This is a genomic window from Streptomyces sp. NPDC006529 (assembly GCF_040611795.1).
GTDB lineage: Bacteria > Actinomycetota > Actinomycetes > Streptomycetales > Streptomycetaceae > Streptomyces.
On sequence record NZ_JBEXPB010000041.1, the window covers coordinates 1 to 56,897 of the forward strand.

49 protein-coding genes (1 of these 49 running past the window's edge) are annotated in these 56,897 nt (G+C 74.5%); 23 read left to right on the forward strand and 26 right to left on the reverse strand.

Features of this window, described 5'->3' with window-relative positions:
- Both ABZY31_RS24370 and ABZY31_RS24375 read left to right on the forward strand, forming a co-directional pair.
- Window positions 1-988, forward strand: a 988-nt coding sequence (locus ABZY31_RS24370; protein WP_356413669.1) for a type ISP restriction/modification enzyme, incomplete at its 5' end; no start/stop codon positions are given.
- A gap of 78 nt (window positions 989-1,066) precedes the next feature.
- Complete coding sequence (locus tag ABZY31_RS24375) at window positions 1,067-2,293, forward strand: CaiB/BaiF CoA-transferase family protein (RefSeq protein WP_356413672.1); 1,227 nt, start codon at window positions 1,067-1,069, stop codon at window positions 2,291-2,293.
- A 60-nt stretch (window positions 2,294-2,353) separates the two neighbouring features.
- Here ABZY31_RS24375 and ABZY31_RS24380 read toward each other — a convergent pair whose 3' ends face one another.
- A complete protein-coding gene (locus ABZY31_RS24380; RefSeq protein ID WP_356413675.1) occupies window positions 2,354-2,623 on the reverse strand; it encodes a hypothetical protein in 270 nt (89 codons plus the stop codon).
- A gap of 284 nt (window positions 2,624-2,907) precedes the next feature.
- Here ABZY31_RS24380 and ABZY31_RS24385 point away from each other — a divergent pair, with 284 nt between their 5' ends.
- Window positions 2,908-4,569, forward strand: coding sequence for a serine/threonine-protein kinase (locus tag ABZY31_RS24385; protein WP_356413677.1), 1,662 nt, complete (start codon window positions 2,908-2,910; stop codon window positions 4,567-4,569).
- Between the two features lie 18 nt (window positions 4,570-4,587).
- Here ABZY31_RS24385 and ABZY31_RS24390 read toward each other — a convergent pair whose 3' ends face one another.
- Window positions 4,588-5,391, reverse strand: a complete 804-nt coding sequence (locus tag ABZY31_RS24390) for an SGNH/GDSL hydrolase family protein (RefSeq protein WP_356413679.1) — start codon at window positions 5,389-5,391, stop codon at window positions 4,588-4,590.
- A 163-nt stretch (window positions 5,392-5,554) separates the two neighbouring features.
- Here ABZY31_RS24390 and ABZY31_RS24395 point away from each other — a divergent pair, with 163 nt between their 5' ends.
- Window positions 5,555-6,688, forward strand: a complete 1,134-nt coding sequence (locus ABZY31_RS24395) for a DUF5925 domain-containing protein (protein WP_356413682.1) — start codon at window positions 5,555-5,557, stop codon at window positions 6,686-6,688.
- Between the two features lie 24 nt (window positions 6,689-6,712).
- On the opposite strand, the gene ABZY31_RS24400 is transcribed toward ABZY31_RS24395, so the two are convergent.
- Entirely contained in the window at window positions 6,713-7,099 is a 387-nt protein-coding gene (locus ABZY31_RS24400; RefSeq protein ID WP_356413685.1) for a GntR family transcriptional regulator, read from the reverse strand.
- 81 nt (window positions 7,100-7,180) lie between these two features.
- Between ABZY31_RS24400 and ABZY31_RS24405 the strand changes: the two genes are divergently transcribed.
- From ABZY31_RS24405 to ABZY31_RS24415, 3 genes are all read left to right on the forward strand, one after another.
- Window positions 7,181-8,134, forward strand: coding sequence for a GNAT family N-acetyltransferase (locus ABZY31_RS24405; protein WP_356413688.1), 954 nt, complete (start codon window positions 7,181-7,183; stop codon window positions 8,132-8,134).
- Window positions 8,128-8,601 (forward strand): DUF402 domain-containing protein, encoded by a 474-nt coding sequence (locus tag ABZY31_RS24410; protein WP_356413690.1) that lies wholly within the window; start codon window positions 8,128-8,130, stop codon window positions 8,599-8,601. Before ABZY31_RS24405 ends, ABZY31_RS24410 begins: the two co-directional genes overlap by 7 nt.
- A 231-nt stretch (window positions 8,602-8,832) precedes the next feature.
- The gene (locus ABZY31_RS24415) at window positions 8,833-9,909 is read left to right on the forward strand and encodes a lytic polysaccharide monooxygenase (RefSeq protein ID WP_356413693.1); all 1,077 of its coding nucleotides are present in this window, start codon (window positions 8,833-8,835) and stop codon (window positions 9,907-9,909) included.
- Between the two features lie 32 nt (window positions 9,910-9,941).
- Here ABZY31_RS24415 and ABZY31_RS24420 read toward each other — a convergent pair whose 3' ends face one another.
- From ABZY31_RS24420 to ABZY31_RS24430, 3 genes are all read right to left on the reverse strand, one after another.
- A complete protein-coding gene (locus ABZY31_RS24420; protein WP_356413695.1) occupies window positions 9,942-10,802 on the reverse strand; it encodes an alpha/beta fold hydrolase in 861 nt (286 codons plus the stop codon).
- Window positions 10,803-11,040: 238 nt separating this feature from the next.
- Window positions 11,041-12,063: a hypothetical protein gene (locus tag ABZY31_RS24425; RefSeq protein ID WP_356413697.1), complete on the reverse strand. Its 1,023-nt coding sequence runs from the start codon at window positions 12,061-12,063 to the stop codon at window positions 11,041-11,043.
- Window positions 12,060-15,641, reverse strand: a complete 3,582-nt coding sequence (locus ABZY31_RS24430) for a DNA polymerase III subunit alpha (RefSeq protein ID WP_356413700.1) — start codon at window positions 15,639-15,641, stop codon at window positions 12,060-12,062. Before ABZY31_RS24430 ends, ABZY31_RS24425 begins: the two co-directional genes overlap by 4 nt.
- Window positions 15,642-15,827: 186 nt before the next feature.
- Here ABZY31_RS24430 and ABZY31_RS24435 point away from each other — a divergent pair, with 186 nt between their 5' ends.
- From ABZY31_RS24435 to ABZY31_RS24470, 8 genes are all read left to right on the forward strand, one after another.
- Window positions 15,828-16,943 carry a DUF3533 domain-containing protein gene (locus tag ABZY31_RS24435; RefSeq protein ID WP_356413703.1) on the forward strand — a complete coding sequence of 372 codons (1,116 nt, stop codon included), beginning with the start codon at window positions 15,828-15,830 and terminating at the stop codon, window positions 16,941-16,943.
- Between the two features lie 190 nt (window positions 16,944-17,133).
- On the forward strand, window positions 17,134-18,036 hold the full coding sequence (locus ABZY31_RS24440) for an alpha/beta hydrolase (protein ID WP_356413706.1): 903 nt from the start codon (window positions 17,134-17,136) through the stop codon (window positions 18,034-18,036).
- A gap of 187 nt (window positions 18,037-18,223) precedes the next feature.
- Window positions 18,224-18,388: an FXSXX-COOH protein gene (locus ABZY31_RS24445; RefSeq protein WP_356413708.1), complete on the forward strand. Its 165-nt coding sequence runs from the start codon at window positions 18,224-18,226 to the stop codon at window positions 18,386-18,388.
- A 29-nt stretch (window positions 18,389-18,417) separates the two neighbouring features.
- Window positions 18,418-20,691 (forward strand): radical SAM/SPASM protein FxsB, inactivated metallohydrolase extension form, encoded by a 2,274-nt coding sequence (gene fxsB, locus ABZY31_RS24450; protein WP_356413711.1) that lies wholly within the window; start codon window positions 18,418-18,420, stop codon window positions 20,689-20,691.
- A gap of 113 nt (window positions 20,692-20,804) precedes the next feature.
- Complete coding sequence (locus tag ABZY31_RS24455) at window positions 20,805-21,557, forward strand: AAC(3) family N-acetyltransferase (RefSeq protein ID WP_356413797.1); 753 nt, start codon at window positions 20,805-20,807, stop codon at window positions 21,555-21,557.
- 80 nt (window positions 21,558-21,637) lie between these two features.
- A complete protein-coding gene (locus tag ABZY31_RS24460) occupies window positions 21,638-23,023 on the forward strand; it encodes a TIR-like protein FxsC (RefSeq protein ID WP_356413713.1) in 1,386 nt (461 codons plus the stop codon).
- A complete protein-coding gene (gene fxsT, locus ABZY31_RS24465; RefSeq protein WP_356413716.1) occupies window positions 23,007-26,975 on the forward strand; it encodes an FxSxx-COOH system tetratricopeptide repeat protein in 3,969 nt (1,322 codons plus the stop codon). Before ABZY31_RS24460 ends, fxsT begins: the two co-directional genes overlap by 17 nt.
- Before the next feature lie 100 nt (window positions 26,976-27,075).
- Entirely contained in the window at window positions 27,076-27,972 is an 897-nt protein-coding gene (locus tag ABZY31_RS24470; protein ID WP_356413799.1) for a DUF4231 domain-containing protein, read from the forward strand.
- Window positions 27,973-28,002: 30 nt separating this feature from the next.
- Here ABZY31_RS24470 and ABZY31_RS24475 read toward each other — a convergent pair whose 3' ends face one another.
- The 4 genes from ABZY31_RS24475 to ABZY31_RS24490 form a co-directional block, all read right to left on the reverse strand.
- Complete coding sequence (locus tag ABZY31_RS24475) at window positions 28,003-28,482, reverse strand: hypothetical protein (protein ID WP_356413718.1); 480 nt, start codon at window positions 28,480-28,482, stop codon at window positions 28,003-28,005.
- A gap of 124 nt (window positions 28,483-28,606) precedes the next feature.
- Entirely contained in the window at window positions 28,607-29,548 is a 942-nt protein-coding gene (locus ABZY31_RS24480; RefSeq protein ID WP_356413721.1) for a S1 family peptidase, read from the reverse strand.
- An 88-nt stretch (window positions 29,549-29,636) separates the two neighbouring features.
- Window positions 29,637-30,452 (reverse strand): DUF1684 domain-containing protein, encoded by an 816-nt coding sequence (locus ABZY31_RS24485; protein WP_356413724.1) that lies wholly within the window; start codon window positions 30,450-30,452, stop codon window positions 29,637-29,639.
- 83 nt (window positions 30,453-30,535) lie between these two features.
- Window positions 30,536-31,879, reverse strand: a complete 1,344-nt coding sequence (locus ABZY31_RS24490) for a DUF5685 family protein (RefSeq protein WP_356413726.1) — start codon at window positions 31,877-31,879, stop codon at window positions 30,536-30,538.
- A 283-nt stretch (window positions 31,880-32,162) separates the two neighbouring features.
- On the opposite strand from ABZY31_RS24490, the gene sepF reads away from it, so the two are divergent.
- Entirely contained in the window at window positions 32,163-32,621 is a 459-nt protein-coding gene (gene sepF, locus ABZY31_RS24495; protein WP_356413729.1) for a cell division protein SepF, read from the forward strand.
- 9 nt (window positions 32,622-32,630) lie between these two features.
- Here sepF and ABZY31_RS24500 read toward each other — a convergent pair whose 3' ends face one another.
- Both ABZY31_RS24500 and ABZY31_RS24505 read right to left on the reverse strand, forming a co-directional pair.
- Window positions 32,631-33,815, reverse strand: coding sequence for an acyl-CoA dehydrogenase family protein (locus ABZY31_RS24500; RefSeq protein WP_356413732.1), 1,185 nt, complete (start codon window positions 33,813-33,815; stop codon window positions 32,631-32,633).
- A 398-nt stretch (window positions 33,816-34,213) separates the two neighbouring features.
- Window positions 34,214-35,956, reverse strand: coding sequence for an MFS transporter (locus ABZY31_RS24505; protein ID WP_356413735.1), 1,743 nt, complete (start codon window positions 35,954-35,956; stop codon window positions 34,214-34,216).
- 385 nt (window positions 35,957-36,341) lie between these two features.
- Here ABZY31_RS24505 and ABZY31_RS24510 point away from each other — a divergent pair, with 385 nt between their 5' ends.
- Window positions 36,342-37,445, forward strand: a complete 1,104-nt coding sequence (locus ABZY31_RS24510; protein ID WP_356413802.1) for a hypothetical protein — start codon at window positions 36,342-36,344, stop codon at window positions 37,443-37,445.
- Between the two features lie 296 nt (window positions 37,446-37,741).
- Window positions 37,742-38,800 carry a phosphatase PAP2 family protein gene (locus tag ABZY31_RS24515; protein WP_356413738.1) on the forward strand — a complete coding sequence of 353 codons (1,059 nt, stop codon included), beginning with the start codon at window positions 37,742-37,744 and terminating at the stop codon, window positions 38,798-38,800.
- Window positions 38,801-39,598: 798 nt separating this feature from the next.
- Here the strand turns inward: ABZY31_RS24515 and ABZY31_RS24520 are convergent.
- The gene (locus ABZY31_RS24520) at window positions 39,599-40,321 is read right to left on the reverse strand and encodes a transglycosylase family protein (protein ID WP_356413740.1); all 723 of its coding nucleotides are present in this window, start codon (window positions 40,319-40,321) and stop codon (window positions 39,599-39,601) included.
- A gap of 343 nt (window positions 40,322-40,664) precedes the next feature.
- On the opposite strand from ABZY31_RS24520, the gene ABZY31_RS24525 reads away from it, so the two are divergent.
- A complete protein-coding gene (locus tag ABZY31_RS24525; RefSeq protein WP_356413804.1) occupies window positions 40,665-41,471 on the forward strand; it encodes a hypothetical protein in 807 nt (268 codons plus the stop codon).
- Window positions 41,472-41,703: 232 nt separating this feature from the next.
- The gene (locus tag ABZY31_RS24530) at window positions 41,704-42,183 is read left to right on the forward strand and encodes a hypothetical protein (RefSeq protein ID WP_356413743.1); all 480 of its coding nucleotides are present in this window, start codon (window positions 41,704-41,706) and stop codon (window positions 42,181-42,183) included.
- Window positions 42,184-42,202: 19 nt separating this feature from the next.
- Here ABZY31_RS24530 and der read toward each other — a convergent pair whose 3' ends face one another.
- The 4 genes from der to ABZY31_RS24550 all read right to left on the reverse strand — a co-directional run bounded on the left by der (window position 42,203) and on the right by ABZY31_RS24550 (window position 46,327).
- Window positions 42,203-43,669, reverse strand: a complete 1,467-nt coding sequence (gene der / locus ABZY31_RS24535) for a ribosome biogenesis GTPase Der (RefSeq protein ID WP_356413746.1) — start codon at window positions 43,667-43,669, stop codon at window positions 42,203-42,205.
- A gap of 76 nt (window positions 43,670-43,745) precedes the next feature.
- Complete coding sequence (locus ABZY31_RS24540; protein WP_356413749.1) at window positions 43,746-44,438, reverse strand: lysophospholipid acyltransferase family protein; 693 nt, start codon at window positions 44,436-44,438, stop codon at window positions 43,746-43,748.
- The gene (cmk, locus tag ABZY31_RS24545; protein ID WP_356413752.1) at window positions 44,390-45,100 is read right to left on the reverse strand and encodes a (d)CMP kinase; all 711 of its coding nucleotides are present in this window, start codon (window positions 45,098-45,100) and stop codon (window positions 44,390-44,392) included. The genes ABZY31_RS24540 and cmk overlap by 49 nt, the downstream gene beginning before the upstream one ends.
- 141 nt (window positions 45,101-45,241) lie before the next feature.
- Complete coding sequence (locus tag ABZY31_RS24550; protein ID WP_356413755.1) at window positions 45,242-46,327, reverse strand: prephenate dehydrogenase; 1,086 nt, start codon at window positions 46,325-46,327, stop codon at window positions 45,242-45,244.
- Window positions 46,328-46,489: 162 nt separating this feature from the next.
- Here ABZY31_RS24550 and ABZY31_RS24555 point away from each other — a divergent pair, with 162 nt between their 5' ends.
- The 3 genes from ABZY31_RS24555 to ABZY31_RS24565 all read left to right on the forward strand — a co-directional run bounded on the left by ABZY31_RS24555 (window position 46,490) and on the right by ABZY31_RS24565 (window position 48,184).
- Window positions 46,490-46,831 carry a DUF952 domain-containing protein gene (locus ABZY31_RS24555; RefSeq protein ID WP_356413757.1) on the forward strand — a complete coding sequence of 114 codons (342 nt, stop codon included), beginning with the start codon at window positions 46,490-46,492 and terminating at the stop codon, window positions 46,829-46,831.
- 106 nt (window positions 46,832-46,937) lie between these two features.
- Window positions 46,938-47,432, forward strand: coding sequence for a Rieske (2Fe-2S) protein (locus ABZY31_RS24560; protein WP_356413759.1), 495 nt, complete (start codon window positions 46,938-46,940; stop codon window positions 47,430-47,432).
- Window positions 47,433-47,494: 62 nt separating this feature from the next.
- On the forward strand, window positions 47,495-48,184 hold the full coding sequence (locus ABZY31_RS24565) for a nucleotidyltransferase domain-containing protein (RefSeq protein ID WP_356413762.1): 690 nt from the start codon (window positions 47,495-47,497) through the stop codon (window positions 48,182-48,184).
- 22 nt (window positions 48,185-48,206) lie between these two features.
- Here the strand turns inward: ABZY31_RS24565 and ABZY31_RS24570 are convergent, their stop codons facing one another.
- The 9 genes from ABZY31_RS24570 to ABZY31_RS24610 all read right to left on the reverse strand — a co-directional run.
- Entirely contained in the window at window positions 48,207-49,226 is a 1,020-nt protein-coding gene (locus ABZY31_RS24570; protein WP_356413765.1) for an ADP-ribosylglycohydrolase family protein, read from the reverse strand.
- Window positions 49,223-49,978: an NUDIX domain-containing protein gene (locus tag ABZY31_RS24575; protein WP_356413768.1), complete on the reverse strand. Its 756-nt coding sequence runs from the start codon at window positions 49,976-49,978 to the stop codon at window positions 49,223-49,225. Before ABZY31_RS24575 ends, ABZY31_RS24570 begins: the two co-directional genes overlap by 4 nt.
- Window positions 49,975-51,114, reverse strand: coding sequence for an AAA family ATPase (locus ABZY31_RS24580; RefSeq protein ID WP_356413771.1), 1,140 nt, complete (start codon window positions 51,112-51,114; stop codon window positions 49,975-49,977). The genes ABZY31_RS24575 and ABZY31_RS24580 overlap by 4 nt, the downstream gene beginning before the upstream one ends.
- Window positions 51,111-51,710 carry a nicotinamide riboside transporter PnuC gene (gene pnuC / locus ABZY31_RS24585; protein WP_356413774.1) on the reverse strand — a complete coding sequence of 200 codons (600 nt, stop codon included), beginning with the start codon at window positions 51,708-51,710 and terminating at the stop codon, window positions 51,111-51,113. The genes ABZY31_RS24580 and pnuC overlap by 4 nt, the downstream gene beginning before the upstream one ends.
- 119 nt (window positions 51,711-51,829) lie before the next feature.
- On the reverse strand, window positions 51,830-53,374 hold the full coding sequence (locus ABZY31_RS24590) for a pseudouridine synthase (protein ID WP_356413777.1): 1,545 nt from the start codon (window positions 53,372-53,374) through the stop codon (window positions 51,830-51,832).
- A gap of 21 nt (window positions 53,375-53,395) precedes the next feature.
- Window positions 53,396-54,067, reverse strand: a complete 672-nt coding sequence (gene scpB / locus ABZY31_RS24595; RefSeq protein ID WP_356413780.1) for an SMC-Scp complex subunit ScpB — start codon at window positions 54,065-54,067, stop codon at window positions 53,396-53,398.
- On the reverse strand, window positions 54,060-55,235 hold the full coding sequence (locus ABZY31_RS24600) for a segregation/condensation protein A (protein WP_356413783.1): 1,176 nt from the start codon (window positions 55,233-55,235) through the stop codon (window positions 54,060-54,062). Before ABZY31_RS24600 ends, scpB begins: the two co-directional genes overlap by 8 nt.
- A gap of 936 nt (window positions 55,236-56,171) precedes the next feature.
- Window positions 56,172-56,699 carry a hypothetical protein gene (locus tag ABZY31_RS24605; RefSeq protein ID WP_356413786.1) on the reverse strand — a complete coding sequence of 176 codons (528 nt, stop codon included), beginning with the start codon at window positions 56,697-56,699 and terminating at the stop codon, window positions 56,172-56,174.
- Window positions 56,684-56,897, reverse strand: partial view of a ParA family protein gene (locus tag ABZY31_RS24610; RefSeq protein ID WP_356413789.1) — the final stretch only. 947 nt of this gene lie beyond the right edge of the window; the window shows 214 of its 1,161 coding nt (coding positions 948-1,161); its start codon lies beyond the right edge, outside the window — the gene reads right to left on this strand; it ends in the stop codon at window positions 56,684-56,686. Before ABZY31_RS24610 ends, ABZY31_RS24605 begins: the two co-directional genes overlap by 16 nt.

Sequence of the window (56,897 nt, forward strand, 5' to 3'; positions counted from 1 at the left end):
CCGCCCCGCGGGGGCGGCCCCGCCCCCCGGCCCCCCCACGGCCACGGGCCGGTTCGGGCGGGAGCCCGGCGCCTGCCCGGACCCGGTCCGGGTGCTGTACGAGCCCTTCGACGAGCAGTGGCTGCTGCCCGACCAGCGGCTCATCGACGCGGCCCGGCCGGAGCTGTGGCGGGTCCTGGACGACCGGCAGCTGTTCCTCCTGGAACCGCCCGGCCTGCCGTCCCCGCTGGTCACCGCGCACCTCCCGGCGGGCCGGCTCGGCCGGATCCGGCCGCTGCACCGCCGCCCCGGGGGCGCCGAGCCCAATCTGGCGCCGGGGCTGCTGCCGCTGCTCGGCGAGCGGTACCGCGGGCAGGTGGCCCCCGAGGACGTCCTGTGCTGGATCCTCGCCGCGGCCCGCCCCGGCCCGCGGGGGTGCGAGGTACCGCTCCCGGCCGACCCGGAGCGCTGGCGGGCCGGGCTGGAGCTGGGGCAGCGGCTGCTGGCCGTCCAGGTGCGCGGGGCCCGCGGGGGCGGGGCGCCCCGGCTGCCGGGCGGGCGCCGCCCGTACGTCCGCTCGGCGGTCGCGGGGTGGCCGGCCGGGCTGTCGTACGACGCGGAGGTCGAGAACCTGCTGCTGGGCGACGGGAGCATCGCGCCGGTCCCGGCAGCGGCGTGGACGTACGAGGTGAACGGGGTGCGCGTGCTGGAGCGGTGGTTCGCCGCCCGCGGCGCGCACCGGACGCCGGAGGCGGCGGGCCTGGCCGCGCTGGGCCCCGCCGCGTGGCCGCAGACCTGGACTTCGGAGTTGCTGGCCCTGGTCTCCGCCCTCGCCCTGCTGGCCGATCTGGCGCCGGAGCGGGCCGCGTTCGAGCCGGGACCCGCGCTCCCGGCGCAGCGGCTGCGCGCGGCCGGGGTGCTGCCGCCGCCGCGCTGGTCCCGCCGGCCGGCCTCGGTGCTGAGCCACCAGGAGGAGGGCCCGGGTGGCCAGGTCGCGCTCCCGTTCTAGGGTCGTGACCGGCGCCGGGCGTACGGGCTTCAGGGGGCCGGGGGTGACAGGGCGCGGGCGGGACGGTAGGACCGGGGCATGAACACCGCACCCGAACCCGCGCCCCCTGCGCCCCCGCTTCCCCTCCCCCTCGACGGGATCACCGTCGTCGCCGTCGAGCAGGCCGTCTCCGCCCCCTTCGCCACCCGGCAGCTCGCCGACCTCGGAGCCCGGGTGATCAAGGTCGAGCGGCCCGACGGAGGGGACTTCGCGCGCGGCTACGACACCGCCGCGCACGGGCTCGCCTCCCACTTCGTGTGGGCCAACCGCGGCAAGGAGTCCGTCGCGCTCGACCTGAAGGACCCGCGCGGCCGGGAGGCCCTGCACGGGCTGCTCGCCGGCGCGGACGTCTTCGTGCAGAACCTCGCGCAGGGGGCCGCCGCGCGGCTCGGGCTGGACGCCGCCGCGCTGTGCGCGCGCTACCCGCGGCTGGTCGCCGTCGACATCTCGGGGTACGGGGCGGAGGGACCGTACGCGCACAAGCGGGCCTACGACATGCTCGTGCAGTGCGAGGCGGGCCTGGTCTCGGTCACCGGTACGCCCGGCCGGCCGGTCAAGGCGGGCATCCCGGCCGCCGACATCGCCGCGGCCATGTACGCCTTCTCGGGGGTCCTCGCGGCATTGCTGCGGCGCGGCACGACCGGGCGCGGGGGTCCGGTCGAGGTCTCGATGCTGGACGCGCTGGCCGAGTGGATGGGGCATCCGCTGCACCTGGTCCTGCACGGCGGCGCGGAACCCGTCCGGACCGGCCTGGCGCACGCCGTGATCGCACCGTACGACGCCTACCCGACGGCCGACGGGGACCGGGTCCTGCTGTCGGTGCAGAACGACCGCGAGTGGCGGCGCCTCGCCGAACAGGTGCTGGAGCGGCCGGAGTTGGCGGACGACCCGGCGTACGCGACCAACGCGGCACGGACCGCGCACCGGGAGCAGACCGATGCGGTGGTGGCCGGGGCGCTGGGCCGCCACGGGGCGGCCGAGGCGCTCGCACTGCTGGAGGCGGCCGGGATCGCCTGCGCGCGGCTGAACTCGGTGGCCGGGCTGGCCGGGCATCCCCAGCTGGCGGCCCGGGACCGCTGGCGGGAGATCGGTTCACCGGTGGGCCCGCTGCGGGCGCTGCTGCCGCCGATCGGGCTGCCGGGGGGCGCGGAACCGCGGATGGGTGCGGTTCCCGCGCTCGGCGAGCACACCGACTGCGTGCTGCGCGCCCTGGGGATGACGGGCGCGCAGCTCACGGAACTGCGCCGGGACGGTGTGATCGCCTGAGGCCGGGGGTTACGGGACCGGATCCGGCAGCCGTCGCAACTGCCCCGGATCCGGGGAAGGTTACGAGCGGCGGCTGCCGAAGAGCGTGCGACGCAGCCGTCGCAGCGGTGCGAAGAGCGAGACGCGCGCGCTCCGGCTCCGCAGCACGTGCGTGTGGTCGCGCGACGTCAGCTCACGCATCAGCAGCGTGGCCTCGGCCGCGTCACCGTGCGGGACGGCGGGTCCGCCGAGCACCGCGAGGTGACGGTCGAGGCGCGAACTGGTCGCGCCGCTTCCGCAGGTGATGGCAGGCACGCGGGGCGGCCTGCTGCGCATTGCTATCTGTTCCATGTCTCTCCCCACCCGTACGAGGGCACCCGGCCCGGGCAGGTTAACCCTATCGCCCCCGGGCGGCAGCCGGGTATCCCGGTCGTGTGAATTACCCCTGCGCACAGCGGCAGTTGACGATTACTCAGCGCAGTTGACGGTTACTCTCCGAAGTGATCGCGCGTCAAGGGGCCGGTCGCCCGCGGCCGCTGGGGCGAGAGGGGAAGCGACGACGCGACAGGGGTCACACCGGCCGACGTCGGTTAACTTGGAGTGATCGACCCGTTACGCGGATGAGGGGGGCTCGCGTGAGTGGAGGACCGGGCGGCGACGCACGGGTGATCGCGGGACGGTACCGGCTGCTGGGCCCGCTGGGCCGCGGCGGCATGGGGATCGTCTGGCGGGCCCGGGACGAGGTCCTGGGCCGCGAGGTCGCCGTGAAGGAGGTCCGGGCCCCGGCCGGCCTGGACGAGGCCGACGTGCGGCGGATGTACGCGCGCCTGGAGCGCGAGGCGTGGGCCTCGGCCCGGGTCACGCACCGCGGGGTGGTCACCGTCTACGACGTGGCCACCGACGGCGGGCGGCCCTGGATCGTGATGGAGCTGGTGCGCGGCCTCTCGCTCGCGGAGGTACTGGAGGCCGACGGCCCGCTGCCCCCGCAGCGGGCCGCGCACATCGGCGAACAGGTGCTGTCGGCGCTGCGCGCCGCGCACGCGGCGGGCGTGCTGCACCGCGACGTGAAACCCGCCAACGTGATGATCGCCAACGACGGCCGGGTCCTGCTGGGCGACTTCGGGATCGCCCGGCTGGAGGGCTCCTCGGCGCTCACGATGACGGGCGAGGTGGTCGGCTCCCCCGAGTACCTGGCGCCGGAGGCCGCACTGGGCGCCGCGCCCGGGCCCGCGTGGGACCTGTGGTCGCTGGGCGTGACGCTCTACGCGGCGGTCGAGGGGCACACCCCCTTCCGCCAGGACACTCCGGTCGCCACCCTGCAGGCCGTGGTGGAGCGGGACGTGCCGCCCGCGCGCCACGCCGGGGCGCTGGGGCCCGTACTCGAAGGCCTGCTGCGCAAGGACCCGGACCTGCGCATCGGTGCGCCGGAGGCGGCGCGGATGCTGCGGGTGGTGGGCGCGGGCGGGACCGTACGGGCGGAGGGCGGACCGGCGTCGGGTCCCGGCGCGCCGACCGCCGCGGGCCCGTACGGAACACCCGCGCCCACGCTGCCGCTCCCCGCTCCCCCGCCCCGCACCCCGGGCGGGCCCGCGCCCCGCACGGGGTACGGACCGGCAGCGGAGTCGCCGCGTACCGGGCGGGCGGGCCTGGTCCTGGTCCTGGGGATCGCGGTCCTGCTGCTGGCGCTGGCGCTGCTGGGCTGGCTGCTGGCCAGGCACCGCGCGGACGGCGCCGACGGCAGCGGGGCGGCGGGCCCGGGCGGTCCGACGGGCGCCTCCGCCTCCTCCCCCGCCTCCTCCGCGCCGGTGCCGTCGGCCACCGCGTCGCCCAGCCCCTCGCCGAGCGGTTCCTCTCCGGCCGCCCAGAACGTCACCGTGGCCGTGCGCGCGGTGCGCGACCGCTACGTGGGCCCGTGCCCGCCGCCGGAGGCCTCCGCGCCCGCCTTCACCGCGGCCCTGGAGGTGGTCCGTACGCCGGTGGTCGTGGAGTACCGCTGGGCCACGCGCAGCGGGATCAGTTCGGCGCCGGACTGGCAGGCCGTCACCTTCGGGGCGGGCGGGCCCCCGCTCCGGGAGGCGGCCTTCACCGAGCTGAGCCACCGGCCGGACGGAACGCTGGACGACGCGGTCCGGCTGGAGGTGCGGCGGCCCGTCGCGGTGAACACCGATTGGGTGAACTTCTCTGTCAGGTGTGAGCGGGGGACCCCGTCGGGCGGGGCCCCCTCCCCCGGCGCGTCCGGCACGTCCGGCACGTCCGCGACGCCGGGCCCGTCGTCCGGCACGGGCCCGGCGCCGTGAGCGGGGCGCTCGGGGCGGTCAGACCGCGCCGGTGAAGACGGGCAGGTAGCCGCCGGACTGTCCGGCGGCGGTCGGGTGGTAGGACTCGCCGATGTTGGCCCAGTTGAGGCTGTGCAGCCACTCGTTGCCGGAGCAGATCTCGTGCCCGGTGAAGGCGCCGGTGACGGAGGCGAAGGCGAAGCCGTGGTTGGCGGCCCGCTTGGCTAGGGCGGCGTTCAGGTAGTCGGCGGCGCCGTCGATCGCCGAGCGCTTGCCCTCGGACAGGCCGGCGACGCAGCCGCCGCCCAGCTTGTAGAAGCGCGGGTAGCCGAGGACGACCACGCGCGCGTTCGGCGCCCGCGATCCCACCGCGTTGTAGAGGGCGTCGAGTTTGCCGGGGAGGGTGGAGTCGACGTACGCCCTGGCCTGGTTGACGCGGTTGATGCAGGTGGTCTCGGACTGGAGCACACAGGTCGTCATGACGTCGGAGAACCCGGCGTCGTTGCCCCCGGCGGTGAGGCTGACGAGGTCGGTCCCCGTGTTGAGCGGAGCGAGCTGGCCCGAGAGGACGTCGTCCGTCCGGGCGCCGGAGCATGCGGTGAACGAGAAGGTCTGGGGCGCGTGCGCGGCGGCCCAGAGGGCTGGGTAGGCCCGGCTGGACCGCTTGCAATTGCCGCTGGCGCTGTCGTAGTTCCCGGATCCGACGCCCGAGGAGTAGGAGTCGCCGAGCGCGACGTAGCCGAAGTCGGCCTGGGCGGCGGAGGCCTGCCCGGCGCCGAACAGCGCGGCGCCCGCGGCGAGGAGGAGTGACGAGGTTAATGCGGCAAACCGTGACAATCTCATGTACGGCTCCTTGTGGGGGTTTCCTGTCCGTTCTGTGGTACAAGGAGCGGAGGCCTTCTGGAAGTGTTCATGCCAAGAATGTTCGGGGTGGACTTCCGGTCCGAACCTTCACCGCGGATGCGTTTGAAGAGGGAACTCACCCACCCGTTCCGGCGAAACACGGGTGCACGGGGGCACTTCGTGCCGGATCATGGGCGCCATGCCAGCCAACCCTCATGACGCGCTGCCGATCCGGCTCAACGTCGACGACAGCGACTCGCCGTCGGACGTCGTCGACGCCCTGTTCCTCGGCCGGTTCGCGTCGGGCGAGCAGCCGTTCTCGCACAGCGTGTCCATCGAGCGGGTGAAGGCGGGGGCCGAACTCGTCCCGGCCGCCGCCACCGTGCTGCGCGCGGCCCGCGACTCCGACCGCAGCGCCACGCTCGCCGAGGGCGAGGGGTGGACCATGCTCGTCTCGCGCTGGAGCCGGGGCGCGGACGTCACCGTGACGGCCGTCAGCGACGAACTGGCCGCCAGCGTCCTCGGCGAGGCGACCGAAGGCGTCCAGGACGAGCCCGAACCGCAGCCCGAGAACGTCACCATGGGGTTTTGGTACGTCTCCCCGCGCCGCGGCCCGTACCGCACGACCCGCCAGATCGCGGCCGGCACCTGGGCCGAGGTGCGGCCCAACTACACCGCGCCCGTGGCGGCCTCGCTGGACCGCCTCATGAAGGTGACCCCCGATGACATCGCGGGGCGGCTGCTGCTGCTCCACGGGCCGCCCGGGACCGGCAAGACCTCGGCGCTGCGCACCCTCGCCCGCTCCTGGCGGGACTGGTGCCAGGTGGACTGCGTCCTCGACCCGGAGCGGCTGTTCAACGACGTCGGCTACCTGATGGACATCGCCATCGGCGAGGACGAGGGCACGGCCAAGGGCCGCTGGCGGCTGCTGCTGCTGGAGGACTGTGACGAGCTGATCCGCGGCGAGGCCCGGCACACCGCCGGGCAGGCGCTGTCACGGCTGCTGAACCTGACGGACGGCCTGCTGGGCCAGGGCCGCAACGTCCTGGTCGGCGTCACCACCAACGAGGACCTGGAGCGGCTGCACCCCGCCGTGGTCCGGCCCGGGCGCTGCCTGGCCCGGATCGAGGTGGACCGGCTGACGCACCGGGAGGCGGTGGACTGGCTCGGCACCGACGAGGGGGTGCCGCGCGAGGGGGCGACCCTGGCCGAGCTGTTCGCGCTGCGGCGCGGCGCGGGCCCGGCGTCCCTGCTGCCGCCCCAGGGGCACGGGGCGGACGCGGGGCTGTACCTCTAGCGCGGGCGCCTCCTCCGGGAGCCGTCAGCCGCCGTAGCGGGCCCGCAGCGCGGCCACGGCGGCCGCCTCGGCCGCCTGCCGGGTCAGGCCCAGGCGGTGGGCGCGCTCCGCGTACGCCTGGGCGGCCGCGGCGGCCTCGCGGTCCGCGGCGCCGCCCTCGGCGGCGACGAAGGTGCCGCCCCGGCCGCGGGTCTCGATCACCCCGTCCGTCTCCAGCGCCCGGTAGGCCTTGGCGACGGTGTTCGCGGCCAGGCCCAGCTCCAGGGCCAGCCCGCGCACCGTCGGCAGTTTGAAACCGGCCGGGAGGCGCCCGGAGCGCGCCTGTGCGGAGATCTGCGCGCGCACCTGTTCGTAGGGGGCGGGCGCACCGGCCGAGTCGTCGAGGGCGAGCTTCAGGTTCGTCGAGGTCACGGGCCCGATTGTCGCCCATGCGCCGCCCGCCGACGGGAAATCGGGAGGCGGACCGGACGGGGCCGCCCGTAGCGTCGCCGTATGACCGTATCGATTCGTGACCTGCGTCCCGGTGACGCGGCGGACGCCGAAGCCGTCGTCCGCGTCCGCCGGGCCGCGCTCCCCTACATGATCACGACCCCCGAGGGCGTCGCCTACGAGCTGGCCGGCGCCCACCCCGACCGGCACTACCGCCTCCTGGTCGCTGAGGCGCCCGACGGCACGGTGGTGGGCAGCGCCCAGGTGGGCATCGCCCATGACAGCCCCGAGCCGGGTCAGGGATTCCTGAACGCGTACGTCGACCCCGCCCACCGGGGTCTGGGAGCGGGCGGCCCCCTCGTGCGCGCGGCGGAGCGGCACCTCGCGGAGCAGGGTGCCACCGACGTCTTCGCATGGGTCATGGACCGGCCCGCCGACCGCGCCTTCGCCGAGCGGCGCGGGTACGCGGCCCGGCGCAGCGCCCATTTCCTGCGTCTGGACCTGACCGGCGCGGCCCTGCCGGAGCTACCCGCCGTCCTCCCGGACGGCGTCGGGCTGCGGACCGCCGCCGACTTCGCGGACGACCCGCGGCCCCTGTTCGAGGCCGACGCGGAGGTCGCCGCCGACGAACCGGGCGACGTGCCGACCGAGCTGGACGACTACGAGGACTGGCTGGCGCACGTGTGGCGCGCCCCCGCCCTGGACCGGGCGCTGACCACGGTCGTCCTCGTCGACGGCGAGGTGGCGGCCTTCACCGCCGCCCACACCGACGGCTCCACGCGCTACGCATCGGCGATGACCGGCACCCGGCGCGCCTTCCGCGGCCGGGGACTGGCCACGCTCGCCAAGACCGCCTCCCTGCACCGGGCGCGGGCGGCGGGCTACACGGAGGCGTTCACGGGCAACGACAGCGGGAACGCCCCGATGCTCGCCGTCAACAAGGGCTTCGGCTACGAGATCTGCGCCTCGGAGGTCCGCTACACGAAGACCCTGTCCGAGCGGCGGCCGGGATGCTGACCGTGACCCTGCTCAAGGGTGGCGCGACCAAGATCCGCTATCCGGCCGAGCTGCTGAGCGACGACGGCGTGCGCGTCTGCGTACGGGCCCCCTGGGCGGCCCCGGGCGTCCGCGACTTCGGCTTCGTCCGCTTCGAGCCGGGCGACGTGTTCACCGAGTACTTCTGGCGGGACCGCTGGTACGCGGTCAAGGAGGTCAGAAGCGGCGCGGGCGTCCTCAAGGGCTGGTACTGCGACATCACCCGGCCCGCGGCCGTCCGGGACGGCGAGGTCGTCGTGGAGGACCTCGACCTGGACCTGTGGGTCTCGGCGGACGGGTCGCGGGTCCTGCGGCTGGACGAGGACGAGTTCGCGGCCGGCGGCCTGGCGGAGCGCGACCCCCGGGCCGCGGCGCGCGCCGTGGAGGCCCTGGACGCGCTGGAGCACCAGGCCGGCTCGGCGGCCGGCCTGACCGCTTTGCTCGGCTGAGGGGTCCCGCGCGGAGCCGTTCCTGAGGGGGTGCTTACCGGCGCCTTAAGCGGGCCCTAAGGATCGGCTCCAGGGCGGCCGAGGCCCCGGAACCGCGGGTTCCGGTGGCTAGCTTGGGCGGGCCGGAGCGGGTCGGAGGCGGCGTCGCCACCCACACGGGGGGGTGACGCCGCCTCCGGCCCGCAGCACCGGTCCGTACGCCCGTACGCCCCGCCCAGAGGAGTTCCGCCCATGTCCGCATCCCGCTCCCACGCCGCCCCGCGCACCGCCGTCCGGGCCGCAGCCCGGATCGCCGCCCTGGGCCTCGCCCCCCTCGCGGTGGCCGCGTACGCCGCCGCGCCGGCCGCCGCGCACGGTTCGATGACGGACCCGGTCAGCCGGGTGGCGGCGTGCTACGCGGAGGGGCCGGAGTCGCCCGCGTCGGCGGCGTGCAAGGCGGCCGTCGCCGCGAGCGGCGCGCAGGCGTTCTACGACTGGAACGCGGTGAACATTGCCAATGCGGCGGGCCAGAGCAAGGCGCTGATCCCGGACGGGCAGCTGTGCTCGGCGGGCAACGGCAAGTACAAGGGCCTGGACCTGCCGCGCGCGGACTGGCCGGCCAGTCCGATGACGTCCGGCGCGCACACCTTCCACTACAAGGGCACCGCCCCGCACAAGGGTTCGTTCGAGCTGTACGTCACGAAGGACTCGTACGACCCGACGAAGCCGCTGAAGTGGTCGGACCTGGAGGCCGCGCCCTTCGCGAAGGTGAGCGACCCGGGCATGCAGAACGGCGACTACGTCTTCTCCGCCGCCGTTCCGAAGAAGACCGGCCGCCACCTGATCTACAGCGTCTGGCAGCGGTCGGACAGCCCGGAGGCCTTCTACACCTGCTCCGACGTGGTCTTCGGCAAGGACGGCGGGGGCAGCGGGAACCAGCCCGCCCCGCGGCCCACCACCCGGCCCACCACCGCCCCGGCGGCTTCGGCGGACCCCGCCGCGGGCTCGTCCGCCGCGCCCGGCGGCGCCGCGCCGACGGCCGGCCCGAAGGCGCCCACGGACCAGCAGATCGCGGACGGCGCGGGCAGGTCCACGGTCGAGCACAGCGGCCACGGCGACAACGACCCGAAGACGAACGGCTCTTCGCCCGCCCCCGTCGCGGCGGCCGCCCCGGCGACCTCCCCGGCGGAGGGCGGTCTCGCCCAGACCGGCGGCGACGGCGCGACCCCGATGATCGCGATCACCGGGGCGGCCGTCCTCGCACTGGGCGCGGCCGTGCTCTTCGGAGTGGCCCGTCGCCGGACCACCGCCGGCCGGCACGGCCGCTGACGGTCACCCGTCCGCAGCGGACCGCCCGCGCGTCAGGAGAAGACCGACGCGCAGGTGGTCCGCTGCGCGTGCTGCGGGTCGAGCGCGTTGGCCGCCTCGTGCCAGGCGATCCGGTCGGTCAGGCCGATCGCGACGTGCTCGGAGACGTCGACCGCGCACAGGTCCTGGAGCAGCACGTTGTGTACGTTCGGCCCGTCGAGGAACTGGGTGCGGTAGGGGGTGACCACCTCGTCGAACCGGGTCGCGATGACGGTGTAGTTCACTCCCGGCACGGTGTCGCCGCCCGCGTTCAGCTTGGTCACGAAGGGCGATCCCGCGACCTGGTCGGCCAGCCCCGGGGTCGCCGAGTTGATCAGGTCCCCGGCGCCGGGAAAGTAGGGCAGGAGCTTGGTCAGGCCGAGCAGGGTGGTTCCGTGGTTGTCGGGGGCGAGGCCGACCAGGGCGTTGGTCTTGGCGGCGCCGCCGAGGAACTTCAGGTAGTAGTTCGGCATCATGCCGCCCTGCGAGTGCCCGACGATGTCGGTCTTCGCGGCGCCGGTGGAGGCGAGCACCTTGTCGACGAAGATGTCGAGCTGGCCCGCGGACTTGTCGATCGGGCCGAGCCCGTTGAAGAGGGGCACGCCGGGCAGCTGCCCGTAGTCGAGGGAGTAGACGCAGTACCCGCGGTTCACGAGGTACGGGGCGAAGCCGAGCCAGTTGTCCACGGAGTTGCCGAAGGTGCCGTGGACCAGCACGACGGGGCGCGGGTGCGCGGCGGAGGGCTTGCAGGACCAGTTGTTCCATCCGCTGTGGGGGGCGGTGTCCGCCTGGGCCGGTCCCGTGGGTGCCAGGGCGGCGGCGGCGAGGGCGAGGACGGCCAGCGGGCGGAGCAGGCGTCGTCTCCAGGGCAGCATCGAGTGATCTCCTTGCGGGTCAAGGGGAACGTGCGGGGGGAGGGCGTGGGGGTCCCGTGATCCGGATCACATGGGGGTGCTGCTGCCGCCAAATTACGGGCGGGTAGCAGGACTTGGAAGTTACGCGTCAGTAAAGAATGCGTGTCCTGGGCCGAATGGGCTCATGCGGCGGGTACGGGCGCCCCCGCGCGCCGTATATGGGCCGCCCGCGGGCATGGCCGGCGGGGCACGGCCGCGCTCACGCCGCCAGGCTGCCGCGGGCGATGGCGGAGGGGCCGAAGCGGGCCCGGATCCGGTCCGTGACCGCCTCCAGCCGGCGGGCCTTCTCGTCCTCGGGGTCGAAGGTCAGCTGGTGGGCGGCCCGGTCGGCCGGGGTCAGGTCCTCGGCGCGCAGCGAGAGCGCGCGGACCCGGGCCCGCTGGAGCCCGAGGGCCGCGTGGACGGCGTAGGCCGTGGCGGTCAGGGTGGCCGAGTGGGCGGTGGGCTCGGGCAGCACCCGGGTCCGGGTCAGGGTCGTGCGGTCCGCGCAGCGCACGGTGAGGGAGAGCGCGCGGCAGACCTGGTCCCCCGCGCGCAGCCGGGCGCCGAGCTCCTCGGCGAGGGAGAGCAGGGCGCGGCGGTGGCGTACGGGGTCCAGCTCGTCCCGGTCGAAGGGGCGCTCGGCGGCCAGTGACCGCGCGGCCGCGCCGGGCAGCACCGGGGTGCGGTCGATGCCGTGGGCCCGCTCGTGCACCTCGCGCCCGGTCCGGGGTCCCAGGAGCCGCCGCAGGGTCGCGGGCGGGGCGGCGGCGACCCGGCCGACGGTGTCGAGGCCGTAGGAGCAGAGCACCCGGGCGGCCTTGGGGCCCACCCCGGCCAGGGTCACGACGGGCCGGGCGGCCAGGAACTCCCGTACGGCGGCGGGCTCGTCCGGGACCAGCACGGTGTGCCCGGGTCCGGCCGCGCGGGCCGCCATCGTGGCCAGCATCGGGTTCCCGGCGGCGCCGATGGCGCACTCGGCGCCGTACAGGGCGAGGGCGCGCACCCGGATCACCGCGGCGAGGTCCGCCGCGTCCCGCCCGAAGTAGCGCAGGGCGCCCCGGACATCGGCGAGGGCCCCGTCGGGCGGCAGCGGCTGGACCACCGGGGTGAGGGCGCCGAGCAGGGCGAGCAGCCCGGCGTGGGTGGGTGCGTCGAGCGGGGTTCCGTCGGCCCGCCGGAAGCTCAGGCACAGGACCGGCGCCCCGCGCGCGGCCGTTCCCGGGCCCGGTGCCGCGTTCATCCCGCGCTCCCGGGGCTGGAGTGCCAGAGCTTGCGGCCCGTGGCGGGGCCGGTGCCCGGGGGCTGGAGGTCGGCCCAGGGGTTCAGCTCGTACCCGGTCGGCAGCTGGATCGTCCGGCGCGGGCGGGTGGGCGCGGCGGATTCTTCCGGCGGTCCTTCCGGCGGTCCTTCCGGCGGTCCTTCCGGCTCCGCGGGACCTTCCGGTCCGACCGGTTCCGCCGGTTCCGCCAGGCGGGCCGCGACCGCCTCCAGGCCACCCGTGGCCCGCAGTTCGGCCAGTTCGGCCAGGTTCCAGGCGGCCGAGCCGACCACGCTCAGGCTCTGCGGGCCGCGCCGCTGGACCACTCCGCGCACCAGCAGCAGGAAGGAGTGGAAGACGGTGTGGGCGCACGTCGCGTGGCTGTCGTCGAAGAAGGCGAGGTCGACCAGGCCGCTGCCGTCGTCGAGGGTGGTGAAGATGACCCGCCTCCCGGAGCGGATCGGCGGGGTCTGGGTGGCCGCCTTGGCGCCCGCGACCAGGACGCTCTGGCCGTGGGCGGCGGTGCGCAGGGCGCGGGCCGGGACCACTCCCAGCTCGGCCAGGAAGGCCTGGTGGTCCCCCATCAGGTGGCGGGAGGCGTCCATGCCGAGCACGCCGAGTTCGGCGCTGAGCCGTTCGGCGTCGTCCAGGTCGGGCAGCCCGGCGGATGCCGTGGACCGGCCGCCGTCCAGCGGGAGCTGGGGTCCGTGTCCGCCCTTCGACCGCTGGGCGCCGTGCAGTTCGGACAGGTGCAGCAGCAGGTCGCGCCGGTTGGCGCCGAAGGCGTCCAACGCGCCGACCTGGGCGAGCCGTTCGGCGACCGGCCGGCCCGGCCGGGCCCGCTCCCAGAAGTCGCGCAGGGAGCCGTAGGGCTGTCCGGCTTCGATCCGCGCGGACTCGGCCTCGCTGATGCCGTGGACGTCGCAGAGCGCGAGCCGCAGCCCCCAGCGCCCCGCGCCTCCCTCCCCATCGGACACCAGTTCGATCCGATGGGCGGCGCCCGACCGGTTCACGTCCAGCGGCAGCACGGGCACCCCGCGCCGCCGCGCGTCCGCGAGCAGCAGCCGCTTGGGGTACATGCCGGGGTCGTGGGTGAGCAGCCCGGCGTAGAAGGCGGCCGGGTGGTGCGCCTTGAGCCAGGCGGACTGGTAGGTCGGCACCGCGAAGGCCACCGCGTGCGCCTTGCAGAAGCCGTACGAGCCGAAGGCCTCGACGATCTCCCAGGTACGGGCGATCACCTCGGGCGCGTAGCCGTGTCCGGCGGCCCGGGCCGCGAACCAGAGCTTGATCCGGGCCTGCGAATCCGGGTCGGACAGCCCGCGCCGCACCCGGTCGGCCTCGTCCCGCCCGCAGCGGGTCATGATGTCGACGATCTCGATGATCTGCTCGTGGAAGACGACGACCCCGTAGGTCTCGCGCAGCGGCCGCGCCAGGTCCTCGTGCGGGAAGCGGACCGGCGCCCGCCCGTGCCGGGCCTCGATGAAGGGGCGCACCATGTCGGCCGCGACCGGGCCCGGCCGGAAGAGCGAGATGTCCACGACGAGGTCGTGGAAGGTGGCGGGCTGGAGCCGCCCCACCAGGTCGCGCTGGCCGGGCGATTCGATCTGGAAGCAGCCCAGCGTCTCGGCGGACCGGATCAGCTCGTACGTCGCCCGGTCGCCCGGCGGGACCTGCGCCGGGTCGTCCAGGTCCAGCTCCCGCCCGGTGCCGCGCCGGATCTCGGCGACGGCGTGCGCCATCGCCGACTGCATCCGCACCCCGAGCACGTCGAGCTTGAGCAGCCCGAGGTCCTCGACGTCGTCCTTGTCGAACTGGGACATGGGGAAGCCCTCGCCGCTGGTGGGGACCACCGGCGTACGGGCGAGCAGCGAGGCGTCGGAGAGCAGCACCCCGCACGGGTGCATGGCGACCCCGCGCGGCAGCGCGTCCAGCGCCTCGACCAGGTCCCACAGCCGCCCGTGCAGCTCGCCCCGCTCCTGCCGTTCGCGCACCTCGCGCAGCTCGGGCAGTTCGGCGAGGGCCGCGCGGGCGTCGCGGGCCCGGATGTGCGGGAAGGCCTTGGCGAGCCGGTCGGTCTCGGCGGGGTCCAGGGACAGCGCGGCGCCCACGTCGCGGATGGCGTGGCGGACCCGGTAGGTCTCGGGCATGGCGACGGTGGCGACCCGTTCGCCGCCGAAGCGGTCGAGGATGCGGCGGTAGACCTCCAGGCGGCGCGCGGACTCCACGTCGATGTCGATGTCGGGCAGGACCCGCCGGCGCTTGGACAGGAAGCGCTCCATCAGCAGCCCGTGCTCGACCGGGTCGGCGTGCGCGATGCCGAGGAGGTGGTTGACCAGGGAGCCGGCGCCGGAGCCGCGGGCGGCCACCCGGATGCCCATGTCCCGGATGTCGTCCACCACGTGGGCGACCGTCAGGAAGTACGAGGCGAAGCCGTGGTAGGCGATGATGTCCAGCTCGTGCCGCATCCGCTCGCCGTACACGGGGTCGTCCGCGTGCCCGCGCAGCACCAGGCCCGCCGCGCAGCGGGAGGCGAGCACCCGCTGCGCGGTGCGGTGGGCGGCGCCGACGAGCCGGGGCTCGGGGAAGTGCACCTCGCCGATGCCGAGGTCGTCCGCGGGGTCGACCACGCAGGCCTCGGCGGTGGCGAGGGTCTCGGCCAGCAGGGCCCGGGCTCCGGAGGGGCCCAGACCGGCCGCGAGCGCGATGCGGTCGGCGGCCTCGGCCATGGCGGCGGGGCCCTTGAGCCAGCGCTCGCCGCTGTCGAGGCCGCGCCGGGGGTCGACGGGAACGAGCCGGCGGGCCGCGTCCAGGACGTCGGCGACCGGGCCCTGGCCCTGGTCGGCGTACCGCACGGCGTTGCTGAGCACGGCCCGTACGCCCTGTTCGGCGGCGAAGCCGACGGTGCGGGCGGCGAGGCGCAGCGAGCCGGGGCCGGTGCCCGCCCGGGCGCCGGTGCGGCCGTGGTCGACGGCCTCCAGGCGCAGGTCGTCGCCGTAGACCTCCCGCCAGGGGGCGAGCAGCCGGGCGGCCCGGTCGGGGCGGCCCGCGGCGAGCGCGCGGCCGACCTCGGAGTCGGGGCCGAGCAGGACGCACACGCCGCTCGCGCCGCGCAGGGCGTCCCAGGGCAGCAGCGGGGAGCCGGCGCCGCCCCGGACGCGGGCGTGGGCGGCGGTGATCATCCGGCAGAGTTCGGCCCAGCCCGCGGCGCCGTCCCGGGCGAGGAAGAGCGCCCGGGTGGCGGATTCGTCGATGAAAGCGCCCCCTTTGACGGGGGTGACGGGGCTGCGGAGCCGGTGGGAGGCCTCTCCGCGCGCGGCGGCTGCCGGGGCGGCGGGGACGGGGGCCGGGGCCACCGCCAGGCCGACGCCGAACAGGGGGCGGATCCCGGCCTTCTCGCACGCCTTCAGGAAGCGGACCGCGCCGGCGAGGGTGTCGCGGTCGGTGAGCGCGAGGGCGTCCATGCCGCGCTCCGCGGCCCGCTCGGCCAGCCGTTCGGGATGCGAGGCGCCGTAGCGCACGGAGAACCCCGAAACGGTGTGCAGATGCGTAAAGCCCGGCATCCGCGGCCTCCTGCTGATCTCGATGCGCCCGACACTCCTTCGCCCTCCCCCGCTCTCCACCATAGAGCAATTCGAATGTCCGTGCGAAACACATGTTCGACCGCTCGGGTTCGCGCACCGGCCGCCCGGTCATCCGTTCGGCCCACCCCTGCTGCGCCCGGACCCCGCCCGGTCGAGCGTGAAGGCATGAACCGGCCCACCGATACCGCAGCAGGCCCCTCGGGCAGCGCCGCCCGCCCGTCCGGCGGCTTCCTCGCCGAGGTCAAGGACGCCGTGACCACCCGGGCAGCCCTGCTCGTCCTGGGGGTGCTGGCACTCCAGCTCGCCTTCATCACCTCCTACATCGGCGCCTTCCACCACCCGAAGCCGAGCGAGATCCCGCTGGCGGTCACCGCCCCCGCCGCCCGGCTCACCGAGCGGTCCGTGCAGCAGCTCGGCGCGCTGCCCGGCACGCCCCTCGACCCCCGCGCGGTCAAGGACGAGGCCACCGCCCTGCGCCAGATCCGCAACCGGGACGTGGACGGCGCACTGATCATCGACCCCGGCGGCACCACCGACCGACTGCTCGTCGCGGGCGGCGCCGGCGCCTCGCTCTCCCAGGCACTCGAAGAGGTCGTCGGGCGGGCCGAGAAGGCCCAGGGCCGCACGGTCGCGGTCACCGACGTGGCGCCCTCCGCCGCGGGCGACGGGCGCGGCCTCAGCTCCTTCTACCTCGTCGTCGGCTGGTGCGTGGGCGGCTACCTGTGCGCCGCGATCCTCGCGATCAGCGCGGGGGCCCGGCCCGCCAACTCCGCCCGCGCCGTCATCCGGCTCGGCGCGCTGCTGGTGTACTCCCTGGCCGCCGGGCTGCTCGGCGCGGTGATCGCGGGCCCGGTGCTGGACGCGCTGCCCGGCAGCATCCCCGCCCTGTGGGGCCTCGGCACCCTGGTCGTCTTCGCGGTCGGCGCGATCACCCTGGCCCTCCAGGGGCTGGCCGGCGTGGTCGGCATCGGCCTGGCCATCCTGCTGGTGGTCGTCTTCGGCAACCCGAGCGCGGGCGGCGCCTACCCCTACCCGCTGCTGCCGCCGTTCTGGAAGGCCATCGGCCCCGTCCTTCCGCCGGGCGCGGGCACCTACGCCGCCCGCTCCATCGCCTACTTCAAGGGCAACGGCACCGGCCCCCCGATGCTGATCCTGGCGGGCTGGGCCCTCCTCGGCTCCGCGGTGACCCTGGCCTGCGCCCTCGCCCACCGGGGGCGCCCGGGACCGGCCGTGGGCAGCGGCCTGCCCGGGTCGGACGCCGCCGACGAGAGCGCCGTGTGAGCACCCCCGTACGGGCCCGCCCACCCTCGCGCGGGCCCGTACGGCGGACGGCCCCGCGCCACCCGGAAGAGCCGCCCGGAAGCGGAAGCGCGGGCGCCGGAAAGGCCCCGCGAGTGCGCCCTACCGCGCTCCTCCCCCAGCGCGCACAATCACCTGGACGGCTTCACCGTCGACCGTGAGGGAGGGACGCGTGCACAACCGGGTGCGCACCGCGGACGGACGGCATCTGATGGTGGAGCGCTTCGGCGACCCGCGCGGCAGACCCGTCTTCCTGCTGCACGGCACTCCGGGCAGCAGGCTCGGCCCCGCCCCCCGGGGCATGGTCCTCTACCAGCGCCGGATGCAGGTCATCGCCTACGACCGCCCCGGCTACGGCGACTCCGACCGGCTGCGCGGCCGCACGGTCGCCGACGCCGTCCAGGACGTGGCCGCCATCGCCGACGCCCTCGGGCTGGAGCGGTTCGCCGTGGCCGGCCGCTCCGGCGGCGCCCCGCACGCCCTGGCCTGCGCGGCGCTGCTGCCCGAGCGGGTCACCCGGACGGCGGCCCTGGTGGGCCTCGCGCCGTGGGACGCGGACGGGCTCGACTGGTTCGACGGCATGACCGCCTCGAACGTGCGCGAGTACACCACCGCCTCGGTGGACCCCGAGGAACTGGCCGCCCGGCTGACCCCGCGGGCCGCCGCCATCGGCAAGGACCCGGGGCGACTGCTGGACGAACTGCGCATCGAACTCACCGACAACGACCGGATGATCGTCGCGGACGCCGGGCTGCGCTCGATGCTCCTGCGCAACTTCCGCGAGGGGCTGCGCAATTCGGCGGACGGCTGGATCGACGACGCCCTCGCCCTGTGCAGCCCCTGGGGGTTCGACCCGGCCGGCATCCGCTGCCCGGTGATGATCTGGCACGGCGAACAGGACGTGTTCTCCCCGGTCGGCCACTCGCGCTGGCTGGCCGAGCGGATCCCCGGCGCGACCGCCACCATCGACCCCGGTGCGGCCCACTTCGCGGCCCTGCGCGCCCTGCCGGAGATCCTCACCTGGCTGCTGCGCGACCTCCCCGGCCCGCCCGAACAGCACCGGCGGCCCGCCTGACGGCGACCGCGCGGGGACCCGCGGGTGACCGGAAAAGGAAATGCGTCACTCTTTCCCTAGAACGCTTGACCATGCGTCATGTCCCGGTTGCCAATAGGGCGTGGACGAGTAAAGTCCACGCATGACACGAGCGTGACGCTCTTGTCAATCCCCCGCCCATTCACATGGCCCCCTCAAGGACGGTGTCGTGAACACTTCCGCAACCCCCGCGACCAGCACGGTCAAGACCCACCGGGTCCCGCTCGCCCAGATCGACGTCCGCAGCGCGTCTTCCGCCGTCGCGCTCGGACGAGTGCTGCGCGCGGAATCCGGCCGACCGGTTCAGGCACCCATCTTCAACTCTGCGCTCTGACCCCGAAGCAGGCGCTCTAGACTGGTGGAATGACCGGCCTGATCGCTTTTCGCGAGATCGTCCTGAAGGTTCACAGCAGATGCGATCTCGCTTGTGATCATTGCTATGTCTATGAACACGCAGATCAGAGCTGGCGAGCCCGGCCGAAGGTGATCTCCCCCGAGGTCATTTCGCACACCGCGTCGCGGCTCGCCGAACATGCCCGTGATCATGCACTCCCCTCCGTCACGGTGATTCTTCACGGAGGGGAACCCCTGCTGGCGGGACCGGACCGGCTCCGGCTGGTGTGCGAGGAGTTCACCCGGGCCCTCGCCGGAACAGCTGCGCTGGACCTGCGCATCCACACCAACGGCCTCCAGCTGAGCCCGCGCTACCTCGACCTCTTCGCCGCCTTCGGCGTCCGGGTCGGCATCTCCCTCGACGGGGACCGCGCCGCCAACGACCGCCACCGCCGCTTCGCGGACGGCCGCACCAGCCACCCGCAGGTCCTCGCCGCCGTGGCGCTGCTCCGTTCGGCCCCCTACCGCCACCTCTACCAGGGCCTGTTGTGCACCGTGGACGTGGCCAACGACCCGGTCGCCGTGCTCGACGCCCTCGTCGCCCTCGAACCCCCGCGCGTGGACTTCCTGCTCCCCCACGCCACGTGGGAGAGCCCGCCGCCGCGCCCGGACGGCGCTCCCGACGCCTACGCCCGCTGGCTGCTGCGCGTCTTCGACCACTGGGACCGGATCGGCCGTCCCGTGCCCGTACGGATCTTCGAATCGCTGGCCAGTACCCTGCGCGGCGGCCCCAGCCTGACCGAGTCCCTGGGGCTGGCACCGACCGACCTCGTGGTCGTGGAGACGGACGGGACCCTGGAGCAGGTCGACTCGCTCAAGAGCGCCTACGAGGGCGCCGCCGCCACCGGCTTCGACGTCTTCTCCCACACCTTCGACCAGGTCGCGGCCCATCCGGGGGTGCGCGCCCGGCAGCTCGGGCTGGCGGGCGTCAGCGGGGAATGCCGCCGCTGCCCCGTCGTACGCTCGTGCGGCGGCGGCCTCTACACCCACCGCTACCGCGCCGCGAACGGCTTCGCCAACCCCTCCGTCTACTGCGCCGACCTGCGCGAACTGGTCGACGGGGTCGAGGGCCGCACCGCCGCCGAGGCGACCGCCTCCGAGCTGACCGATCCGGCCGAACTGGGCGCCTCCCAGCACCAGTTGACCCGGGTCCTGCTCGCCCGGCTGCATGCGGAGCTGACCGAGTTCGCCCCCCGCGCGGAGGGCGGGGCCGCCTGGGCGCGGGCCTGGGAGCTGCTGGGGGCGGTGGAGGACGCGGGCGGTGCGGGGGCGGACGCGCTGGACGCCGTACTGGCGCACCCCTACACCCGGACCTGGGTGCTGGCCGCCCTGGACGCGGCCGGGGAAGGGCGCCCCGACGGGCCGGAGGCGGCGCTGCGGCTGGCCGCGCTGGCCGCCGCCGCCGTGCTGCGCGGCGGCCTGGACCTGCCGGCCGAGGTGGCCTACCGGGACGGCGAGGTGTACCTGCCCACGCTGGGGCTGCTGCGGCTCGGGGAGCCCGGCACCGACGGCCGGGCCACGCTGCGGGCCGCCGGGGAGGGCTACACGGCCCACGACGGCCGCTCCGCGCACCGCTTCGGCCGGGCCGCCGGGGACGCGCGCTGGCAGCCCGTACGGTCCTGGTCGCCGGGACCGCGGGGCCCGGCGGTGGCGCTGGACGACCTCGACCCGTACCGCACCTGCTTCGCCCGCCCCCCGCGGCTGCGGCTCGGCGCGGGCGAGGCCGAGGAGTGGCGCGAGCGCCTCGGCGCGGCCTGGGCGCTGCTGCACCGGGCGGTACCGGAGTTCGCGCGGGCGGCGGCGGGCAGCGTGAGCACCCTGACCCCGCTGGCGGGCGGCCCGCGGGCGGTCGGCTGGGGCGAGGCGGGCCGCCACGGCCCCGGCGCGCTGGGCCTGCCGTACGCGGCGGGGGTCGGGGAGACCGCCCTGGCGCTGCTGACCGGGCAGCGGCGGGCCCGGCTGCGGGCGCTGACGGAGGTGACCGACCTGTACGCGCTGGACGGGGCCTGGGAGCACCCCTCGCCCTGGCGGGAGCGGCCGGTTCCGGTGTCCCGGCTGCTGGCGGACGTGCACGAGCGGGTCGCCGTGGAGGCGTACCGGCGGGCCACCGAGCCGCACTACCCGGCGGGCACGGACCGGATCCACCGGGCGCTGGACCGGCTCGCCGGGGCGGCCGAACTGACCAGCACCGGCAAGCGGCTGGTGGAGGAGCTGCGCTGGGAGGCCAAGGCGGTCGACGCGTGAGCGGCCGCACGTCCGCCGCGCCCCCGGCCGCACCCCCCGCCACCCCGTCGGCCCCGCTCCCCGCCACCCGCCCGGCCGCGGCCGTCCCGAGCGCGCCCGCGCTCGCCGCCCAGCTGCGGCTGCTCGGGGTGCGCCCCGGGGCGCGGCTCCTGGTGCACGCCTCGCTGCGCGGCACCGGACTGCGCGCCGAGCGGCTGCGCGAGGCCCTGCTCGGGGTGCTGGGCCCCCGCGGCACGCTGGTGGTCCCCGCCTTCACCGCGGCCAACTCCCGCACCTCCAGCGCCCACCTGGCCCGGACGGCGGGCCTCAGCGACGCCGAGGCGGCGGCCTTCCGGGAGCGGATGCCCGCCTTCGATCCGGCGCACACCCCGAGCGAGGACATGGGCGTCTTCGCGGAGGCGGTGCGCACCGCGCCGGGGGCCGTGCGCAGCGGCCATCCGCAGACCTCCTTCGCGGTGCTGGGCGCGGACGCGGGGCGGTTCGCCGCCGGGCACCGGCTGACCTGCCATCTGGGTGAGGATTCGCCGTTGGGAACGCTGTGCCGGGAGGGGGGGCAGGTACTGATGATCAATGTGGGATTTTCCGTCTGTACCGCTTTCCATCTCGCGGAGTATCGAATTCCGAAGCCGCCCTTGCGCATGTACGCGTGTGTGGTGAAGGTGAACCATCCGGGGCGGCGGCAGGGGGAGGAGTGGACGGCGTACGAGGACGTCGCGCTCGACGACGGTGATTTCGCGGAGATCGGCCGGGCCTTTCCGCCGCACAAGGTGCGCGAGGGGCGGCTGGGAGGGGCGTCGGCCACGATCTTCGGTATTCCTGATGCCGTTGATCACGCCGTTACCTGGATGACCGAAAACAGACGCTGATTGACTGAACCATGAGGCGATGTGGCGAAGCAGCTCCGGAATGATGTTTCTTCGCTTCACATCTTCGGGACGGGGGTCGTGTGCCCGCATCAGTGCAGCCGTACTTTTTTCTCAGTTATGCGCATACGCCGAGGTTCGGGGCCGGGGGGCCCGACCCGGACATGTGGGTGGAGCGGCTTTTCCGTGATCTCTCCGGACACGTCATGGCGCTCACCGATCTGCCCGCCGGAGCCGACGCCGGTTTCATGGACCGGGAGATACGCAGCGGTGAAGGCTGGTCGGAACGGCTCGGCACGGCGCTGGCCACCTGTCGGGTCTTCGTCCCGCTGTTCTCGCCGCGGTACTTCGCCAGTGAGATGTGCGGAAAGGAATGGTTCGCCTTCGCGCACCGCACCATCCAGCGGACCGCCGTCAGCGGCGAACCCGCCGAGGCCATCGTGCCCGCCCTGTGGGTGCCGGTGCCGCCCGCGCAGCTGCCCGGTCCCGCCGAGCGGCTCCAGTTCAACCACAACACCTTCGGCGAGCGCTACGTCACCGACGGGCTCTACGGTCTGATCAAACTGCGCGGGTACGCGGAGCAGTACGAGCGGGCCGTCTACGAACTGGCCAAGCGCATCGTGCGCGTCGCCGAGTCCGTGCGCCTGGAGATCAGCCGCCCGATGGACTACCGGGTGGTGCCCAGCGCCTTCGGCGGTCCCGGAGTCTCGGGCGGTCCCGGGACCGCGGCCCGCACCCTGCACGTCACGGTGGCCGCAGCCACCCGGCACGACCTGCCCGAGGGCCGCAGCCCCGAGTACTACGGCGACAGCGCCCTGGACTGGAACCCCTACCACCCGGCGGCCCAACGGCCCGTGGCCTACGTCGCGGAGGACCTGGTGCGCTCCCTCAACTACCAGACCACCCTGGCCTCCTTCGACGACGACGCCGGGCACTTCGACACCAAGCAGCCGCCGACCCGCCCGGAGATCCTGATCGTCGACCGCTGGGCCGTCGCCGACGACCTGCGCCGCCAGCGCCTGGCCGCCTTCGACCAGGACCCGCGGCCCTGGGTGAGCGTGGTCGTGCCGTGGAACCGCTACGACCACCAGAGCCGGACCAGGGAAGCCGAGTTGACCGGCCGGCTGGAGGACACCATGCCGGTCAAGATGAGCCAGGGCCGGATCGCCTGCCGGGCCGCCGCCAACGGGGTGGCGAACATGGAGACGCTCGGGCAGATCCTGCCGCAGGTGGTCGAGGCGGCCGCGCAGCAGTTCCTCAGACACGCCCAGGTCTATCCGCCCGCGGGCGGCGCGCACTCCGAACGGCCCCGGCTGCTCGGGCCGATGGGCATGACCGGGCCACCGGCGCCGCCGCCCGCGCCGTTCCCACCCGACACCGAAGGGCACCACACCCGCACCAGCGGGCAGCACCCGGACGCCGACGGACCGACCAACGAAGCGGGGGACGCGGATGACAGCCAGTCGTGACGGACGGATCGTCACCTTCTACTCGTACAAGGGCGGCACCGGCCGCACCATGGCACTGGCCAACACCGCCTGGATCCTCGCCGCCAACGGCAAGCGGGTCCTCGCCGTGGACTGGGACCTGGAGGCGCCGGGGCTGCACCGGTTCTTCCACCCGTTCCTCGACCCCTCCACCCTCGGGGCCACCACCGGGATCATCGACCTGATCAGCGAGTACGCCTGGGCGGCGACCAGTCCGGCGCAGCGCTCCGACGACTGGCACAAGGACTACGCGCGGATCCAGCCGCACGCGGTCTCCCTCACGCCCGAGACCCTCGGCTGGGAGTTCCCCGACGGCGGCACCCTCGACTTCGTCTCCGCGGGCCGGCAGAACCGCGAGTACTCCGCCACCGTCTCCACCTTCGACTGGGACAACTTCTACGACCGGCTCGGCGGCGGCCACTTCTTCGACGCCCTGCGCGAGGACATGAAGCGGAACTACGACTACGTCCTCATCGACAGCCGGACCGGGCTCAGCGACATCGCCGACATCTGCACGGTCCACCTCCCCGACATCCTGGTCGACTGCTTCACCCTCTCCGACCAGTCCATCGACGGCGCCGCCTCGGTGGCGCGGCAGATCGACGAGCGGTTCAACGACCGCGGCATCAAGATCTACCCGGTCCCGATGCGCATCGACGAGGGCGAGAAGGAGAAGGCCGACGCGGGCCGCGCGCTGGCCCGGATCAAGTTCGACCGCTTCCCCAGCGGCCTGGGCGGCGACGAACTCACCGCCTACTGGGGCGCTGTGGAGATCCCCTACCGGCCCTACTACGCCTACGAGGAGACGCTGGCCACCTTCGGCGACGAGGCCGGGCTCACCAACTCCCTGCTCTCCGCCTTCGAACGGCTCACCACGGTGGTCACCGAGGGCGAGATCACCTCCATGCCCGCCATCGGCGAGGAGGTGCGGCTGCGCATCCGCGACGCCTTCACCCGGCGCCGCCCCGCCCTGCCCGCCGACCTCTTCCTCTCCTACGTCGCCGAGAACCGGATGTGGGCCGACTGGATCGAGTCGGTGCTCACCCGGGCCGGCTTCCGGGTCGTGCCGAAGGACGTCTCCGCGGAACGCCCGCCCGAGGCCACCCCCGGGGACACCCTCGGCGGCGCGGGGATCAGCATCGACACCGCCGCCCGGACCGTCGTACTGCTCTCCAGCGCCTACCTCAAGTCCGCCCGGGCGGTGGACGTCTGGGAGCGGGCCGCGGCCGAGGACCCGACCGGCGGGCGCCGCCAGCTGGTGCCGCTGCGCGTGGGCGACGTACGCCTGAGCACCCCGTACATCGACCGCAATCCGGTGGACCTCTTCCGCCTCGACGAAGCGCACGCGACCACGGCCCTGCTGCGGGCGGTCGAGCGGCCGATGGCCCTCAACGACGGCGTCAACAGCGCCACGGCGCCCGGCCCGCGCTTCCCCGGCACGGTGCCGAAGATCTGGAACGCGCCGCCCCGCAACCCCGGATTCACCGGGCGCTCCATCGTGCTGGAGCGCATGCGCGACCAGCTCGGCGGCGGCATGGCCGTGGTCCTGCCGCAGCCGCAGACCCTCTACGGGCTCGGCGGGGTGGGCAAGACGCAGGTCGCGCTGGAGTACGTCCACCGGTTCATGGCCGACTACGACCTGGTGTGGTGGATCTCCTCCGAGCAGACGGACGACGTGGTCGCGGCCCTCGCGGAGCTGGCCGTCCGGCTCGGGGCGCAGACCGGCGAGGACATGGCGGCGGCCTCGCAGGAGGCGATCGACCTGCTGCGGCGCGGGGTGCCCTCCTCGCGCTGGCTGCTCGTCTTCGACAACGCGGACGACCCGGAGACCCTCAAGCGGTTCTTCCCGCCGGGCGGCCCCGGGCACGTCCTGGTCACCTCCCGCAACCAGAGCTGGTCGCAGTACGGGGATGCGCTGCCCGTGGACGTCTTCCTGCGCGAGGAGTCCATCGAGCACCTCCAGCGGCGGGCCCCCGGGCTCACCAAGGACGACGCCGAGCAGGTCGCGATCGCGGTCGGCGACCTGCCGCTCGCCGTCGAGCAGGCCGGTGCCTGGATCGCGGAGACCGCGACGCCCGTCTCGGCCTACCTGGAGCAGCTCGCCCAGCAGGCGGCCCGGGTGCTGGCGCTGAACCAGCCGCCCGGCTACCCGGAGCCGGTCGCGGCCACCTGGAACGTCTCCATAGAACGCCTGCAGAGCCGCTCCCCCGCCGCGGTGCGGCTGCTCCAGCTCTGCGCGTTCTTCGCACCCGAGCCGATCTCGGCGAACCTCCTCTACAGCAAGGAGATGATCGACGCCCTCAAGCCCTACGACTCCTCGCTCCAGGAGAAGCTGGTCCTGGGCCGGGTGATCCGGGAGATCGGCCGCTTCGCGATGGCCAAGGTCGACCAGGTCAGCAACAGCATCCAGGTGCACCGCCTCGTGCAGGCCGTGATCCGGGCGCAGTTGAGCGAGGAGGAGCAGCGCGAGGCCCGGCACGCGGTGCACCGGATCCTGGCGGGCGCCCGGCCGGACGACGACGAGCCGATAGACAACCCGGAGACCTGGCCGCGCTTCAACACCATCTGGCCGCACCTGACCCCGTCCGAGGCCCGGTTCTGCAAGGAGCCGGAGACCCGGCGGCTGCTGATCGACCGGGTCCGCTACCTGTGGAAGCGCGGCGACTTCAAGGCGGCCTACCAGCTCGGCGAGGAGCTGCGCGAAACCTGGAAGGAGACGCTCGGCGGCGACGACCTCCAGTACCTCTACCTGCGCTTCCACCTGTCCAACATCCTGCGCTCGCAGGGGCGGTTCGTGGAGGCCAAGGAGCTGGACGAGGTCACCCTGGAGCGCCAGCGCACGGCGCTGGGCCCCTCGCACCCGCACACCTACATGACCACCAGCGGCCTGGCGATGGACCTGGGCACCCTCGGCCGCTACGGCGAGGCGATGGAACTGGCGACGGCCGCCCACGAGGGGTTCAGCCAGATCTTCCACGAGTCCCACCCCCGGACCCTGGCGGCCGCGAACAACCTGGCGCTGAACCTGCGGATGGTCGGGCAGTACGCCCGGGCCCGCGAGATCGACCAGGAGGTCTTCGACCGGCGCACCGAAGTGCTCGGCCCGGACCACCCGTACACCCTGTCCTCGGCCCAGAGCCTGGCCCGCGACCTGCGGGAGGTCGGCCGCTACGACGACTCGGTGCAGCTGCTGAGCCGGACCTACGAGATCTACAAGCGGCAGCTGGGCCGCGCCTTCCCGGGCACCCTGGCCGCCGCGAAGTCCCTCGCCGTCTCGCTGCGCCGGGCCGGCGAACTGGAGGACGCGCGGCGGCTGACCACCGCGACCCGCAACCGCTACCGGGCCAAGTACACCTCGGTCAACCCGGACCTGCTGGCCTGCGAACTCAACCTGGCCGCCGACCTGTTCGCCATCGGCGACGCGGCCGGAGCGCGGGACCTGGCGCAGGAGGTCGTCGACGAGTACGTGAAGGTGCCGGGCGAGCGCCACCCGTACACGCTGGCCGCGATCAACAACCTCGCGGTGTTCCACTGGGGTTCGGGCGCCGCGGAGACCGCCGAGACCATGCTGCGCCAGGTGATCGGGCACCTGCGCGAGGTCCTCGGCGACAACCACCCGCACACCATCTTCGCCAACCTGAACCTGGCGAACACCCTGGCCGACCTCGGGGATCCGGAGGGCGCGCTGGAGCTGGAGCGGATGGCGGTGATGCGGCTGCGCGAGGCGCTCGGCGCGCACCACCCCGAAACCCTGGCGAGCGCCTCGAACATGGCGGTCAGCCTGGACTCGATGGGCCGCAAGGAGGAGGCCGCGCGGGTCCGCGCGGAGGCGGTGAACGAGCTGACCCGGCTCCTCGGCGAGGACCACGGCCTGACCCGCTACGCACGCGACGAGCGCCGGGTCCACCGCGACCTGGAGCCGCTGGCGGTGTGACCGCCCGCGAGCGGGGCGGCGGCCGGGGACCGGGCAGGTCCCGGCGGCCGCCCCGCGCACCACTGGACCGCAGACTGGGGGGTTCGCCGTGACCGACAGCATGACCTTTCGCAACGAAGACCTGCCGGCCCTCTTCCACCACACCGACCAGGCGGCGATCTCCCGGCAGCGGGAGTCCACGCAGGCCGTCCGCGCGCAGCTGCTGCTGCTCGTGGCGGCCACGGTGGCCGGCGCGCTGCCGTCCTCGGCCCGTCTCGGGTCGCTGCACGTGTTCGGGATGCTGAGCGCGCTCGCGTACGCCGGGGTGCTCGGGGTGGGGGTGCGGGCCACCCGGCGCCGGGCCCGCCCGCAGTGGCAGCTCAACCGCAGCGCCGCTGAGTTCGTCAAGTCGCTGGCCTGGCGGTACGCCGTGCACGGCGCGCCGTTCGGCAGCGACGTGCCCGATGCCGCGCAGCTGTACGGGACCCGGCTGGAGGCGGGTCTGGACGAGCTGCGCAAGATGGGCTGGGAGGATCCGCGGACCGCCGGGGCGGTGCCGACGGGCGGGGAGATCACCGGGGCGATGCACCGGCTGCGCGGGCTCGGCTACCAGGTGCGGCGCGAGACGTACGTACGGGACCGGCTGATCGAGCAGCGCAAGTGGTACCGGCGCAAGACGGAGGTTTCGCGGCGGGCGACCGCCGTGTGGTCGTGGTCGATCGTGCTGCTGACCTGCGTGGCCCTGCTGGTCGCTCTGCTGGGTGCCTTCGGCTCGGGGCCCGGGACGCGGCTGACGGGACTGCTGAGCGCCGCCGCCGCGGCCGGGATCGCCTGGAACGAGATGCGCCGCCACCATCCGCTGATCGAGGCGCACACCCTGATCGAGCAGGACCTGTCCGCGATGATGGTGGTGATGCAGACGACGATCACGGAGTCGCAGTGGCCCTCCGCGGTCTACGAGACGGAGCGGTACGTCTCCCCGCAGCACACCGACTGGCTGGCCCGCCACAGCAGTTGAGTCCGGGGCGCGCGGTCGTCCGCGGCGCGGTCAGTCCCGTACGACGCCCGCGCGCCACAGGACGGTGACCGGTTTGCCGAGCGCGCGGGCGTAGGCGACGATCTCGCCCGTGCCGCCGTGCCCGCGGGCCGGCAGGCCGTCCCAGACGGCGACGAGCCGGTCGCAGCTGTCGGCGATGAAGGTGCCCGCCGCGTAGTACGCCTCGTCGGTGGAGCGGGCGAAGTCGAGCCGGACCTCCTGGGCGGCGAGGCGCCGCAGCCGGTGGTAGCCGGCCAGCGGGGCGCCGTCGGCGAAGGTGGCCTCGTAGTCGGCGCTGGGGATCACCACCGTGAGGTCGGCGCCGCATTCCAGGGCGATGTCGGCGAAGAGCTGGTCGGCCCCCTGCGCGAGGCTGGACAGCGCCTCCAGCGGGCCGTCGTGTCCGCCGAGCACGGCCCGCAGCCCGTCCTCGACGTGGGGGAGCACTTCGGCGGGAAGGATCCGGTGACCGGTCACTCCGATGCGTTTCATCCACGCGCCTCCCCCGTGCTGCCCGGACACCCTGGACATCCTCCCAGAAGGCGGGAGGACGTCCAGGGTGCGGACCGGAGCGCGCCCGGCGCGGGTGGGGCGGATCCACCGCCGGGCGGTGCGGTCAGTAGACGCTGACCCCGTAGGCCGCCAGGGCCTCGGTGACCGGCTGGAAGAACGTGGTGCCGCCGCTGGAGCAGTTGCCGCTGCCGCCGGAGGTCAGGCCGATCGCCCGGGTGCCGGAGTAGAGCGGGCCGCCGCTGTCACCGGGCTCGGCGCAGACGTTGGTGCGGATCAGGCCGGAGACGATGTCGCCGTTGCCGTAGTTGACGGTGGCGTTGAGGGCCTGCACCGTGCCGCTGTGGATGCCGGTGGTGGAGCCGCGCCGGGTGACGGACATCCCGACGGTGGCGTTGGCCGCGCTGGTGATGTCCTGGCTGCCGACGGTGCCCTCGTGGGCCAGCGAGGTGTTGTCGTAGCGGACCAGGCCGTAGTCGTTGCCCGGGAAGCTGGATCCGACAGTGGCGCCGATCGTCGTGGTGTGCGCGCTGTTCGTCCACCAGGTGCCCGCGCCGTCGGTGCAGTGGCCGGCGGTGAGCAGGTAGTACGTGGTGCCGCTGCGGACGTTGAAGCCGAGCGAGCAGCGCCAGTTGGAGGCGTAGATCGCGTCGCCGCCCTTGATGAGCTTGCGCAGCGTGCCGGCGGTGCGCTCGACGCGCAGGGCCCCGGCGTCGGCCCCGGCCTCGCGCTTGATTCTGGCGAGGTCGGAGGCGGAGACCCTGGAGTCGGCGGTCACCACGAGGGTGCCGGTGGCCGGGTCGGTGTACCAGGCGGTGCCCGCGACGTCGGCGCGCTGGACCGAGGCGCCGACGGCGGCGAGCCGGTCGGCGCTGAGGCCCCGCGCGTCGGTGTCGGAGCTGGCGCTGGCCGTCCCGGGGACGGTGAAGGCGGCGACGGCGGCGAGACCCGCCGCGAGCACCGCGAGCCGGGTGCGGGCGCGGGCCCGGACGCGGGTGGAGCCGGGGGTGGGGGTGTGGGGGGTGTGGGGGATGTGCCTGAAGCTCATTTCTCGTCCTCCCGGAGGGGATCGGGGCGCGGCGGACGCGTGGGCCTGGCCGTGCACCTGACAAGCACTGACCGGGAGTGTGGTGGCGTCAGATACCGGTAGCAAGGGCTGGTTTCAGCCGCCGTTCACCCGCCGCGATCTCGAACGGCAGGGTGTTCCCGGGCGGTGGGAAGGGACAGATGAAGTGGTCCGCGAAGGCGCAGGGCGGCAGCAGCGCCCGGTTGAAGTCGACCGTGACGGAGCCGTCCCCGGCCGGGACGCCGGGCCGCAGGAAACGGAAGCGGTAGCTGCTGCGCCCGCCGGTGGCATCGCCGAAGACCGCCCACAGGCTGCCGTCGTCCTCGTCCACGGCCACCTGGAGGGTGTGCGGGGCGCCCTGGAAGTCGAAGGACAGCTCGCCGCCGAGACCGAGCCCCCGGGCGCGCCCGTCGGCGTTCTCGACCTGTACGGTCCGGTCCTCGGCGTACGCCCGGAAGCGGCCGGGGAGGGCGTACGCCGGGTCGTACGGGGTGGCTTCGATCGTCCCGAAGGCGGCGCGGGCCGGGGAGCGCGGGTCGTAGGACCGCACCGCCCAGGCCCCTTCGCGCCGGATCAGCACGAGGCGTACGTCCCCCGCGGCGACGCGGGAACGGGACGCCGGCCCGTCGTCGGGGCCGAGCACCGCCTCCCCCGCGAAGGGCTCCCCGTCGAGGGTGAGCGCGTCGGCGGGGGCGGCGGTGAGCTGGACCGCGCCGGCGCTCTCGCGCCACTGCCCGGGAACGTCCGGAATTCGACCCTCCGGGGCGTCGGCCAGCCAGTGGGTACCGGTGAGGGCCAGAGGGCCGTAGGGGGCGGACACCGCCTCCACCCGGCGCTCGTGCCAGTGCGTCCAGGCGGTGGGGGCGTCCGCCGCGTCAGGGGTCATGCGGTCACGTTTCCACACGCGCCCCCCGCGCGGGCGCGACCGGCCGGACACGCTCCCCCGTACGGACCTGATCCGACGCGGTATCAGCAGCCGCAGTCGCAGCAGTCACAGCCATCGCAGCAGCCGCCGTCACCGCAGCACCCGCAGTCGCAGTTGCCGCAGTCGCAGTTGTCGCACCAGGCCTCCCGCTTCTGGCGCGACCAGGGCCCCTCGTGTTCGGTGCAGCACAGCTGGCAGGTGCAGAAGAGTCCGATCGACACCGCGCAGCCCGCGAGCAGCCCCCGGCGCGGCTTCTGCGGCGGCAGGCCGCCGAAGCCGCCGCCGCCGCTCCAGCCCCCGGGCCCGCCCGGGCCCCTCGGCGGGGGCGCGACGGGGCCGCCGGGCGCGGTCGGCCCGTAGGGGTTGGCGCCGTACTGCTGCGCGTGCGGGGCGCCGTACGGGCCCCCGCTCCCGGCGTCCCAGGCGGGCGGCGCCGCGCCGAAGCCGGGGGCGCCCTGGCCGTGGCCGTGGTTCTGCCCGTGGCCGTGTGCGGGGGATCCGGCGGCGGCGCCGGCGCCGGTGTGCCCGCAGGAGCCGGTGCCGAAGGCGCGGTCCACCGAGGTCCGCAGCTCGTGGACCAGCAGCCGGTGCGCGAGCCCCGCGTCCACGAATTCGGCCTCGCGCAGGGCCAGCCGTATCCCGTGCAGCGCGTCGTCGCAGAGCCGCCGCGCCTCGGCGAGCGTGGTCCCGGTGGCCGTCAGCGGGTTCCAGGCGCCCGCCGCGGCGTCCGCGGCCTGGTCCTCCACCGCGTCCAGCAGGTGCGCGAGCCGCCCGAAGTACCGGCCGGCCTCGGCGAGCGCGGGGGCGTTGCCTGGACGCCCGGCCAAGGTCGCGGTATGCGCGAAGGCGGCGGCCGTGGCGGTCTCGGTCGGCTCGGTCACCCGCAGCACCGGGGTGCCGGGGCCGGCCAGTGCCTCGATGGCGCCCTGCCGGTCCACCGCGTCCACGAGCACCGCGGTGTCGAAGCCCAGGGAGGCCCCGGTGCGGGCCCCCGCACGGTCCCAGCGCCGGGCCACGGTGCGCGCGGCGGCGGCCAGCGGAGCCCGCGCCAACAGGCCGTCCCGGTCGGCCACGTGGTCCCGTACCTTCGCCGAGGCGAGGACCAGGGAGACGGCGGCGGCGAGCCGCGCGCCCTCGCCGTTGGCCACCGGGGCGGTGCGCATCCCGCGCAGCGGGCAGGGGCCCGCCGTGCGCCGGGCGCCCGGGGCCGGTCCGGACTGAGCCTCCGTCAGAACGGAGACGAGCAGCCCGTCGTAGTTGGTGACGATCCGCGCGAACTGCCCGTGGTCCCCCCGAAGTGCCAGGCACAGCCCGCAGAGATGGGCCGTCCACTCCGTCTTGAACCGGTCTCCGAGCCGGTGCGTGCAGGGTCTGACGATGCCGAACAAGTGGTTCCCCCGTGTGTCAAGCGCGTGCGTGCGGGGCATCGTATCGAGCCCGGCCCTTCACCCGTACGCCCCCTGCGGTCACCTGAACGGATGCAGCGATCGTATTTTCACTCAGTCAGCAGTGGGTAGACGCTGGGAACCTTGGCCCGCACCGGATGTTGTGCACCAGTACCGTCACGAAACCCCTGCGCGGCGACTATCCACTTGGCGCGTTGTCAGCATCATGGTCGACCATAGGGACGCGGAGAAGAAGACAGACAGACACCGGTGAAAGGAGGCGTCCATGGGTTCGGTACGCAAGGCGAGTGCCTGGCTGGGTCTCGTCGAGGACAGCGGCGACGAGCGGTACTACGACGACGAGTACGCGGAGGCCGCGGCACAGAGCAACCACTCGGGCGGTGTCGAGCGCGAGCAGTGGGTCACCGACCCCCGGATCCAGGTGGCGTCCGAGTCGGCCGTCGAGCAGGGGCGGCGGATCGCCACGGTGACGCCCGACGGCTTCCGCGACGCGCGGGGCATCGGCGAGCTGTTCCGCGAGGGCGTTCCGGTGATCGTGAACCTGTCGTCGATGGACCCGGGCGACGCCAAGCGCGTGGTCGACTTCGCGGCCGGACTGACCTTCGGCCTGCGCGGCTCGATCGAGCGGGTGGCGACCAGGGTCTTCCTGCTGACCCCGGCCGACACCCAGATCGTCAGCGGCGAGCCCGGCGGGCGCACGCGCGACTTCTTCAACCAGAGCTGAGCGGGGTGCTCACCGGAAGGCGTCGAGGCCGGTGAGTGCCTTGCCCAGGACCAGCTGGTGCATCTCGACGGTGCCCTCGTAGGTGAGCACCGATTCGAGGTTGGTGGCGTGCCGCATGACGGGGTACTCCAGGGAGATCCCGTTGGCGCCGAGCACGGTCCGCGCGGTGCGGCAGATCTCGATCGCCTCGCGGACGTTGTTGAGCTTGCCGAAGCTGATCTGCTCCGGCCGCAGGGTGCCCGCGTCCATGCGGCGGCCCAGGTGGTGGGCGAGCAGGATGCCCTTGTGGAGTTCCAGTGCCATGTCCGCGAGCTTGGCCTGGGTGAGCTGGAAGCCGCCGATCGGCTTCCCGAACTGCTCCCGCGTCTTCGCGTAGTCGAGCGCCGACTCGAAGCTGGCGCGCGCCGCGCCCATGGAACCCCAGACGATGCCGTACCGCGCGTGGCTGAGGCAGCCGAGCGGTCCCTTGAGACCGGTGACGCCCGGCAGCACCGCGTCGGCGGGCAGCCGTACGTCGTCCAGGACCAGCTCGCTGGTCACCGACGCGCGCAGCGACCACTTGTGCTTGATCTCGGGCGCCGAGAAGCCGGCGCTGTCCGTCGGCACGGCGAAGCCGCGGATCCCCTCGTCGGTCTGCGCCCACACCACGGCGACGGCCGCGACGCTGCCGTTGGTGATCCACATCTTGCGGCCGCTCAGCACCCAGTCGCTGCCGTCACGCTTGGCGTGGGTCCGCATCGCGGCCGGGTCCGAGCCGACATCGGGCTCGGTCAGCCCGAAGCAGCCGATCAGCTCGCCGGAGGCCATGCCGGGCAACCAGCGCTGCTTCTGCTCCTCGGATCCGTACTTCCAGATCGCGTACATGGCGAGCGAGCCCTGTACGGAGACCAGGGAGCGGATCCCGGAGTCGGCGGCCTCCAGCTCCAGGCAGGCCAGTCCGTACTGCACGGCGCTGGCGCCCGCGCACCCGTACCCGGTCAGGGACATCCCGAGCGCGCCGATCGCCCCCAGCTCGCGGGCCAGTTCCCGGATCCCGGGCAGCTCGCCCTTCTCGTACCAGTCCGCGACGTACGGCAGCACGCGGTCGGCGGCCCAGTCCCGGACGGTGTCCCGCACGGCGAGGTCCTCGGGGCTGAGCAGCTCGTCGAGCCCGAGGGGGTCGGTGGGGACGAAGGGCGTTTTCGACGCGGACACGGGGGCCTCCCGGCGGGCCTGAGACAAAACCTAGCGCTGCAAGTTATCCCCCGCCCGTGCCCGTGGTCCACCCCTGCCCGAGGCCGGGGCGGGGGATCGCCCGCCGGTGCGGGCCGGACGTGCTCGCCCTGATCCGCCGGGCACGCGTCAAAGCTGCCCTCAAACGCCGGGCAGGCTGAATTGCCCTATGGGCAACTCAGCCTCGCCCACCCCCCAGCCCCGCCGGCGTTTGAGGCGCGGGGTCCGGGGCGGAGCCCCGTGTCCACCACCCGCACCCCCCAGCCCCGCCGGCGTTTGAGGCGCGGGGTCCGGGGCGGAGCCCCAGGGAATGGGGAAGGGTGGGGAGGGGCAGGCTCCGCGCAGCGGATACCGGCCGGGCACCCGGCCGCCGGCCCGGGTCACGGCTGACGCGACCGGTCCCGCGCCCGGGTAGGGGCCGAGGCCGGAGCCGGGTGGCCGCCCCCGGTCGGGAGCGGGTGGCTGCCGGCGGCCGGGGCCGGGTGGCCGCCGGCGGCCGGGGCCGGGCGGGTGCCCGGGGTCGGTTGGGGCGGGAGCCATGGTGGGGCGGCGGGTTCCGCGCACGGCAGACCCGGCCCCCCGACCGGCTCGGGCTCCAGCCCCCGCGGCAGCCGTAGCCCCAGCACGGCCCCCAGGAACAGCAGCCCCGCACTCACCCCCAAGGTCACATGCAGCCCGTGCACGAAGGCGTGCCGCGCCGCGGAGTACAGCGCCTCCCCCGCCGGCCCCCCGAGCCCCCGCGCGATCTGGTACGCCTCGCCGAGCGAATTCCCGGCCCGCCCCGCATCGGCCGCCGACACCCCCGGCACCTCCCGCAGCCCGGGTATGTACGCCGCGTTCATGACGCTGCCGAGCAGCGCGATGCCCATGCCCGCACCCAGCTGGTAGGAGGTCTCGCCGATCGCCGCCGCACCCCCCGCCTTGCTGGCCGGAGCCTCGCTCAGCATGGACTCGTACGCCGCGAAGAGCGTCGTCTGGAGCCCGAACCCGAGCACCACGAAGCCGGAGGTCAGCAGCCAGGGCCGGTCGTCCAGGCCCATCAGCGTCAGCAGCAGCACCGCGCAGGCGGTGAGCGTGAAACCGAGCGAGACCATCGTGCGCGGCCCGACCCGCTGGAGGGTGTACGAGCCGGTGGCACCGGCCGCCATCGCCGCGAAGGTCAGCGGCAGCAGCCGCAGACCGGTCTCCAGCGGGGTGAGGTGCAGCACCAGCTGGAGGTACTGGACGGCGATCAGCTCCAGGCCGACCAGCGCCAGCATGGCGAGCACGATGCAGGCCACCGAAGTGGAGAAGGCCGACCGGGAGAACATCCCGATGTCGATCAGGGGGTAGCGGCGGCGTTTCTGCCGCCGTACGAAGAGCACCAGCAGCACGATCCCGGCCAGCAGCGGCAGCACCGCCCCGGCCTCCATGACGCTCCGGTCGGCGCCCACCCGCTTGACCCCGAGCACGGCGGCGAGCACGCCCCCGGCTGCCATCAGCGCGCCGAGGACGTCCCAGGGACCGTCGTTCGCCCCCTTCGACTCGGGCAGCAGCCAGCGGCCCAGCGGCAGGATGAGCGCCATCAGCGGAATGTTGATCAGGAAGACGGAACCCCACCAGAAGTGCTGGACGAGGAAGCCGCCGATGACCGGCCCGCCGGCCGCGCCCACGGCGGCCACGGCGGTCCATATGCCGATGGCGAGGGCCCGCTCGCGCCGGTCGGGAAAGACCGCGCGCAGGATGGACAGGGTCGCGGGCATGATCATGGCACCGCCGATGCCGAGCAGTGCGCGGGCGGTGATCAGCAGCTGGGCGTTGCCGGCGAGGGCGGCGATCGCGGAGGCGACGCCGAAGAGCGCGTAGCCGAACAGCAGGACCCGTCGGCGGCCGACCCGGTCGCCCAGGGTGCCGAAGAGGATCAGCAGCGCGGCGCACACGAGGGGGTAGGCGTCGACGATCCACAGCAGTTCGATCGCGCCGGGGCGCAGGTCCTCGGTGACCGAGGGGACCGCGACGTGCAGGATCGTCGAGTCGAGCGCGACGAGGAGCAGGCTGACGCAGAGGACGGCGAGCACGGCCCAGCGGTTGGCGCCGCCGGTGAGCGCGCCCAGCCGCTGCCGGAGGGTGTTCGTCTCCGACATGCATCTACCTCCCAGGTGAGCCCTCGCCTCGGCGGAGCAGCGTCCGACGGCCGCGGACGGCGGCGTTCCACGGGCCCGGCATCGACGGCGAGTGAACGGACAGCGTACGCGAGTTCGAGCCACCGCCGACGTGGCCAAGCTCTCATCACGGTCACGGTCGCACGGCCCCCCGGGAGCCCGGCGCAGCACCCCCCTTCCCCGTCCCCCACGGGCGTACGCACCAGGTCACCGGCCGGGTCCCGGCCCGCGGGCCCCGATAATCGATCCCGTGAACGACCACGCCCCGCACGCCCCGACCGCCCCGCCGCCCCCGGGGAACCGGCCTGCGCCCCGCCCCTCGGGCCGCGTCGCGGTCCGCCGCGCGGGAGCCCTCGTACCGGCCGCCCTGCGCCGCGCGGCGCCCGCGCTCGCCGCCTTCGCCGCGGTCCGGGCGCTGGGGCTGCTCGCCCTGTGGCTGTGGGGAAGGGCCGCGGACAGCAGCGCGCACACGCTGCTCGGCGCCCGCTGGGACTCCCTCTGGTACGCGCGGGTCGCGGCCGAGGGGTACGGGTACGAGGTGGTGCTCGCCAACGGCGACGTCCACTCGAACCTGGCCTTCTTCCCGCTGCTGCCGTGGCTGGAGCGGGCCGTGGCCGCGCCGACCGGGCTCCCGTACGGGGACGCCGGCCTCGTGGTGGCGTGGGCCGCGTCCCTGGCCGCGGCCTGGGGGATCTTCGCGGTCGCCGACCTCCTGTACGGGCGGCGGGCCGGGGTGGCGGCGGTGGCGCTGTGGGCCGCACTGCCGGTCGGCGTCGTGCAGTCCATGGCGTACAGCGAGGCGCTCTTCACAGCGCTGGCCGCCTGGGCGCTGTACGGGGTGCTGCGCGGCCACTGGCTGACGGCCGGCGCGGCGGCCTCGCTGGCGGGACTGACCCGGCCGGTCGGAGCCGCGGTGGTGGTCGCGGTCTGGGTGGCCGCCGTACGGGCCTGGCGGCGCGGCGAGGGTTCGTGGCGCACGGCGGCCGGGGCGGTGCTGGCCCCGGTGGGCGCGGCGGGGTACGTCCTGTGGGTCGGCGCCCGCACCGGGGGCGGGTTGTTCGGGTACCTGGACGTGCAGGGCGGCTGGGGCAACGGCTTCGACGGGGGCTGGGCCTTCGCCCGCTTCCTCGCCGGCCGGCTCGGCTCGGGGACGCCCGCGGGCGTCCTCGCGGGGGCGGGGCTGATCGCGGGGGTCGCGCTGGTGCTGTGGCTGTGCACGCTGTGCGTGCGGGGGCGCCAGCCGGTGGCGCTGCTGGTCTACGGCGGGATCGTGGTGGCCCTGGCACTGTGTGCCTCCGGGTACTTCGGGTCCAAGCCGCGGCTGCTGCTGCCCGCCTTCCCGCTGCTGCTGCCGCTCGCGGTGGTCCTGGCCCGGTGGCGGACGGGCCGGTCGGCGGCGGTGCTGGGGGCGCTCGCCCTGGTGTCGGCGGTCTACGGCGCCTGGTGGCTGAACGGTTCGGGGCCGCCGTAGCGGCTCCTCCCGCACCGGGGCGCCGTAGCGGCCGCGCGGTATCGGATGCGCCGTAACGGAAGGGGGAATTCCGATCCATCTTTGCGCAAAACAATTCCTTCTCGCCGCCATAAAGTCCCGATAAGCACATCCCCTTATTCGGGACACCCTTGGAGCACGCACCGGCGGCCGCGGCACGGGCCAATGCCGGATTCCAGTGAATAAAGACCCGAACGAGACCAACTCCACATCACATGGTCATCACAAAGCCAGGGATTCGACCGGGCGGCCCATCGGCGCGCGGTAACGTCGATTGGGTGCGTACCGACCAAATTTTCACCCGTCTGGAGCGGGTGTTCGCCCGCCTCGACCGGGAACCCGAACGACCGGCTCATCTGCAAGTGCCGCAGATGAGCCGGCACCGTGTCGTGCTCTTCGGCGCGACGCTCGTGTTCTACCTGTCGATCGTGATCGGGGTACTGACCACCTCGTGGCTGGTCCGGCTCGACTGGCAGCTCATGTTCTTCCGGCCGTACGAGCAGTGGCCGCAGGTGCACGCCTTCCTCGACTACCTCGTGGTGCTGGGCCAGCGCGGCCCCACCTCGATGATGGTCATGGCCTGGCTCGGCTGGCGCTGCTGGCGCCAGCACACCCTGCGCCCGCTGATCACCCTGGGCGTGGCGCTCCTCGCGCTCAACGTGACCGTGGGCTCGGTGAAGATCGGCCTCGGGCGCCTCGGTCCGCACTACGCGACCCGGATCGGCTCCGCCGAGATGTTCGGCGGCGGCGATATATTTCCTTCCGGCCACACCGCCAACGCCGTGGTGACCTGGGGGATCCTGGCCTACCTGGCCTCCACCGGAGTCACCCGGCGGGTGCTGTCGACGCTGTCCGCGATCGTCGCGCTGAGCGTCGGTGCCACGACCGTCTACCTCGGTACGCACTGGGTCAGCGACGTGCTGCTCGGCTGGGCCGCCGGGTTGCTGGTACTGCTGGCGCTGCCGTGGTTCGAGCCGTTCATCGCGCGGGCCGAGGCCTTCATCATGGAGCAGCGCGTCGCCTGGCGGCTGCGCCGCGAGAACGGCCGGGGCGTGGTCCCGGTGCCCGTGGCGCCGCTCTCCGCGCAGGCCAAGGTGTTCGTGCAGCGGGCGGCCAGTGCGCTTCCCGCCGCCGAGGACGTCACCGCGGTGCCGGCGGGTGCGGCGGCCGGGCACGCCGCCGCGGCCCGTACGGCCGCCCCGCACGTGGCCGCCCGGCCGCACCTCATCCGCTCGGAACGGACCCCGGTCACGCCGGTCGGCAGCCGCCGGCCGCCGCACACCGACCGGGACCGGACCGGGCGCAATCCGGCGGCCCGTCCGGTGACCGGAGGCTGACCTTCCGCGCGGGCGGGGACCCGGTACGCACAGTCCGAACCCGCCCCTCGCCCCGCCCCTCGACGCTCCGCCACGACTGCCGCGAGCCGGATCTCCCTCCGGGCCGCGGCAGTCGTGCGTCAGCCGGACGCCCAGGTGTTCGTCCAAACCGGGTCACGCTTGTGTCACGGATTGTCGACAGCCGCCGCCCCGCGGAGTTCGGCCGGGCAATTGTTTACCGCCCCCGCCGCGGCCCCATTCGCATTCCCCGAAGCCAAGAATTCCCACACCCCATTCCCCGAACCCCTTCCCCCTTTCCGTGCCCCGGGGCCCCCGAACTGACACCGGCCCGGCCCCTGAGTCCCCACCCGAGCCCGGCGGTTCCACGGCCCGGACGGCCCCGCCACCACGCGCCCTCAAACGCCGGGCAGGCTGAGGTCCCCCGGCGGTAGCCGACGGGCTGACCCGCCCGAGGCGCCTCCGGCGGGTGCCCTCAAACGCCGGGCGGGCTGAGATGGCCCCGCCAGCACGCCGCGTCACCCGGCGGACGACCACGCACACCACCCCAGCCCCGCCGGCGTTTGAGGCGCCCCCGGAGGGACCCCGAGCGGCACCGCCCCACCCGGTGACAGCGCACCCCGGGGCGGGCGCCCCTCAGAGGCCAGGTGCGGGCCTCTCGCCCTCCGGGGGCGCCTCAAACGCCGGCGAGGCTGAAATGCCCGCGCCGGCGAGCCGCAGCCACATCCAGCCCCGCCGGCGTTTGAGGCGCCGCCGGAGGCAAGGTCAGCCCGCCCGGCGATTGAGGGCAGCACCGGCCCGTCAGTGCCCGCGCCCACCCGGCACGCCCGCCGCCGGACTCGGCACCGGCACCGCAGCAGGGGCCGAGGCCACCGGGCCAGGAGCCACCGGAGCCGGATCCGGTGTCGGCGCCGCCCCCGCCGGGGCCGGCGGATCCGCCGCGGGGAGGACCAGGAGCGTGCCCACCACCAGGGCATCCGGCCGCCCCCCGATCACGACCCGGTTCGCTTCGTACAGCGCCCGCCACCCACCCCGCACCCGATGCCTCCGCGCGATCGAGTCCAGCGAGTCCCCGCCCCGCACGACGTGCATCCGCCCCGCCAGCCCGTACCGCTTCGAGCAGACCGGCCACGCCTCCCACCCCTGGGTGCCCAGCACGTCCTCCGCCACCCGGATCTGCTGGTCCCGCGCCGCCAGGTCCGCGCGCGGCGCGTAGCCGAGCCCGCCGTGCTCCTCCCAGGTCGGCTGCCAGAACTGCAGGCCCCCGTAGAAGCCGTTGCCGGTGTTCACGTTCCAGCGCCCGCCGCTCTCGCAGTCGGCGACGCAGTCCCAGGGCCACTCGCCGCCCGGCCCGCAGTCCCCGGGCCCGGTGCCGATCACCCCCGGCGCGCCGACGGCCGCCACCCCGCCGGGGCCGGGCGCGGGCGGGGGCGGCGCCGAGGCGTACCCGTGCGAGGCCGCCGACGGCAGGAACACCAGCGCGGCGGCCGTCACCACGGCCGCCCGGATCCGGAAGGTGGGCATCTGGTCACGCTACGCAGCCCCCGCGCGCGCCCCGCCCCGGCGCGCGGCCGCGCACGCCCCGCCACCCGGAAGGCCGACGCCCGGTGCGCCGCCCCGCTCGCGAAAATCGCGCATTCGGCGCTGCCAACTGAGCACAAAAGGAAAAGAGTTGACACGAACACGAAGCTCCGGTCAGCCCGTTCACTCGTCCGGGGGGCAGGTTCGATTCCGTTCCCTCTTTCGGCGTGACCACGGACACCGCTCCCCCGTTGATCCCGGCGAGCCGGGAACCGCCCGGCCCCGCACGCCGAGACGGAACGGCCCACCGGTCCGTCGTAGTCCGAGGAGTCACTCCGTGCCGCGCATGCTCGAGGTCAGTGATGACGTACGCGCCGAGATCGGCGACGAAGAAGCCAACCGGCTGCTCGCCGGTGACCAGGCCCCGAGCAGTTACGACTGCACCTCGTGCCGCACCCCGGGAGACTCGGAGCGCGAGCAGACCAGCACCGTGCTGTTCGTCGGCGAGGAGACGGCCGTCCTCGCCTTCGCCCACGCCCTGTGCATCCCCTCCCAGGTGGTCAACGTCTCGGAGGCCCAGCTCCAGGGCGCCGTCCGCAGCATCACCGGCACCGACCCGGCCGCCGAGGCGCCCCGCGACGCCTTCGCCGCCCCCGAGGTCCCCCAGGCCGTACCGGGCGGCCAGGCCGTCCTCGGGATCACCAGCGGACTGGTCCTGATCGGCGGCGAGCTGCACCCCGCGCTGGTCGTCGAGCCGACCGCGCCGATCGCCCGCCCCGGCACCGACGGCCCCGGCGACGACTTCCTGCCGCTCCTGATCGAGCAGGGCTTCATCCCGGTCACCGACACCTCCACCCTGCCCTCGCAGCTGTCCGGCTGGTCGGTCCTGCTCGCCGCGGGCCTGCTGCACGCCGTGCTCCAGCCCGGCGTCGACGGCGGCGCCCCCACCTCCTGGTGGCAGGCGCACAAGGCGCTCTCGGTCACCGACGGCTGGCGGGCCGCCGTCAACAAGACCCAGCGCGTCCTCGTCTACGCCGCCCCCGCCGGGTCGATCGGCCAGCAGCCCCGCGAGGACCTGCTGCGCGACGCGCTCGACAAGGCCGCGGCCGCGGGCAAGCTCGTGGCCGCCTCCATGCCCCTCGCGGGCACCTGAGCCCCGCCGCACCCCCACCGGACTGCCGTCGTCCGGTCCCGCCGCCGGACCGCTCCGGTGCCGGGGCCGTGCGGCGGCGTGCGCCGGGGGTGCGCGGTCCGTCCCGCACACCCACGGCGATCTGCGATTTCTCCCCGGCGCCCCGCATCCGCGGGGCGCCGGTTTCGTTGGCAGATACGTGCATTCATACGATCCCTCCCGCGCCCCGTCCTATCCGAGCACCGTCCCCCCGATGCGCCCCGCCTGGACGCGGGAGGGGGCGCACGCCGCGTCGCACGCCGTCTCGCCCACCCCGATCTTCGACGCGCTGTACTCGGAGTACCTGCGCTCCTTCCGGGCCCTGCCCGGCGACCGCAGCGGCGAGGAGGACCTCGGGTTCACCGCGTTCGGGACGGCCCAGGCCGCCCACGGGGGCGCGCTGGCCACCACCGGCTACGGGAGCACGTACGGCAGCGGCCAGACCAGCACCAGCGGCTGGAACGGGTCCGCCTGGCAGACCGACCCGTGGCAGTCCTCGTACGTCCCGCAGTCCTCGTACGTCCCCCAGCCGTCCTACGCCGCCCAGGGCGCCCAGGCCTCCTCGGGTACGTCCTCGTCCCACGGGTACGCCGCCATCGCCACCGCCCCCGGACACGCGAACGGGCGGCAGCACCAGACCGGGATGCAGCACATCCCGGCGGCCCTGCCGCCCGCTCCGCGCCGGGGCTACTGACCCCCGGCGGACCTTCCGGTCACTTCTTGGCCTTGCTCTTGTTGAAGCCGCGCTTCTCGCGCACCCGCACCGAGATGTGGATCGGGGTGCCCTCGAAGCCGAACTCCTCGCGCAGGCGGCGCTCGATGAAGCGCCGGTAGCCGTGCTCCAGGAAGCCGGAGGCGAAGAGTACGAACCGCGGCGGCTTGGTGCCCGCCTGGGTGCCGAACAGGATGCGGGGCTGCTTGCCGCCGCGCACCGGGTGCGGGTGGGAGGCGACGATCTCGCCGAGGAACGCGTTCAGGCGGCCCGTCGGGACGCGCGTCTCCCAGCCCGCCAGGGCCGTCTCGATCGCCGGGACCAGCTTCTCCATGTGGCGGCCGGTGAGGGCGGAGACGTTGACGCGGGGGGCCCAGGCCACCTGCTGCATCTCGGTCTCGATCTCGCGTTCGAGGTAGTAGCGGCGCTCCTCGTCCAGCTCGTCCCACTTGTTGTAGGCGATGACGATGGCGCGCCCGGACTCCACGGCCATGGTGATGATGCGCTGGTCCTGGACGCTGATCGACTCGGTGGTGTCGATCAGGATGACCGCGACCTCCGCCTTCTCGACGGCGGCGGCGGTGCGCAGGGAGGCGTAGTAGTCGGCGCCCTGCTGGAGGTGGACCTTCTTGCGGATGCCCGCGGTGTCCACGAACTTCCAGGTGATGCCGCCGAGCTCGATCAGTTCGTCGACCGGGTCGCGGGTGGTGCCGGCCATCTCGTTGACGACGACCCGGTCCTCCCTGGCGACCTTGTTCAGGAGCGAGGACTTGCCGACGTTCGGGCGGCCGATCAGCGCGATCCGGCGCGGACCGCCGGGGGCGGCGGTGCCGAAGGTCTGCGGCGGGGCCTCCGGGAGCGCCTCCAGGACGGCGTCGAGCATGTCGCCCGTACCGCGGCCGTGCAGCGAGGAGACCGGGTGCGGCATGCCGAGGCCGAGCGACCACAGGGCGCTCGCGTCCGCTTCGCCGCTCTGGCCGTCCACCTTGTTGGCGCAGAGCACGACGGGCTTGCCCGCCCTGCGCAGCAGCTTGACGACGGCCTCGTCGGTGTCGGTGGCGCCGACCTTGGCGTCCACGACGAAGACGACCGCGTCGGCGGTCTCGATCGCGTACTCGGCCTGGGCGGCGACGGACGCGTCGATGCCGAGGACGTCCTGCTCCCAGCCGCCGGTGTCCATGACCTTGAACCGGCGGCCGGCCCATTCGGCGTCGTACGAGACGCGGTCGCGGGTGACGCCCGGCTTGTCCTCGACCACCGCTTCGCGGCGGCCGATGATGCGGTTCACCAGGGTCGACTTGCCGACGTTCGGGCGGCCGACGACGGCGAGGACGGGGAGCGGGCCGGCGCCCGCCTCCTCGATCGCGCCTTCGACGTCCTCGATGTCGAAGCCTTCTTCCGCGGCGAGCTCCATGAACTCCGCGTACTCGGCGTCTCCGAGTGCTCCGTGGTCGTGCTGGTCGTTCATGAAGTCCGTTCCTCGTCGTTCGTGGTGATCGGTGGCACCCGCAGCGTGCGGATCCACTACTGAGTTCAAGTCTCGCCTAGCGGCCGGTGAGCCGCTTGGCGTCGGCCAGGTGGCGGGTCAGCCGGTCCTGGATGCGTACGGTGGCCTCGTCGAGCGCGGTGCGCGTGCGGCGGCCGCTGCCGTCTCCCGCGTCGAAGGCGTCGCCGAAGACGACGTCGACGCGGCCCCTGAAGGGCGGCAGTGCCGTGACCAGCCTGCCACGGCGCTCGGTGCTGCCGAGCACCGCGACGGGCACTATGGGCGCCCCGCCGCGGAGCGCGAAGTACGCCAGGCCCGCGCGCAGCGAGGCGAAGTCGCCGTCGCCGCGGGTGCCCTCGGGAAAGATGCCGAGCACGCCGCCGCCGCCCAGGACGTCCAGGGCGCGGGTCACGGCTCCGCGGTCGGTGCCGGAGCGGTCGACCTTGACCTGTCCGATCCCTTCCAGGAAGGGGCCGAGCGGGCCGATGAACGCTTCCTTCTTGACCAGGAAGTGCACGGGCCGCGGCGCGGTGCCCATGACCATGGGGCCGTCGACGTTGTGGGAGTGGTTGACGGCCAGGATGAGCGGCCCGGAGGCCGGCACCTTCCACGCGCCGAGCACCCGGGGCTTCCAGAGCCCGTACATGAGCCCGATCCCGATCCGCCGGCCTGCCGCCGCACCCCGCGGGGAGGGCGCTTCGCTCACCGGCCGCCACCCGCCCGCTGGTCCTCCACGAGGGTCACGACGCACTCGATGACCTGGTCGAGGGTGAGGTCGGTGGTGTCGACCTCGACCGCGTCCGCCGCCTTGGCGAGCGGGGAGGTCTTGCGGCCGGAGTCGGCCGCGTCGCGCTTGATGAGCGCCGCCTTCGTGGCCGCGAGGTCCTGGGCCTGGGGGCCCTTCAGCTCGCCGCTGCGGCGGGCGGCGCGCGCCTCGGCCGAAGCGGTGAGGAACACCTTGAGGTCGGCGTCGGGCAGGACGGTGGTGCCGATGTCCCGGCCCTCGACGACGATCCCGGCGGCGCTCTGGGCCGCGTCGGCGGCGATCGAGCGCTGGAGGTCGGTGATCAGGGTGCGCACCTCGGGCACCGCGCTGACCGCACTGACCTTGGAGGTGACCTCCTGGGTGCGGATCGGCCCGGCGGCGTCGAGGCCGTCCACGCTGATGGTGGGGGCGCAGGGGTCCGTACCGGAGACGATGACGGGCTTGCCCGCCGCGAGCGCGATGGCCTGCGGGTCGTCGAGGTCGACGCCGTTGGTGATCATCCACCAGGTGATGGCCCGGTACTGCGCACCGGTGTCCAGGTACCGCAGCCCGAGCTTGGCGGCGACGGCCTTGGAGGTGCTGGACTTGCCCGTGCCGGAGGGACCGTCGATGGCGACGATCACGGCGGACTGAGCGGCGGTTTCCACGGGGCGAGCACCTTCCTGGTTGCGCGTACGTGTCCGGGCGCGCGAAAACGCCCCTCCTTAAGGGTAACGACTCGCCGGGGCCCTTGACGCCGGTCGCTCCGGGGGCCGCCGGGAGGGCCGCGGGAGCCGGGCCGGGGAGGCCTACTGGCGCAGTGCCCAGCCGCGCTCGCGCAGCTCGGCGGTGAGGCCCGCCGCCGCCCTCGGTTCCACGCTCAGCTGGACCAGGCCGGCCTGCTGCCCGTTGGCGTGCTCGATCCGTACGTCCTCGATGTTGACCCCGGCCCGCCCGGCGTCGGCGAAGATCCGCGCCAGCTCGCCCGGCTGGTCGCTGATCAGCACGGTCACCGTCTCGTACACGGTCGGCGCGGAGCCGTGCTTGCCCGGCACCCGGACCCGGCCCGCGTTTCCGCGGCGCAGCACGTCCTCGATGCCCTCGGCGCCGCCGCGCCGCTTCTCCTCGTCCGCGGACTGCAGTCCGCGCAGTGCCTGCACGGTCTCCTCCAGGTCGGCGGCGATCCCGGCGAGCACGTCGGCGACCGGCCCGGGGTTGGCGGAGAGGATCTCCACCCACATCCGGGGGTCGGAGGCGGCGATCCGGGTGACGTCGCGGATGCCCTGCCCGCACAGCCGTACGGCGCTCTCGTCGGCCTCCTCCAGCCGCGCGGCGACCATGCTGGACACCAGCTGCGGGGTGTGCGAGACCAGCGCGACCGCCCGGTCGTGGGCGTCGGCGTCCATCACGACGGGCACGGCCCGGCAGAGTGCGACCAGCTCCAGCGCCAGGTTCAGCACCTCGTGGTCGCTGTCCCGGGTCGGCGTCAGCACCCAGGGGCGCCCCTCGAACAGGTCGGCGGTCCCGGCGAGCGGGCCGGAGCGCTCCTTGCCCGCCATCGGGTGCGTCCCGATGTACGCCGTCAGGTCCACGCCCAGGGCCTCCAGCTCGCGCCGCGGGCCCCCCTTGACGCTCGCCACGTCGACGTAGGCCCGGCCGAGGCCCCGCTCGATCGCGTCGGCCAGGGTCGCGGCCACATGGGCCGGCGGTACGGCGACGATCACCAGGTCGACCCTGCCCTCGGCGGGCTCGTCCGTACCCGCGCCGAAGGAGGCGGCCGTACGGGCCTGGGCGGGGTCGTGGTCGGTGAGGTGGACGGTGATCCCGCGGGCGGTCAGGGCGAGGGCCGCCGAGGTGCCGATGAGGCCGGTTCCGATGACGGCGGCGGTTCTCACGGGGGCTCCTCGGGTGGATCGTGCGGCGGGTGCGCCGGTGGGCCGGTGGACCGCTGGGCCGGTGCGCTCCCAGGGTAGCCAGGCTCCGGCACCACGGGGGCCCGGTGGGACCGGGCGGCGGCCCCCGTACCGCACCGGCCGGGCCTGCGGTAGAACGACGGCATGATCTTCCACATCGTCCCGCTCGCCGACTGGTCCGCCGCGCCGGAGCGCCCGTACGCCCCGCCCTCGCTCGACTCGGAGGGCTTCGTGCACTGTTCGGGGGACGCGGCCACCGCGCTGGCCGTCGCCGACGCCCACTTCGGCGGGGTCGGCGGGCCGCTGCTCGCGCTCGAACTCGACGAAGGAGCCCTGACCGCGCCGGTGCGCCGGGAGGGTGAATCCGGCGGCCGCTACCCGCACGTGCACGGTCCGTTGAACCGGGACGCGGTGGTCCGCGTGTGGGAGGTCGTACGGACACCGGGGCGACCGGCGGAACTGGTTCCGCGGGCACCCGGTCACTGACCGGGGACCGGCCGGGCGGAGCGGACGGCGGCGCGGCGGGCTTCTCACGAGGCCCGTGAGGCGCCAGGATGCTGCTGCCCCACCGGTCACCCAGCGAGGAGAAGTCATGAGCGAGCCCACCCGCACCGCCCGGCGCACGGTACTGGCGGCAGGAGCGGTGGCCCTGGCGGGCGGCGCGCTCACCGCGTGCGGCGGTGACGAGAAGCCGGCGGGCGGTTCCGGGGCCGCCACGAGCCCCGGCGCGGTCCCGAGCGGGCCGGACGGCGCGTCGGCCGCGCCCTCGGCGGCACCCTCCACCGGCGGGACGGCCGGCAAGGCGCTGCTCAAGGCCTCGGCCGTACCGGTGGGCGGCGGCACGGTCCTCAAGGACGAGAAGCTCGTGGTCACCCAGCCGTCGGCGGGCTCCTACCGGTGCTTCACGGCGGTCTGCACCCACCAGGGCTGCCTCGTGAACAAGGTGGCGGACGGCACCATCGACTGCCCGTGCCACGGCAGCAAGTTCAACGTCATGGACGGCGCCGTGGCCCACGGCCCGGCCACCCGCCCGCTCGCGGAGAAGAAGATCGTGGTGTCCCCGGCGGGCGACATCACCCTCGCCTGACCCGCGGGCCACTCCCCGAAATCGCGTCGCGTGGCGGGCCGCCACCCGCCTACGCTGCGGCGATGGACAGGGACGACGAGCTGACGCTGGTGAGCGAACACACGGTCTACTCGTGCGTGATGGGTTCGCGGGCGTTCGGGCTGGCGACGGAGGCGAGCGACACCGACCGGCGCGGTGTCTACCTCGCCCCCACCCCGCTGTTCTGGCGGTTCGACAAGCCGCCCACGCATGTGGAGGGGCCCCGGGAGGAGGAGTTCTCCTGGGAGCTGGAACGCTTCTGCGAGCTGGCCCTGCGCGCCAACCCCAACATCCTGGAGTGCCTGCACTCCCCCCTGGTGGAACGGCTGACCCCGGTGGGCGAGGAACTCCTCGCGCTCCGCGGGGCGTTCCTCTCCCGGCGCGCCCACACCACCTTCACCCGCTATGCGACCTCGCAGCGCGCCAAACTCGACGCGGACGTCCGGATCCACGGCGCCCCGCGCTGGAAGCACGCGATGCACCTGCTGCGCCTGCTGGAATCGTGCCTGCACCTCCTGCGCACGGGCCGCCTCTCGGTCGACGTCGGCCCCCTGCGCGAGGGCCTGCTGGCCGTCAAGCGCGGCGAGGTCCCCTGGCCCGAGGTGGAGACCCGCATGACCCGCCTGGCGGCCGACTGCGAGAGCGCCCTCCTCACCACCCCCCTACCGCCGACCCCCGACCTCCCCCGCGTAGAAGCCTTCCTCCACCACACCCGCCGCACCTCGGCCCGCTGAGGGGGCGGGAGTCCAGCACGGCTCACGCGTCCCAGAGGGTGCCGAAGGCGAGGAGTTCGTCGCGGTATTCGATGCGGCCCTCCCAGTCGCGGGGCCAGACGGCCGCGCCGAGGTGGGCGCCCGCGAAGGCGCCGGTCAGGCAGGCGATCGAGTCCGAGTCGCCGGCCGTGCAGGCGGCGCGGCGCAGGGCGGTCAGCGGGTCTTCGGGGAAGAGCAGGAAGCAGTGCAGGGCGGTGGCCAGGGCCTCCTCGGCGATCCAACCGTCGCCGGTGGCCAGGCAGGGGTCGGTCTCCGGGGAGGGGGCGCGCAGGGCGGCCGCGAGGCGGTCCAGGACGGCCAGGCAGTCGTCCCAGCCGCGCGCCATGTACGACTCGGGCGAGGCGTCCGCGGTGGTGCGCCGCCAGAGGTCGCCGAGCCAGCGCTCGTGGTAGCGGGTCCGGTTGTCGAGGGCGTAGGAGCGCAGCTGCCCGACCAGGCCCGTCACCTCGGTGCCGTGCGCGAGGAGGTGCACGGCCCGGGCGGTGAGGTCGGAGGCCGCCAGCGCCGTCGGGTGGCCGTGGGTGAGGGCCGACTGGAGCTGGGCGGCGCCCGCCCGTTCCTCCTCGGTCCAGCCGGGTACGAGCCCCACCGGCACCACCCGCATGTTGGCCCCGCAGCCCTTCGAGCCGACCTGGCTGGCGTCGCGCCAGTCGCGCTCCGGCTCCTTCAGCAGCGAGCAGGCGACCATGCAGGTGCGGCCGGGGGCGCGGTTGTTCTCGGGCGAGCGCCACCATTCGACGAACTCCTCGCGGACCGGGCGGGCGAGCCGCAGCGGAGCGACCAGGCCGCGTCCGGCGGCCGTCCGCATGCCGCGGGCCAGGGCGAGGGTCATCTGGGTGTCGTCGGTGACGATCGCCGGGCGCGGCAGCCCCATCTCCCGCCAGGGGCCGGTCTTGGCGAGGATGGAGGGGACGTCGTTGAACTCCGTCGGGAAGCCGAGGGCGTCGCCCAGGGCCAGGCCGATCATGGCTCCCGTCGCCGCCCGCTTGCCTGTCGTGGTCATCGTGAGGGTCCTTCCGAAGGGCGGAGCAGGGGCGGGTGGAGGGCGGTGGCCGGGCCGGCCCGGTAGAGCGCGGCCGGTTTGCCGCGCCCGCCGGTCAGCCGGGCGGCTCCCGGAACCGCGTCGACGAAGCCGGGGGTGGCGAGCACCTTGCGGCGGAAGTTGGGGCGGTCCAGGGAGGTGTCCCAGACGGTCTCGTAGACGCCCTGGAGCTCCCCGAGGGTGAACTCCGGCGGGCAGAAGGCGGTGGCCAGGCAGGTGTATTCGAGCTTCGCGCCGACCCGTTCCCGCGCGTCGGCCAGGATCACCGCGTGGTCGAAGGCGAGACCGAGGCCCGGTTCCCGCGCCTCCTCCACCGGCATCCAGCGCGCGTGCTCGGCGTCGCCGCCGCCCGCCGGGGCCGGTTCCGGCATGTCCGGGACCAGCGCGGTGAAAGCGACCGAGACGACCCGCATGCGGGGGTCCCGGCCGGGGTCGCTGTACGTGCGCAGCTGCTCCAGATGGAGGTCCGCGACCACGGGCCCGGGCAGCCCGGTCTCCTCGGCGAGTTCACGGCGGGCGGCGTCCTCGGCGGACTCGCGGGGCAGCACGAACCCGCCGGGCAGCGCCCAGGCCCCGGCGTACGGTTCCTGGCCGCGCCGGATCAGCAGGACGTGCAGCCGCCCGTCCCGCACGGTGAACACGGCGAGGTCGGCGGTGACGGCGAACGGCTCGAAGGCGGCCGGGTCGTACCCCTCGGGGCGCCGGGCGCTCACCGGCGCTCCGCCGTCATGGAGGTGCCCCCGCGCTTGTTCTCCGGCAGCGGGTCGGCGAAGTGCCAGCCCTCGGCCAGCAGCGCGTCCACCGCCCGGACGGCCGTCTCCAGCCGCTCGCGCCGGTCCCCGCCGACGACCAGGAAACGCTTCCCGGTGCGCGTGAGTTCCTCCCGGAACCGCCCGGTCATCCAGGGCCGCAGCCCGGGCCCGTCCCGCAGCCCGTCGTCCTCGAAGGGGACGCCCTCGTGGTCGGTGAGCAGGTACAGGTCCCGCCGCGGCCCGCAAGCGGCGATCTCCTCGACCTCCGCGCTGCGGGCGCCGAGGTAGCGCTCGTGCCAGATGCCGGTGGCGAAGGAGTCGGTGTCGCAGAACAGCACCGGCGAGCCGAGCCGGGCCGCCGCCTCTTCGTCGGCGTCCTGGCGGCGCGCGATCACTGGGAACTCGGCGGAGGCGAACTCCGCGTCGGCCCAGTCCGCCGCCGGGTCGGCGGCGCGCAGGGCCGCCAGTTTCTCCTCGCTGTAGCGGCGCCCGTACTCGGCGACCCAGCCGGTCCGCGCCCAGATACCGCCCCGGCCCCGGTAGTGCGCGGCGAGGGCCCGGGAGAGGGTGGTGGTGCCGGTGGACTCGGCGCCGAGGACGACGACCCGCCGGGTGAGGGCGGCCCGTACGCCCGGGCCGAGGAACTCCCAGGTCCCGACGGGGTCCGCGCGCACGGCCGTCCCCGAGACCGGGAAGAGCGAGCGGGCGGGGTCGACGAGGACCTCCTCGGCGCCGAAGCGCCGGGCCAGCTCGCTCCCGTACTCCTCCGAGGTGAAGACGGCGTCCACCGGCTCGCCGACGGCGCCCCGGAAGACGGCCATGTGGGCCTCCCACACCGCCGGGTCGTACAGGTCGACCGGGATGTCGTCCACCGCGCCGACGACCCGCGCCCCCGGGTGCGCCTCGCGCATCCAGGCGACCCGGTCGGCGAGCGGCACCGACTCCACGGAGGCGGCGCAGACCAGGACGGTCAGCCGCTCGCACCGCTCCTGCGCGGTCCGCACGAGGTGGTGGTGGCCGGCGTGCGGCGGGTAGAACTTCCCGAGCACGAGCCCGTGCCCGTGGCGCCGCCCGGAGCCCGCCGGGTGCGCCGTCATGCCGTCGCTCCCGCGGCCGGTGTACGGGCGGCGGGCGTGGCCAGGGACCGCAGCCAGCCGACCAGGCCCGCCACGCACAGGGCGAGGAAGCCGACGTACAGGGCGGAGGTCAGGTACAGCCCCTTGTAGGCGTACAGCGGGACGTAGACCAGGTCGGCCGCGATCCACAGCCACCAGGACTCGACGAGCTTGCGGCACTGCCCGTAGGTGGCCATGAGCGAGAGGGCGGTGGTGAGCGCGTCCCAGAACGGGACGGTGGAGTCGCTGACCCGGGCGAGCAGCAGGGTGAGCCCGAGGGTCCCCACCACCCCCGCCGCGGCGAGCCAGGCCCATTCGGCGCGCGTGGTGCGGCGCACCGGCAGGGCTTCGGCGGCGCCCGGTCCACCCCCGTGGGTCCAGGACCACCAGCCGTAGGCGGCGAGGGCGATGAAGACGATCTGGAGCCCGGCGTCGGCGTAGAGGCCGGTCCGGGCGAAGAGCACGATGAAGAAGATGTTGTTGGCGATGCCGATCGGCCAGTTGGCGATGTGCTGCCGGGCCACCAGCCAGACGCACAGGGCGCCGGTGGCGAAGCCGAGTACCTCGGTCCAGTCCACGTCGGACCCCCCGCTCTCTTTATAGTCATCCTGACTATAAAGGCGAAGGGCCGGTCGGGGCAAGGGAAAAGCCCGCGGCGCCGAGGGCGCCGCGGGCTCTCCGGGTGGTGCGGGCGGGACTACAGGCCGACCTCGCGCATCAGCATGCCGACCTCGGTGTTGGTCAGGCGGCGCAGCCAGCCGGACTTCTGGTCGCCCAGCTCGATCGGACCGAAGGCGGTCCGCACGAGCTTCTCGACGGGGAAGCCCGCCTCGGCCATCATGCGGCGCACGATGTGCTTGCGGCCCTCGTGGAGGGTCACCTCGACCAGGTAGTTCTTGCCGAGCTGGTCGACGACGCGGAAGTGGTCGGCGCGGGCGTAGCCGTCCTCCAGCTCGATGCCGTCCTTGAGGCGCTTGCCGATCTCGCGCGGCAGCGGGCCCGTGATGGCCGCGACGTACGTCTTCTTCACGCCGTACTTCGGGTGCGTGAGGCGGTGGGCCAGCTCACCGTGGTTGGTGAGCAGGATGATGCCCTCGGTCTCGGTGTCGAGCCGGCCGACGTGGAAGAGACGCGTCTCACGGTTGGTGACGTAGTCGCCGAGGCACTGGCGGCCGTCCGGGTCCTCCATGGTGGAGACGACCCCGGCGGGCTTGTTCAGCGCGAAGAAGAGGTACGACTGGGTGGCGACGGTCAGGCCGTCCACCTTGATCTCGTCCGAGGGCAGGACGCGCTTGCCCTGCTCCAGCACGATCTGGCCGTTGACCTCGACGCGCGACTGCTCGATGAGCTCCTCGCACGCGCGGCGCGAACCCATGCCGGCACGGGCGAGCACCTTCTGCAGGCGCTCACCCTCCTCCTCGGCACCCGGGAAGGTCTTCGGGGTCTTGATCACGGGCTTGTCGGCGTACCGGTCGCGCACGCGCTCCTCGATCCGCGCGTCCAGCTCGCGCGGACGGGACTGGCCGCTGCGGCTGCCGGGACCGCTGCGCGGGCCGCCCGCCTGGCCGATGCCCGGGGTCCTGGAGGTCTTGGGGCCGCCCTTGGCGCCACCGCGGGCCGCCGCGCCACGGGCGCCGCCGCGGTTGCCGTCGGCCGCGCCACGGGCACCGCCGCCGCCCGCCTTGGCACCGCCGCGGCCGTTGCGCTCGCCCTCGGGGCCGACATCGTAGCGGCGCTCCTCGGGACGGGGGTTGCGGATCCGGGGCGCGGGCGCCTGGTCGCGGTCACGGGAGTCCGAGCCGCCGCCCTGGTAACCGCCGCCGCCCTGGTAGCCACCGCCCTGGTAGCCCCCGGAGGACGAGCCGCCGCGGGAGCCGCCGCCCTGGTAGCCGCCGCCGGAGGAGGAACCACTGCGGGAGGCGCCGCCACCCTGGTAGCCGCCACCGGACGAACCGCCGCGCGAGCCGCCGCCCTGGTAGCCGCCGCCGGAGGAGCCCCCGCGGGAGGCGCCGCCACCCTGGTAGCCACCGCCGGAGGAGCCGCCGCGCGAGCCGCCGCCGCCCTGGTAGCCACCCGAGGAGGAGCCGCCGCGCGAGCCGCCGCCGGAGGAGCCCCCGCGGGAGCCGCCGCCCTGGTAGCCGCCGCCGGAGGACGATCCGCCGCGGGAGCCACCGCGCCCGCCTCCACCGCCGCCGCTGCTGTTCCTGTTGCCGCCGCCGTTGCCGTTACCGCTGCTTCGCATCAAAGTTCCGTCGTCTTGTCGTCATTCAGGAGTATCCGGCGCATACGGTGCGTCCGGATCGAACGACGGCACACCCTCCAGCGCCTCGGCTTCGATCGCGTCCGCCTCGGGGAGGAAGGGCGCGAGCTCCGGGAGCTCGTCCAGGCCGCGCAGGCCCATCCGCTCCAGAAAGTAGTTCGTCGTCCTGTACAGGATCGCACCTGTTTCGGGTTCCGTCCCCGCCTCGGCCACCAGACCGCGCTGCAGGAGGGTCCGCATGACCCCGTCGCAGTTGACTCCGCGCACCGCCGAGACCCGCGAGCGGCTCACCGGCTGGCGGTAGGCGACCACGGCCAGCGTCTCCAGCGCGGCCTGCGTCAGCCGGGCCTGCTGGCCGTCCAGGACGAAGGCCTCCACCGCCGCCGCGTACCGGGGCCGCGTGTAGAAGCGCCAGCCCCCGGCGATCAGCCGGAGCTCGAAACCGCGGCCCTGGCGGGTGTACTCGTCGGCCAGCTCCCGCAGGGCCACCGCGACCTCGCGCGGGGTCCGCTCCAGCACCTTGGCGAGGTGCGCCTCGGTCGCGGGTTCGTCGACGACCATGAGTACGGCCTCCAGCGCGGGCCCCAGCGGCAGCCCGCCCGGGCCCCCCTGGCCGCCGCCGCCGTCCGCCTCGTCCCGCTCGTCCGCCTCGTCCCTCTCGTCCACGTCACTCATCCCGTACGCCTTCCCCGGTCCGGTCGAACTCGTCACTCACGGCCGCCGCTGGAGCCGCGCCGTCCTCGCCGCCGCTCCAGCGGACGGTGAGCGTCCGCAGGGCCTCCTCCTGGTCCAGGACGACCGCCTTCTCCCGGTAGAGCTCCAGCAGCGCCAGGAAGCGCGCCACCACGGTGAGGGTGTCGGCGGTGTCCTCGGTCAGCTCCTGGAAGGTCGCCTCGCCGCGGGCCCGCAGGATCCGTACGACGACCTCCGCCTGCTCCCGGACGCTGACCAGCGGTGCGTGGATGTGGTCGACGTACACCTCGGGCTTCGCCCGGGGCCGCATCGCGTTGACGGCGATCCGGGCGAAGCCCTCGGGGCCGATGCTGATGACGACGTCGGGCAGCAGTTCCGCGTGGTGCGGCTCCAGCCCGACGGTGCGGGGGTAGCGGCGGCCCTCGCTCTCGGCCCGCTCTTCGAAGATCGCGGCGATGCGCTTGTAGGCGCGGTACTGGAGCAGCCGGGCGAACAGCAGGTCCCGGGCCTCCAGCAGCGCCAGGTCGGCCTCGTCCTCCACCTCGGCCGCCGGGAGCAGCCGGGCGGCCTTGAGGTCGAGGAGGGTCGCGGCGACGACGAGGAACTCGGTGGTCTGGTCGAGGTCCCAGTCCGGTCCCATGGCACGGATGTGCGCCATGAACTCGTCGGTCACCTTCGAGAGGGCCACCTCGGTGACGTCGAGCTTGTGCCGCGAGATCAACTGGAGGAGAAGGTCGAAGGGCCCCTCGAAATTCGCCAGCCGCAGCGTGAACCGGCCGTCGCCGGGGGCGAGGGCTGCCGGGGCGGCCGCGCCGGGGCCGTGGCCCTCCGGCTCACCGGGGGTGGGAACGGCCGGGCGGGGGCCGGGGTCCTCCAGCTCACCGGGGGCCGGGGCGGCCGGGCGGGGGCCAGACCTGCCCGCGGGCTCCCCCGACGCACCGACAAGGCCCTGTACGGGCGCAGGAGGCTCTCCTGCCGCCTGCGGGCCCTCCGCGGCCGCCGGGGCCTCCGCGGGGCCCACGGGGCTCTCTACGGCCGTTTGCGGCGGCTCGGGAGCGGCGGCCCCGCCCGGGCCGAGGCTGCGACGGGCGCGGCGGCCAGGACGGCCGGGGTCGGCATCCGCGGCGGCGTCTGGTGTCGAGGGGGGCATGGCGGTCCAGGGAGTACGGAACGGGAAACGGGATACGGAACGGGGAACGGGATCTCGGCCCCATGCTGCCCCCTGCGCCCCCGGCAGCCGGTGAGGCCCCGCGCGAGCGGCGGTTCGCCGCGCGCACCGCCCCGACCCCTGACAGGTCGCCGCCACGTCGGGGGCGCGAAACCCCGCGGGGGCGGCCCGAGAGCGGACGCAGGCCCGCGGACCTCGGACCACGGGGCGGCCCGCAGCACGGAGCCGGTGCGGTGGGCTTGGCACGGAGCGGGGGCGGGACGCGAGCGGCGCAACCGGCTCGGAGCGGCGCTCTTGACGCGGAGCGGAGCGGTGCTCTCGGTAGCGAGCAGGGCACCCGGCTCGGAGCGGCGCTCTTGATACGGAGCGCTGCGCCAGGGTCGCGAGCGGTGCACCCCTGGCACAAAGCTGAGCACCGACACGGAGCGGTGCTCTCGGTACGGAGCGGCGCGCCTGGACGCGAGCGGTGCACTCCGGCACGGAGCGGCGCTCTTGGTGCGGAGCGGTGGGCCTGGACGCGAACAGCGCCTCCGGCTCGGAGCGGCACGCCCGACCGGAGCGGTGCTCTCGGTACGGAAAGGTGCTCTCGCTCCGGAGCGGTGCGCCCGGCACGAAAGCCTTGCCGGTTCGGCCCCGTACGCGCGCCCCGGAGGCCTCCGCGGCGACCTCGGCCCACCGCCATCCTCGCGTCGGATGCGCCCCGCGGGGGGGCCAGCGATGCCGAGGGTCAGCTGCCGCACAGAACCGGCGACCGCACAGGGTCAGCTACCGCACGGCACCGGCGGCCCCGCCGCGTCAGCCGCCCCGCAGCACCAGCGACCCCGCAGACTCAGCCGCCCCGCAAAACCAGCGACCCCGCCGACTCAGCCGCCCCGCAGCACCAGCGACCCCGCAGGTTCTCAGCAACCCCGCAAGCTCTCAGCGACCCCGCAGCCGGCGGACCAGGATGCTCGCGTCGCCGCGGGACTCCAGGTCGGCCAGGACGACCGCCACGGCCTCCCGGACGATCCGCCCGCGGTCCACCGCGAGGCCGTGCTCGCCGCGCAGCACCAGCCGCGCGTGCTCCAGGTCCATCAGTTCCTCGGCGGAGACGTAGACCGTGATCTTCTCGTCGTGCCGCTCGCGGCCGCTCGGCCGCCGGTTCGCCCCGCGGCCCTTGCCGCGCCGCGGCTCACCGCCACCGCCGCCGGCCCCGTTCACAGAGCCGGCAGAACCTTCCTGCGACCTGCGCGGAGCGCCCACGGCGCCCACGGCGTCGCCCTCCCGGCTGCGCCCCTCCGCCCCCGCGTCCTCCGCGGCGGCAGTGTGCTCCGACCGGGCCGACGCACCGCCCGCGGCCGAGGCCGCATCCTCGCCCGAGCGCCGCGGCGAGGACGACTGGAGGGCCATCCCCCCGGTCGTGCGGAACAGTTCGTCGGCTCCGGGCAGACTCACTCGGCGGGACACCGGGCGAGCACCTCCCTGGCCAACTGGCGGTAGGCGGCGGCGCCGACGGAGTTGGAGGCGTACGTGGTGATCGGTTCACCGGCGACCGTGGTCTCCGGGAAGCGCACCGTACGGCCGATGACGGTGTGGTAGACGTGGTCGTCGAAGGCCTCGACGACGCGCGCCAGCACCTCGCGGCTGTGCACCGTACGGGAGTCG

What these genes read in the sequence shown, in the direction of transcription:
- ABZY31_RS24390 (WP_356413679.1), bottom strand. Translation starts at nt 5,391, where the DNA reads ATGAGATTGTCACGGTTTGCCGCATTAACCTCGTCACTCCTCCTCGCC.
- ABZY31_RS24375 (WP_356413672.1), top strand. Translation starts at nt 1,067, where the DNA reads ATGAACACCGCACCCGAACCCGCGCCCCCTGCGCCCCCGCTTCCCCTC.
- ABZY31_RS24525 (WP_356413804.1), top strand. Translation starts at nt 40,665, where the DNA reads ATGCTCGAGGTCAGTGATGACGTACGCGCCGAGATCGGCGACGAAGAA.
- ABZY31_RS24380 (WP_356413675.1), bottom strand. Translation starts at nt 2,623, where the DNA reads ATGGAACAGATAGCAATGCGCAGCAGGCCGCCCCGCGTGCCTGCCATC.
- sepF (WP_356413729.1), top strand. Translation starts at nt 32,163, where the DNA reads ATGGGTTCGGTACGCAAGGCGAGTGCCTGGCTGGGTCTCGTCGAGGAC.
- ABZY31_RS24425 (WP_356413697.1), bottom strand. Translation starts at nt 12,063, where the DNA reads ATGAACGCGGCACCGGGCCCGGGAACGGCCGCGCGCGGGGCGCCGGTC.
- ABZY31_RS24485 (WP_356413724.1), bottom strand. Translation starts at nt 30,452, where the DNA reads ATGACCCCTGACGCGGCGGACGCCCCCACCGCCTGGACGCACTGGCAC.
- fxsT (WP_356413716.1), top strand. Translation starts at nt 23,007, where the DNA reads ATGACAGCCAGTCGTGACGGACGGATCGTCACCTTCTACTCGTACAAG.
- fxsB (WP_356413711.1), top strand. Translation starts at nt 18,418, where the DNA reads ATGACCGGCCTGATCGCTTTTCGCGAGATCGTCCTGAAGGTTCACAGC.
- ABZY31_RS24530 (WP_356413743.1), top strand. Translation starts at nt 41,704, where the DNA reads ATGCGCCCCGCCTGGACGCGGGAGGGGGCGCACGCCGCGTCGCACGCC.
- ABZY31_RS24600 (WP_356413783.1), bottom strand. Translation starts at nt 55,235, where the DNA reads ATGCCCCCCTCGACACCAGACGCCGCCGCGGATGCCGACCCCGGCCGT.
- ABZY31_RS24475 (WP_356413718.1), bottom strand. Translation starts at nt 28,482, where the DNA reads ATGAAACGCATCGGAGTGACCGGTCACCGGATCCTTCCCGCCGAAGTG.
- ABZY31_RS24560 (WP_356413759.1), top strand. Translation starts at nt 46,938, where the DNA reads ATGAGCGAGCCCACCCGCACCGCCCGGCGCACGGTACTGGCGGCAGGA.
- ABZY31_RS24470 (WP_356413799.1), top strand. Translation starts at nt 27,076, where the DNA reads ATGACCTTTCGCAACGAAGACCTGCCGGCCCTCTTCCACCACACCGAC.
- ABZY31_RS24415 (WP_356413693.1), top strand. Translation starts at nt 8,833, where the DNA reads ATGTCCGCATCCCGCTCCCACGCCGCCCCGCGCACCGCCGTCCGGGCC.
- ABZY31_RS24505 (WP_356413735.1), bottom strand. Translation starts at nt 35,956, where the DNA reads ATGTCGGAGACGAACACCCTCCGGCAGCGGCTGGGCGCGCTCACCGGC.
- ABZY31_RS24480 (WP_356413721.1), bottom strand. Translation starts at nt 29,548, where the DNA reads ATGAGCTTCAGGCACATCCCCCACACCCCCCACACCCCCACCCCCGGC.
- ABZY31_RS24590 (WP_356413777.1), bottom strand. Translation starts at nt 53,374, where the DNA reads ATGCGAAGCAGCGGTAACGGCAACGGCGGCGGCAACAGGAACAGCAGC.
- der (WP_356413746.1), bottom strand. Translation starts at nt 43,669, where the DNA reads ATGAACGACCAGCACGACCACGGAGCACTCGGAGACGCCGAGTACGCG.
- ABZY31_RS24405 (WP_356413688.1), top strand. Translation starts at nt 7,181, where the DNA reads ATGACCGTATCGATTCGTGACCTGCGTCCCGGTGACGCGGCGGACGCC.
- ABZY31_RS24435 (WP_356413703.1), top strand. Translation starts at nt 15,828, where the DNA reads ATGAACCGGCCCACCGATACCGCAGCAGGCCCCTCGGGCAGCGCCGCC.
- ABZY31_RS24410 (WP_356413690.1), top strand. Translation starts at nt 8,128, where the DNA reads ATGCTGACCGTGACCCTGCTCAAGGGTGGCGCGACCAAGATCCGCTAT.
- scpB (WP_356413780.1), bottom strand. Translation starts at nt 54,067, where the DNA reads ATGAGTGACGTGGACGAGAGGGACGAGGCGGACGAGCGGGACGAGGCG.
- ABZY31_RS24420 (WP_356413695.1), bottom strand. Translation starts at nt 10,802, where the DNA reads ATGCTGCCCTGGAGACGACGCCTGCTCCGCCCGCTGGCCGTCCTCGCC.
- ABZY31_RS24555 (WP_356413757.1), top strand. Translation starts at nt 46,490, where the DNA reads ATGATCTTCCACATCGTCCCGCTCGCCGACTGGTCCGCCGCGCCGGAG.
- ABZY31_RS24570 (WP_356413765.1), bottom strand. Translation starts at nt 49,226, where the DNA reads ATGACCACGACAGGCAAGCGGGCGGCGACGGGAGCCATGATCGGCCTG.
- ABZY31_RS24580 (WP_356413771.1), bottom strand. Translation starts at nt 51,114, where the DNA reads ATGACGGCGCACCCGGCGGGCTCCGGGCGGCGCCACGGGCACGGGCTC.
- ABZY31_RS24520 (WP_356413740.1), bottom strand. Translation starts at nt 40,321, where the DNA reads ATGCCCACCTTCCGGATCCGGGCGGCCGTGGTGACGGCCGCCGCGCTG.
- ABZY31_RS24430 (WP_356413700.1), bottom strand. Translation starts at nt 15,641, where the DNA reads ATGCCGGGCTTTACGCATCTGCACACCGTTTCGGGGTTCTCCGTGCGC.
- ABZY31_RS24565 (WP_356413762.1), top strand. Translation starts at nt 47,495, where the DNA reads ATGGACAGGGACGACGAGCTGACGCTGGTGAGCGAACACACGGTCTAC.